The sequence below is a fragment of the Paenibacillus lacisediminis genome, assembly GCF_046567315.2.
In genome coordinates this window covers 230,687-288,357 of the sequence record NZ_JBKIAX020000006.1, presented here as the reverse complement: position 1 = coordinate 288,357, position 57,671 = coordinate 230,687, and the positions used below count along the sequence as shown (strand labels likewise).

Annotated in this window: 47 protein-coding genes; 30 read left to right on the top strand and 17 right to left on the bottom strand. The window is 54.6% G+C overall.

The features are described from left to right. Window positions 1-234: 234 nt before the first annotated feature. The 4 genes from ACLD72_RS14275 to ACLD72_RS14260 all read left to right on the top strand — a co-directional run bounded on the left by ACLD72_RS14275 (window position 235) and on the right by ACLD72_RS14260 (window position 3,787). Window positions 235-1,014: a TetR family transcriptional regulator gene (locus tag ACLD72_RS14275; protein WP_410995458.1), complete on the top strand. Its 780-nt coding sequence runs from the start codon at window positions 235-237 to the stop codon at window positions 1,012-1,014. 126 nt (window positions 1,015-1,140) lie between these two features. Then, window positions 1,141-2,094 carry an alpha/beta fold hydrolase gene (locus ACLD72_RS14270; RefSeq protein WP_458475823.1) on the top strand — a complete coding sequence of 318 codons (954 nt, stop codon included), beginning with the start codon at window positions 1,141-1,143 and terminating at the stop codon, window positions 2,092-2,094. Between the two features lie 83 nt (window positions 2,095-2,177). Further along, entirely contained in the window at window positions 2,178-3,050 is an 873-nt protein-coding gene (locus ACLD72_RS14265) for a D-alanyl-D-alanine carboxypeptidase family protein (RefSeq protein ID WP_410995461.1), read from the top strand. A 197-nt stretch (window positions 3,051-3,247) separates the two neighbouring features. Beyond that, window positions 3,248-3,787 carry an NADPH-dependent FMN reductase gene (locus ACLD72_RS14260; RefSeq protein ID WP_410995675.1) on the top strand — a complete coding sequence of 180 codons (540 nt, stop codon included), beginning with the start codon at window positions 3,248-3,250 and terminating at the stop codon, window positions 3,785-3,787. A 387-nt stretch (window positions 3,788-4,174) separates the two neighbouring features. Here the strand turns inward: ACLD72_RS14260 and ACLD72_RS14255 are convergent, their stop codons facing one another. Further along, the gene (locus ACLD72_RS14255; protein ID WP_410995462.1) at window positions 4,175-5,209 is read right to left on the bottom strand and encodes a phosphatidylglycerol lysyltransferase domain-containing protein; all 1,035 of its coding nucleotides are present in this window, start codon (window positions 5,207-5,209) and stop codon (window positions 4,175-4,177) included. A gap of 84 nt (window positions 5,210-5,293) precedes the next feature. Beyond that, a complete protein-coding gene (locus tag ACLD72_RS14250) occupies window positions 5,294-6,616 on the bottom strand; it encodes an MATE family efflux transporter (protein ID WP_410995676.1) in 1,323 nt (440 codons plus the stop codon). Window positions 6,617-6,893: 277 nt separating this feature from the next. On the opposite strand from ACLD72_RS14250, the gene ACLD72_RS14245 reads away from it, so the two are divergent. The 3 genes from ACLD72_RS14245 (at window position 6,894) to ACLD72_RS14235 (ending at window position 11,527) form a co-directional block, all read left to right on the top strand. After that, entirely contained in the window at window positions 6,894-7,910 is a 1,017-nt protein-coding gene (locus tag ACLD72_RS14245; protein ID WP_410995463.1) for an SDR family oxidoreductase, read from the top strand. A 1,133-nt stretch (window positions 7,911-9,043) separates the two neighbouring features. Beyond that, window positions 9,044-10,339, top strand: a complete 1,296-nt coding sequence (locus tag ACLD72_RS14240; RefSeq protein ID WP_410995464.1) for a GntP family permease — start codon at window positions 9,044-9,046, stop codon at window positions 10,337-10,339. Window positions 10,340-10,384: 45 nt separating this feature from the next. Further along, a complete protein-coding gene (locus ACLD72_RS14235) occupies window positions 10,385-11,527 on the top strand; it encodes a glycerate kinase (protein ID WP_410995466.1) in 1,143 nt (380 codons plus the stop codon). A gap of 149 nt (window positions 11,528-11,676) precedes the next feature. On the opposite strand, the gene ACLD72_RS14230 is transcribed toward ACLD72_RS14235, so the two are convergent. Together ACLD72_RS14230 and ACLD72_RS14225 are read right to left on the bottom strand one after the other, a co-directional pair. Further along, entirely contained in the window at window positions 11,677-12,606 is a 930-nt protein-coding gene (locus tag ACLD72_RS14230) for a CdaR family transcriptional regulator (protein ID WP_410995467.1), read from the bottom strand. A gap of 158 nt (window positions 12,607-12,764) precedes the next feature. Continuing rightward, window positions 12,765-13,523, bottom strand: coding sequence for a DeoR/GlpR family DNA-binding transcription regulator (locus ACLD72_RS14225; RefSeq protein WP_251597217.1), 759 nt, complete (start codon window positions 13,521-13,523; stop codon window positions 12,765-12,767). Between the two features lie 485 nt (window positions 13,524-14,008). On the opposite strand from ACLD72_RS14225, the gene ACLD72_RS14220 reads away from it, so the two are divergent. From ACLD72_RS14220 to ACLD72_RS14175, 10 genes are all read left to right on the top strand, one after another. After that, complete coding sequence (locus ACLD72_RS14220; RefSeq protein ID WP_458475822.1) at window positions 14,009-15,445, top strand: extracellular solute-binding protein; 1,437 nt, start codon at window positions 14,009-14,011, stop codon at window positions 15,443-15,445. Between the two features lie 65 nt (window positions 15,446-15,510). Next, window positions 15,511-16,407, top strand: a complete 897-nt coding sequence (locus ACLD72_RS14215; protein ID WP_251597221.1) for a carbohydrate ABC transporter permease — start codon at window positions 15,511-15,513, stop codon at window positions 16,405-16,407. Between the two features lie 4 nt (window positions 16,408-16,411). Then, window positions 16,412-17,236 (top strand): carbohydrate ABC transporter permease, encoded by an 825-nt coding sequence (locus ACLD72_RS14210; protein ID WP_251597223.1) that lies wholly within the window; start codon window positions 16,412-16,414, stop codon window positions 17,234-17,236. A 44-nt stretch (window positions 17,237-17,280) separates the two neighbouring features. Continuing rightward, window positions 17,281-18,018, top strand: coding sequence for an SDR family NAD(P)-dependent oxidoreductase (locus tag ACLD72_RS14205; protein ID WP_410995471.1), 738 nt, complete (start codon window positions 17,281-17,283; stop codon window positions 18,016-18,018). 53 nt (window positions 18,019-18,071) lie between these two features. Beyond that, entirely contained in the window at window positions 18,072-19,589 is a 1,518-nt protein-coding gene (locus ACLD72_RS14200; RefSeq protein ID WP_410995473.1) for an FGGY-family carbohydrate kinase, read from the top strand. Between the two features lie 18 nt (window positions 19,590-19,607). Further along, entirely contained in the window at window positions 19,608-20,258 is a 651-nt protein-coding gene (locus tag ACLD72_RS14195) for an HAD family hydrolase (protein WP_410995475.1), read from the top strand. Between the two features lie 34 nt (window positions 20,259-20,292). Then, window positions 20,293-21,111 (top strand): BtpA/SgcQ family protein, encoded by an 819-nt coding sequence (locus ACLD72_RS14190; RefSeq protein WP_251597227.1) that lies wholly within the window; start codon window positions 20,293-20,295, stop codon window positions 21,109-21,111. Window positions 21,112-21,166: 55 nt separating this feature from the next. Beyond that, window positions 21,167-22,267, top strand: a complete 1,101-nt coding sequence (locus tag ACLD72_RS14185) for a M42 family metallopeptidase (RefSeq protein WP_410995477.1) — start codon at window positions 21,167-21,169, stop codon at window positions 22,265-22,267. An 18-nt stretch (window positions 22,268-22,285) separates the two neighbouring features. Next, window positions 22,286-24,214 (top strand): allophanate hydrolase, encoded by a 1,929-nt coding sequence (gene atzF, locus ACLD72_RS14180; RefSeq protein ID WP_410995479.1) that lies wholly within the window; start codon window positions 22,286-22,288, stop codon window positions 24,212-24,214. Window positions 24,215-24,589: 375 nt separating this feature from the next. After that, window positions 24,590-25,651 (top strand): LLM class flavin-dependent oxidoreductase, encoded by a 1,062-nt coding sequence (locus ACLD72_RS14175; RefSeq protein ID WP_410995481.1) that lies wholly within the window; start codon window positions 24,590-24,592, stop codon window positions 25,649-25,651. 385 nt (window positions 25,652-26,036) lie between these two features. Here ACLD72_RS14175 and ACLD72_RS14170 read toward each other — a convergent pair whose 3' ends face one another. Next, window positions 26,037-26,672 (bottom strand): flavin reductase family protein, encoded by a 636-nt coding sequence (locus ACLD72_RS14170; protein ID WP_410995483.1) that lies wholly within the window; start codon window positions 26,670-26,672, stop codon window positions 26,037-26,039. 121 nt (window positions 26,673-26,793) lie between these two features. On the opposite strand from ACLD72_RS14170, the gene ACLD72_RS14165 reads away from it, so the two are divergent. Further along, the gene (locus ACLD72_RS14165; protein WP_410995485.1) at window positions 26,794-27,489 is read left to right on the top strand and encodes an ArsR/SmtB family transcription factor; all 696 of its coding nucleotides are present in this window, start codon (window positions 26,794-26,796) and stop codon (window positions 27,487-27,489) included. A 95-nt stretch (window positions 27,490-27,584) separates the two neighbouring features. Here the strand turns inward: ACLD72_RS14165 and ACLD72_RS14160 are convergent, their stop codons facing one another. The 4 genes from ACLD72_RS14160 to serS all read right to left on the bottom strand — a co-directional run bounded on the left by ACLD72_RS14160 (window position 27,585) and on the right by serS (window position 32,813). Beyond that, complete coding sequence (locus ACLD72_RS14160) at window positions 27,585-28,946, bottom strand: glycosyltransferase family 2 protein (protein ID WP_410995486.1); 1,362 nt, start codon at window positions 28,944-28,946, stop codon at window positions 27,585-27,587. Between the two features lie 219 nt (window positions 28,947-29,165). Then, entirely contained in the window at window positions 29,166-29,822 is a 657-nt protein-coding gene (locus tag ACLD72_RS14155; protein WP_410995487.1) for a guanylate kinase, read from the bottom strand. Window positions 29,823-30,403: 581 nt separating this feature from the next. Further along, a complete protein-coding gene (locus tag ACLD72_RS14150) occupies window positions 30,404-31,456 on the bottom strand; it encodes a stalk domain-containing protein (protein WP_410995489.1) in 1,053 nt (350 codons plus the stop codon). Between the two features lie 70 nt (window positions 31,457-31,526). Further along, a complete protein-coding gene (serS, locus tag ACLD72_RS14145) occupies window positions 31,527-32,813 on the bottom strand; it encodes a serine--tRNA ligase (protein ID WP_410995491.1) in 1,287 nt (428 codons plus the stop codon). Between the two features lie 299 nt (window positions 32,814-33,112). On the opposite strand from serS, the gene pcp reads away from it, so the two are divergent. Beyond that, window positions 33,113-33,718, top strand: a complete 606-nt coding sequence (gene pcp, locus ACLD72_RS14140; RefSeq protein ID WP_410995677.1) for a pyroglutamyl-peptidase I — start codon at window positions 33,113-33,115, stop codon at window positions 33,716-33,718. Between the two features lie 515 nt (window positions 33,719-34,233). Here pcp and ACLD72_RS14135 read toward each other — a convergent pair. Continuing rightward, window positions 34,234-35,310: a bifunctional transcriptional activator/DNA repair enzyme AdaA gene (locus tag ACLD72_RS14135; protein ID WP_410995492.1), complete on the bottom strand. Its 1,077-nt coding sequence runs from the start codon at window positions 35,308-35,310 to the stop codon at window positions 34,234-34,236. Between the two features lie 208 nt (window positions 35,311-35,518). Between ACLD72_RS14135 and ACLD72_RS14130 the strand changes: the two genes are divergently transcribed. Then, window positions 35,519-36,568, top strand: coding sequence for an agmatine/peptidylarginine deiminase (locus tag ACLD72_RS14130; RefSeq protein ID WP_410995494.1), 1,050 nt, complete (start codon window positions 35,519-35,521; stop codon window positions 36,566-36,568). 27 nt (window positions 36,569-36,595) lie between these two features. Beyond that, window positions 36,596-37,474, top strand: a complete 879-nt coding sequence (aguB, locus tag ACLD72_RS14125; protein ID WP_410995496.1) for an N-carbamoylputrescine amidase — start codon at window positions 36,596-36,598, stop codon at window positions 37,472-37,474. Window positions 37,475-37,564: 90 nt separating this feature from the next. Here aguB and ACLD72_RS14120 read toward each other — a convergent pair whose 3' ends face one another. Continuing rightward, window positions 37,565-38,611 (bottom strand): hypothetical protein, encoded by a 1,047-nt coding sequence (locus ACLD72_RS14120; RefSeq protein WP_410995498.1) that lies wholly within the window; start codon window positions 38,609-38,611, stop codon window positions 37,565-37,567. Window positions 38,612-39,300: 689 nt separating this feature from the next. Here ACLD72_RS14120 and ACLD72_RS14115 point away from each other — a divergent pair. Continuing rightward, a complete protein-coding gene (locus ACLD72_RS14115; RefSeq protein WP_410995500.1) occupies window positions 39,301-40,200 on the top strand; it encodes a DMT family transporter in 900 nt (299 codons plus the stop codon). A 102-nt stretch (window positions 40,201-40,302) separates the two neighbouring features. Here ACLD72_RS14115 and ACLD72_RS14110 read toward each other — a convergent pair whose 3' ends face one another. From ACLD72_RS14110 to ACLD72_RS14100, 3 genes are all read right to left on the bottom strand, one after another. Next, the gene (locus ACLD72_RS14110) at window positions 40,303-41,850 is read right to left on the bottom strand and encodes an aminotransferase class V-fold PLP-dependent enzyme (RefSeq protein WP_410995502.1); all 1,548 of its coding nucleotides are present in this window, start codon (window positions 41,848-41,850) and stop codon (window positions 40,303-40,305) included. 133 nt (window positions 41,851-41,983) lie between these two features. Further along, entirely contained in the window at window positions 41,984-42,463 is a 480-nt protein-coding gene (locus ACLD72_RS14105) for a DsrE/DsrF/DrsH-like family protein (protein ID WP_251596736.1), read from the bottom strand. A 97-nt stretch (window positions 42,464-42,560) separates the two neighbouring features. Then, the gene (locus ACLD72_RS14100) at window positions 42,561-43,136 is read right to left on the bottom strand and encodes a DUF421 domain-containing protein (RefSeq protein ID WP_251596734.1); all 576 of its coding nucleotides are present in this window, start codon (window positions 43,134-43,136) and stop codon (window positions 42,561-42,563) included. A 251-nt stretch (window positions 43,137-43,387) separates the two neighbouring features. Between ACLD72_RS14100 and ACLD72_RS14095 the strand changes: the two genes are divergently transcribed. The 8 genes from ACLD72_RS14095 (at window position 43,388) to pgmB (ending at window position 53,966) form a co-directional block, all read left to right on the top strand. Further along, window positions 43,388-43,513, top strand: a complete 126-nt coding sequence (locus ACLD72_RS14095) for a hypothetical protein (RefSeq protein ID WP_458475821.1) — start codon at window positions 43,388-43,390, stop codon at window positions 43,511-43,513. Window positions 43,514-43,771: 258 nt separating this feature from the next. Next, window positions 43,772-44,782, top strand: a complete 1,011-nt coding sequence (locus ACLD72_RS14090; RefSeq protein ID WP_410995505.1) for a LacI family DNA-binding transcriptional regulator — start codon at window positions 43,772-43,774, stop codon at window positions 44,780-44,782. Between the two features lie 144 nt (window positions 44,783-44,926). Continuing rightward, window positions 44,927-47,278: a glycoside hydrolase family 65 protein gene (locus tag ACLD72_RS14085; protein ID WP_410995678.1), complete on the top strand. Its 2,352-nt coding sequence runs from the start codon at window positions 44,927-44,929 to the stop codon at window positions 47,276-47,278. A gap of 294 nt (window positions 47,279-47,572) precedes the next feature. After that, window positions 47,573-48,871: an ABC transporter substrate-binding protein gene (locus tag ACLD72_RS14080; RefSeq protein ID WP_410995506.1), complete on the top strand. Its 1,299-nt coding sequence runs from the start codon at window positions 47,573-47,575 to the stop codon at window positions 48,869-48,871. 71 nt (window positions 48,872-48,942) lie between these two features. Then, window positions 48,943-49,839 carry a carbohydrate ABC transporter permease gene (locus ACLD72_RS14075; RefSeq protein WP_251596726.1) on the top strand — a complete coding sequence of 299 codons (897 nt, stop codon included), beginning with the start codon at window positions 48,943-48,945 and terminating at the stop codon, window positions 49,837-49,839. Window positions 49,840-49,854: 15 nt separating this feature from the next. After that, window positions 49,855-50,694: a carbohydrate ABC transporter permease gene (locus ACLD72_RS14070; RefSeq protein ID WP_410995507.1), complete on the top strand. Its 840-nt coding sequence runs from the start codon at window positions 49,855-49,857 to the stop codon at window positions 50,692-50,694. Window positions 50,695-50,715: 21 nt separating this feature from the next. Continuing rightward, complete coding sequence (locus ACLD72_RS14065; protein WP_410995508.1) at window positions 50,716-52,923, top strand: alpha-L-rhamnosidase-related protein; 2,208 nt, start codon at window positions 50,716-50,718, stop codon at window positions 52,921-52,923. A 368-nt stretch (window positions 52,924-53,291) separates the two neighbouring features. Next, window positions 53,292-53,966 (top strand): beta-phosphoglucomutase, encoded by a 675-nt coding sequence (gene pgmB / locus ACLD72_RS14060; RefSeq protein ID WP_410995679.1) that lies wholly within the window; start codon window positions 53,292-53,294, stop codon window positions 53,964-53,966. Window positions 53,967-54,071: 105 nt separating this feature from the next. Here the strand turns inward: pgmB and ACLD72_RS14055 are convergent, their stop codons facing one another. From ACLD72_RS14055 to ACLD72_RS14045, 3 genes are all read right to left on the bottom strand, one after another. Next, window positions 54,072-54,740: a hypothetical protein gene (locus ACLD72_RS14055; RefSeq protein ID WP_458475820.1), complete on the bottom strand. Its 669-nt coding sequence runs from the start codon at window positions 54,738-54,740 to the stop codon at window positions 54,072-54,074. Continuing rightward, window positions 54,740-55,936: a hypothetical protein gene (locus tag ACLD72_RS14050; protein WP_410995510.1), complete on the bottom strand. Its 1,197-nt coding sequence runs from the start codon at window positions 55,934-55,936 to the stop codon at window positions 54,740-54,742. Before ACLD72_RS14050 ends, ACLD72_RS14055 begins: the two co-directional genes overlap by 1 nt. 1,003 nt (window positions 55,937-56,939) lie before the next feature. Continuing rightward, window positions 56,940-57,596 (bottom strand): hypothetical protein, encoded by a 657-nt coding sequence (locus ACLD72_RS14045; protein WP_410995513.1) that lies wholly within the window; start codon window positions 57,594-57,596, stop codon window positions 56,940-56,942. Between the last annotated feature and the right edge of the window lie 75 nt (window positions 57,597-57,671).

The following is a 57,671-nucleotide window of genomic DNA, read 5'->3' as shown; positions in this document are numbered from 1 at the left end:
CTGATGTCAACGGCAAAAAGCCAGTTCCAAGCGATAGACGAATATATTGGCACCTTTTCGAAGGGAGCGCGGCATCTCTTGACGGCTTCCATAACCCCCGTTTTGTCCAGGGCTGCATTAGTTGCGACCTGGAGGAAACGGGGGTTTGACATATCCGTAAACAATAGAATATGATATTTATGTACTTATTGGTATGTGAATGTAACATGCTGAACTTTTAAGGAGAGAGGCAGTTTGAACCATCACGACAAAATCATTCAGGCCTTAATGGACATGGCCACACGGCTGCCGGCGAATAAAATCAGCTATGAGGATGTGGCCCGCGCCGCTGGCGTACATTGGACAACGGTGCGCAGACATTTGGGCAGTAAGGATGAGATGCGGGCTTTGCTGGCCGGCCGCGGGCCGGAGCTGGAAAGCAGCGCACATGCGGATACCCGAATGCGCGTGCTGGATGCGGCCATGGAGGTGTTCGCGCGGCACGGTTATGCTAAAGCTACAATGGACCAGGTGGCGGCCAAAGCCGGATACACGAAAAGCGCGATATATTGGCATTTTGCGAACAAAAGCGATCTGTATCTGGCTATTTGCGAAAGGAATCTACGGCAGCAGGAGCAATTGCTTCCCGCCCAGATCGAAGCAATCGCCCGCTCGGAGGATAAAATCCAAGCTTTGACGGACTGGTTAAAGGAACAACTCGCAGCCTGTATGGTAACCTCGGATCGGCCGATGCTGTTTTTTGAGTTTTTGACTTCCAGCCGCAACCCGGAGGTTCAGGAGCAAATCCGGGAGCTGTTCGAGGGATTTTACGCCAAAGTCGCGGATTTGCTGCGCGATTGCCAAACGCAGGGATGGCTCCGCGGCGATATCGATCCGGGCTCGCTGACAGTGTATACGCAGACCGTCCTGAACGGGATCGTGCTCTCATGGATCTTGGCCCCCAAAGGCCTTATGCTGGACCAATTTGCCCAGGATGCCGCAAGGCTGCTGTGGGACGGACTATCGCCGCAATAAGGCGAAAGATTTTGCCGGCTTCATCGGAAATTCCTTTCGATGCAAGCCGTTAATTATAACATTAACATACCGGTTAGTACGTTGTTGCGTTGGCGCTGTGGAAATCCAAAAGGAGGAGAGGAAGAAGTGGTTATTTTTATTGTTTTGCTGGGACTTGTTGTGATCATGCTGGCGGCGCTTTACGGATACAATCAGAAAAAGTTCCGGCAGGCCGAAATGAATTTCCCGCCATCCGGAAAGTTTGTGGAAGCGCACGGAATCCGTCTGCATTACCTGGAACGGGGTCAAGGCAGGCCGGTCGTGTTTTTGCATGGGGGCGTTTTGCGGGGCCATGATTTTGACCAGGTCATGGAACTCGCGGCTAGCAAGGGATATCGGGCCCTGGCCTTTGACCGCCCCGGTTACGGGCATAGTGACCGCCCGAAACACAGGCCGGTTACACCGATCGATCAAGCCAAGCTGCTGCATGAGGCCTTGACCAAACTGGGGGTGGACCGGCCGATTCTGGTGGGGCATTCCTGGAGCGGATTGCTGGTGCTCTCCTATGCCTGCTTGTACCCCGGCGATTTGGCGGGGATCGTCACGCTGGGGGGCGGCATGTACAAGGAGGGGTATCCGGCGGAAAAAGGCGATCCGATCTCCAGCATCGTAACGCTGCCGGTCGTGGGGCCGATCGTGATGAATCTCCTGCTGGCGACCTTGGGGAGAGTCATGGTCCGGCATATAATTAAAGCGACCTTTGCTCCGGAGCCGGTTCCTGCGGCATATGAACGGGAAACGCTGGCGCTGTGGCTTAGGCCGTCCCAGTTCCGGGCGAACCGGGAGGACGTTTTGGCTTTTGCCCCGGCGGCCAGCGAGATGGCTCCGAACTATCGCCGGATTCTGGCGCCTGCCGTCATCGTCGTCGGGCAGCGGGACCCTTTTCCGACCAAGGAGCACAGCTATCGGCTGCACCGGGACATGCCGGATGCGGCGCTGATCGAGCTTCCTCTTGCCGCGCACATGATTCCCCAGCATCATCCGCAAGCCGTCATCGCCGCCGTGGAGAAGCTGGCTCACGCATCAAGGCACGAAACTTAAGAAAAATTTTATTTTTACCCCCATTTCTTCTTAACAAGTTTTCTCTATCCTTAAGTAATGAAAGGTTAGGAGGATAACGAACGATGAAGAAATGGTTTTTTTGTTTGCTGATCCTGCTGGTTCTGGGCTACGCTTTCGTCAAATTCAAAGCAAGCGATCTGTCCATGATACCGTTGGATAAAATTACGCTTGCGGAAGAAAACTCCCCAACCCTGGCGGACCGGGGATTCACAATAGAAGTAGCCCAAGAGCAGGTTTATCGGGGCGATTTGCTGCTGGTTAATCAAGACCATCCGGTTCCGGATCAAGGTCCGGAGGACGAAGCGGTCAGTCTGGCTCAACATCGGGAATTGCTCCAAGGTTTTAGCGTGGTTGATAACACGGTTCGGCTATCGGAGAGATTGGCGGGAAAACTTGCCGAGATGGTCGCCGCCGCAGGCGAGGACGGGGTGAACCATTTCCTGGCCACCAGCGGGTACCGGGACGAGCAGCGGCAGGATGAGCTGTATCATCAAATGGGGGCGGAATATGCGATGCCGGCGGGATATAGTGAGCATAACCTGGGCTTGTCGCTCGATATAGGCTCGTCGGAAGCGGAGATGAATGTTGCGCCGGAAGGCAAGTGGCTAAAAGAGAATGCATGGAAATACGGGTTTGTGCTGCGTTATCCCGAGAACAAAACCGCGGTGACCGGCATTCAATACGAGCCCTGGCATTTTCGTTATGTAGGGTTGCCCCACAGCGCCATTATGCAGAAAAACGATATGGTTCTGGAAGAGTATCTGGATTATCTGCAAGAAAAGCAGGCCGTCAAGGTCGAGGTCAACGGACAGACGTACCAGATATTTTATTTCCCTGTCACCGATGACGGTACGGTCAGAGTTCCGGCAGAAGGGAGTTATGAGATCTCCGGAAACAATAGGGACGGCGTGATTGTAACCGTGCATGAGGAATAGAGTTTAAAAATATTTTTTTACAAACTTTTCGTAAGTAGCTTGACAAATGGAACCGACGGGTTTATGATTATTTCAGAATAAAGCATCTCAATATAAAGATAATATTTTAGAGATGCAAGAAATATACATGGCGGTGTAAACTCATGGGTCTGTTGGACAGATTATTTGGAAAAACAAACAATAAGGAGGAAACAAACATGTCAAAATTGAACATTGGGATTATTTTGGGAAGTACCCGCGACGGCCGCGTTAGTCCGCAAGTAGGGGAATGGGTGAAAAAAATCGCTGACGGGCGCGGCGACGCGAATTATGAAATCGTCGATATCGCCGATTACAAGCTGCCGCTTCTGGGTGAAGCCGACGCTTCCGAGCAAGCGGCGAAGTGGAATGAAAAACTGAACTCCTTGGACGGCTTCGTGTTTATCGTGCAGGAGTACAACCACAGCATTACCGGCGCGCTGAAAAACGCGCTCGACTACGCGCGCGAAGCCTGGAACGACAAAGCGGCCGGCATTGTGAGCTACGGCTCTGTCGGCGGCGCCCGCGCGGCTGAACACCTGCGCGGCATCCTGGGCGAATTGTCCGTAGCCGACGTTCGTGTGCATGTTGCGCTTTCGCTGTTCACCGATTTCGAAAACTACAGCACATTTAAACCGGCCGATCTGCACCTGACCAACTTGAACGGCATGCTTGACCAAGTGCTCGCTTGGAGCGGCGCTTTGAAGACGCTGCGTTAATTTCATAAACGAACGAAAGGGGCCGCTCCCAAAAAGTAGACTTAAGCTACTTTCTGGGGGGGCCCTTTTTTAAATTATAGAATTTATAACTCAACTTTCGCAGAGCAAAAATCAGGTTCCTGAGTCCTTGAGCTGAAGGTTTTCAAAGAATTAAGATAGGCAGCTGGCAAAATAGAAAAACACACGACGTGGCTGAACGAGTCCGGCGTCACCGACGGCAATTCGATGGGCCCCGGCCCGGGCAGCGGCGGAGGCGGCCGGGGAGGCATGAGACCAAGGCGGACCGCCTGCCGATCAGCAGCCTGCCGAAGCATCGAATACGACGGAAGCTCAATAAATAGTCAAGCCGGCGCAGATGCGCCGGCTTGATTTCATATTGAAGCCAAATTATGAAACGAAGTTGGAAAGCATCTTGTCCTTTGCCGGCTTTCGGGTCCCGGGAGCAGTATGGATCATCAGCATGAGTACGGTGAGCGTAACCGGGAGGGCCGATGGAGGATAGACTAAATACACGTCCTGCCATGCGGGGGCAAACTTGTTTTTGTAATCGTACAGCCCTTTGAAGTTATAGAACTTGTTCCCGTATTTATAAAACCACTTAGCGAAAAGAAGGTCATTTACGTTGGCCAGAGGAGCCATGCCGAGACTGCAAAAATCATAGCGCTGTTCCTGGGCCCACATAAACAGGGAGGCGAACAGCACATCCATGGCACCGTGCGGGCAAGCCTTTGTATACCGCATGAGGTCTACGGTGATCTGGCGGGTCACGGCCGGCTCGCACGAATCCGACAAGCACGGGGGCGGATCGCCGCCAAGCGAAGCGAAGGCTTCGTATTCTCCATCAGGGCCAATCAATACGGCTACGGGGAAGCGCTTGACATACGCCCGGGAAAACGAACCTACGGAGAAGCTTTTCTCCTTCCGCTGGCCAAGCCATTCCTCCGAAATCGCGTGCAGCCGGCTCAGGAACCGATCCTCGAACGGCGGCAGAAGCACCTCAAAGGAAAAGCCGGCCCGCTTCAACTTATTGATGCGGCCGCGCAGCTTTAACCACGCTTTTCCGTGCAAATGGAACTTCGCCAGGTCGACTTGGGCCTCCTCGCCGATTTTGGCATACTGGAGCCCGTACTGCTTGTAAAGAGGCAAAAAGGAAGATTTGGCCTGGTAAAAGGCCGGGATGTACCCGTGCGCACGGCAGTGATCCATAAACTGTCCGATCACCCGGGGAATCGCTTCCGGTTTGCCCAGGGGATCGCCCAACGCGATGCTGCGGTTTCCCAAACTGCGGTAGACGATGCATGCTTCGTGCTTGGAATCCCAAAACCATTGTTTATCGCCAAGGTAGTATAAGTGCGTGTGCGAGTTGTGTCCGCAGCTATGCAGCAAGCGCTGCAGGCGGCGCTCTTGCGTAACATCGATCAAAGGAACATCTACTCCTAAACTGGTGATTTCTAGGCTGATTAAAGACGTTGATTTGCGTCGAATAGTTTAATCATCGGCCACGTTTCAAATGACTTTATGAGCATACCACTTTTTCCCGCGGAACCGCCACAGAAAAATCACGCCGCGCACGCCCCATTCGCAGCACATCGCCAGCCAGACGCCGATGATGCCGAAGCCCAGCGTGATGCCGAGAACGTATCCCAGCACGACCCGGAACAGCCACATTGTCAGCATCGAGGTTACCGAAGTGAACCGCGAGTCTCCCGCCGCCCGCAGCGCGGAAGGAAGGATGAAGCTGATCGGCCACAGCGGGACCTGGGCGATGTTGCTGATGAGCAGGATCCAAAAAATATCGCCGACGATTTCGGCGGGAGGATCAAACAAACCGACGAGCGGCCGGAAGAACGGCATCAGGATAAGCCCGATTAGCGTCAGGGAAGCGAAGCCGAGCCAAAGGAACGACTTGATGAACTTGCGGGCATCGGCGATATTACCGCGCCCGATGCACTGCCCGACAACCGTGACGATCGTGAGCGACAAGGCGCCCGCTGGAATTTGGAACACCATGCCCAGCGAACCGCCGATGGCGTTGGTCGCGATCGCATAGGTGCCCAAGCTGACGATAAACACCTGGGTGAGCAGCTTCCCGCCGTTAAAAAACATCTGCTCCGCGGCGAACGGAAGCCCGATGAACATGATTTTGCGCAGCATGGACAACGGCAATTTGAACAGGTCGCGCAGGTGAAGCCGCAGTGATTCCTCCATTTTGAACAAATAATACAAGGCGCAGATCGCGCCCGTATACCGGGCGATATTCACGGAAAAGGCCATCCCGAGCACGCCCATGTGGAGCAGGTTGATGAACACCACATTCAGCAGCACGTACAGCAGATTCATGATCAGCGAGAGGGATAGCGAGGCGCGTGTTTTCCCGATTCCCCGCAGTCCCGCGCATACCGCCTGCACGAGCGCCAAACCCATGTAGGAGATGCTGCTGCCGATCATGTAGACCCGGGCGCTGTCCAGAACGTCGGCGGAGGCGGAGCCGAACAGCAGGTTCATGATGGGATTATGCAGCCCGATCAGGAGCAGGCCGATGGCCAAAGCCATCAGGGATACCGAGGCGACCGTGCTCGCCGCGGCCTGGGATACCATGCGGTCATTGCCGCTGCCTTTGTATTGGGCCACGACTACCGTTCCCCCTGTGGCTACGGCGACAAAAACATTGATCAGGAACACGTTCAGCGAGTCGACCATGTTAACGGCGCTGACCGCCGCAACGCCCGAGGAACTGATCATCGCGGTATTCACCAGATTAAGGCCGACGATAAAGGCCTGATCCACCAAAATCGGCAAAAACAAGGCGATTACTTGCCGGTAATCCATCGATTCGCCGGATAAAAGTTTGTCTAGTATGCCGCCCTCTTTTTGCAGACGTGCCAGTACCTGTTTCAAAGGAATCACATTCTTTTCGTGTAATGGAAAAAACTCTTCGGACGAAGAGTTGAACGAATCGCAAAGGTTAGCGATAGGGTTGAAGATAACATTACAGGCGATTTCTGTCAATGAAGTCGGAAGGATCACCGAAATTTGCCCGCTTTCAACCGATACTTATAAATGATACCATAAAAAAAGCAAGGCAAAGCCATAGGGAGGGATTTTTTTGAAAGCGCTGTTTATCGGAGGCACGGGAACGATCAGTTCGGCGATTACAAGGCAGCTCACGGAACAGGGCTGCGAGCTTTACCTTTTGAACCGGGGAACCCGGAACGGGAATTTGCCGGCCGGCGTAAAAGTCATTCAAGCGGATATCAACCATGAGGACGAAGTCAGGGGGCTGCTGGCGGACCAAACCTTTGACGTGGTGGCCGATTTCATCGCTTTTGAACCGTCCCAGGCGGAACGGGATTATCGTCTGTTTAACGGCAAGACGAAACAATATATATTTATCAGTTCGGCGTCCGCTTACCAAACCCCGCTATCGGATTACCGCATCACGGAGGGAACGCCGTTATCGAATCCTTATTGGGCTTACTCCAGGAACAAAATCGCCTGTGAGGAGTATTTGATGAAGCAGTACCGGGAGCAGGGCTTTCCGGTGACGATCGTCAGGCCGAGCCATACTTATGGCGAGCGGTCCATTCCGCTCGGGGTTCACGGAAGCAAAGGCTCGTGGCAGGTGGCCAAACGCATGCTGGAGAACAAGCCGGTGATCATTCACGGGGACGGCACGTCGCTGTGGACGTTAACCCACAACAGCGATTTCGCCAAAGGTTTTATCGGGCTGATGGGTAATATTCACGCCATCGGAGAGTCGGTGCACATCACCTCGGACGAAAGCGTCACCTGGAATCAAATTTATGAAATCATCGCCGGTGCCCTTGGCGTGAAGCTGCGCGCGGTGCATGTCGCTTCCGAATTTCTGGCGGCCGGCGGTCCCTATGATTTGCGGGGCGGGCTGCTCGGCGACAAGGCCAACACCGTCGTGTTCGACAACGCCAAGCTGAAAAGACTGGTACCCGGTTTCATAGCCACGACACGGGCCGATCAGGGCATCAAGCGGACGGTGGAATACATTTTGGCCCATCCCGAGCATCAGCTGGAGGACCCGGAGTTCGACGCCTGGTGCGATAAAGTGATCGGTGCATTGGAGACGGCCGCCAAGGCCGTAAGCGAATAAGACTTAAAAACATGAAAGCGCCTGATTTATTCAGGCCCCGGGACGCCAGCTTGGCGTCCTTTTTTGACCTTATTTTATAAAATTTCTGGCATGGTAGAGGGCGATGCGCAGGTAGAGAGAGGGGGGAGAGTAGGATTCTGGGGGCTAAGGCACTTGCATTGCATTAATGCTTACACAAAATCTTTGGTCCGCTTTGCAGGCGGGGACCTGCGTCACGCCGGAATTCTAACGGATGTACCAGCCGCTATTTTGTGAAAAAAGCCCCTTTCTAAATTTTAACGGTTGTGAGCGACGTTATTTGCTCTAATCTGAGCAAAAATAGCCGGATTTTAGTGAAATAAGCGCCATGGCAACCGTTAGAATTTGAAATCGGCGTTATTGGAGCAAATAGCGGCTGTGGCAACCGTTAGAATAGAAACGCTACTATTCGGTAATGCTCCCCTTCATGCTCCCCTTTAGAAAATAGTGGAAAATAATTCCGCTATTTTCTCTACTCGCGAGGAAATTAAAAAATAGAGGAAAAAAGTGTCGCTATATTCGGGCAGAGTGGTGTTATTTGCTGCAAATCCAAGCTTCTGGGAAAAATAGCGACATAAAATTCCTCTATTCCAGAACAGGAACTAGAAATTCTCGAAATAACGCCCTAAATTACCGCTATTTTTCGCCAAGCCCCTGAAGGGAGTCCGCGGAACCAGCAAAGGGTCACGAGAAGAGGCAAGTTACCTTACCGCAATGATCATGGTGCTAAGGGACACCAGAGCCGTTATTTGAGGAAAAACGGAGGGTTGCAAAACGTAAACGGACACAGATGCACTTATTTACCTCAAATTGGCGTGGATGAACGGGTTTAGAGCGAAATAGGGCCGCCTGTGTCCGTTAGGCTGGGAAATACCCGGGAAATGGGCGGATAAGGTCGCTGGTGTCCGTTAGAGCAACGTCCACGGGATGTAGACTACAGTTGGAAAGGGCCGAGGTACCCGACGCTACTGTTCATGAAAGCCTCTTTTGAAGGATAAACGTGCGGCAGATCATAGTGCATTTGCACAATACATTTCGTCCCTTTATCAATATTTTTTCCGGCGGGGGCCGATTATACTGAAAGCGTGTTCAACAAATGCATGGGAGGAAGACAGATGGAAGGACTAACGATCAGTTGGATTGGCGCTTTGGCGGGGCTCGCTATAGCCATCGCTCTGATATTAAGAAAGTTGAATCCGGTTTATGCGTTGTTTTTGGGCGCGATTGTAGGCGCTTTAATTGGCGGAGCCAACCTGGAAGAGACCGTTGGCGTGCTGGTCAGCGGGACGCAAAGCGTGATGGGGACGGTCATCCGGGTGCTCGCAGCCGGCGTGCTGGCCGGGGTGATGATGGAGTCGGGGGCGGCCGAGACGATTGCCCAGGCGATCGTCAGGAAGTTCGGCGGAAGTAAAGCGATTCTGGCGCTGGCGCTCGCGACCATGATCATTACCGCGGTTGGCGTATTTATCCCCGTTGCTGTATTGATCGTAGCGCCGATCGCCTTGTCGGTCGGGAACAAGATGGGGATCTCCAAAATTGCCCTGCTTCTGGCGTTATCCGGTGGCGGGAAAGCGGGGAACATTATTTCCCCGAACCCGAATGCGATCGCCGCTGCGCGCGGCTTCAACCTGGACTTGAGCCAAGTCATGCTGGCCGGCCTGATTCCGGCGGTTTGCGGCCTGATCGTTACGGTCATCGTCGCCACGCTGCTGAAAAATAAAGGAGCCAAAGTAACCGATGCAGAAGCAGTAGATGAGGCGGTAGACACGTCGAAATATCCCCCGCTGGGCAAAGCGATCGTAGCGCCTTTGGTCGCCGTCGTCCTGCTGATGATCAACCCGATCGGCTCGCTGTCGGGCATCGAGGCGCTCGCGAAGTTTAAAGTGGACGCTATGTACATTTTGCCGATTGCCGGAATCATCGGGATGCTGGCTATGGGCCAAGGCAAAAAGATTTTGGAGTACACCGCCTCCGGCTTGAATAAAATGACGGCAACCGTGTTGATCCTGATCGGCGCGGGCGGCATTGCCGGGCTGATCTCCGCTTCGGACCTGTCGACGCAGGTGGTGTCCCTGATTGAAGCTTCGGGGATTTCGGGTACCTTCCTGGCGCCGATTTCCGGTATCCTGATGGCCGCGGCTACGGCATCCACATCGACGGGGGTTATTTTGGCGACCGGTTCGTTCGGACAAGCCATCCTCAATATGGGCACGGCTCCGCTGGCGGCGGCGGTGATGGTCCATACCGGGGCCACCGTGATCGATTCCCTGCCGCAAGGCAACTATTTCCACGTTACGGCGGGAGCGATGAAAATGACGATCAAGCAGCGGATGGGCCTCATTCCTTACGAAGCCATTGTCGGCGGAACGATGGCCATTGCCGCGACGTTGATTTACGGATTTTTGTTCTAAAAGTGCTAAAGTTGGACTTTCCACAATTATAGACGAGGTGAAAGAATGAAAACGAAAACATTTGTGCTGGCGCCAGATTCGTTCAAAGAGAGCATGACGGCCAAGGAAGTATGCGATGCGATGGAAAAGGGGCTGCGCAAAGTTTATCCGCATGCTGACTATATCCACGTTCCGATGGCGGACGGCGGCGAAGGCACGGTGCAATCCCTGGTGGACGCCTCCGGAGGGCGGATCTATACGAAGGTGGTCACCGGTCCGCTTGGGGAACCAGTGACGGCACAGTACGGCATTCTGGGCGACGGAGAGACCGCCGCGATTGAAATGGCCTCGGCCAGCGGGATTCACCATGTGAACAAGGAGACGAAAAATCCGCTGATCACGACCACATACGGCACCGGCGAATTGATCCGCGAATGCCTCGATCAAGGCATCAAGCGGATTATCATCGGCATTGGCGGCAGCGCGACCAATGACGGCGGCGCGGGCATGGCCGAGGCGCTGGGCGCCCGGTTCCTGGATGCGGACGGCTTAGCGCTGCCCCGCGGCGGCGGAGCGCTAAAGCGGCTGGAGCGGATCGATATTTCCGCGCTTGATCCAAGGCTGCGGCAGGTGAGCTTAATCGTGGCCTGTGACGTGACGAATCCGCTGTGCGGCGAGCATGGCGCGTCCCATGTGTTTGGCCCGCAAAAAGGCGCCACACCGGAGATGGTGCGGCAGCTCGACGCCGGCTTGGCTCATTATGCGGACATTGCGAAGCGGCAGCTCGGCAAGGACGTGCGCGATATCCCCGGCGCCGGGGCGGCCGGCGGGCTGGGAGCGGGGCTGCTGATTTTTACCCAGGCTGTGCTGCGGAAGGGCATCGAGATCGTTATCGAATACACCGGCCTGAAACAGAAGGTGGCGGCGGCGGATGTGGTGTTTACCGGCGAGGGCGGCATCGACTTCCAGACGAAATTCGGCAAAACCCCTTACGGGGTAGCCAAAGCGGCCAAAGAAGCGGGTAAAAAAGTCATCGCCGTCGCCGGTTACATCGGCGAAGGGATTGAAGCGCTGTACGAGGAGGGCATCGACGCGGTGTTTGGCATCGTTCCGGGCGCGGGCGAATTGGAGAGGCTGCTGGACGAAGGGCCGCAAAACGTGGAGCGCACCTGCGAAAACATCGCCAGAGTGCTGAAGCTGAGCGAGTAGTCCAGAGTGCTAAGGCTGAGCAAGTATCCTGAGTGCTGAAGCTTAGCGAGAGCCGACGTGGGCGGGCGCATGGAGCACACCCTCGTACAACATGAAAAGCCGAGGGAGAAAGGTTGCGTTGTATGCGGCCTTTCTCTTTTCCTATACCTTTAGCTGTACAGCGATAACAAGCCATGGGTAAGCTCAAACAATTGCAGCACGTTCCGGGGATCTTTGCCGGTCAGGGTTTCGATCCGTTTCAGGCGGTACTGCAGCGTGTTGCGGTGGATATTTAGTTCGGCGGACAGCTTTACTTGGCTCAGGTTGACCAGAAACGGAACCTGCTCATAATAGATCGTCCGCACCGGCAGCTTCAAAGCCAACGATACGCCCATGGCCGACTTCGCCTGCCGGCAGCTCTCCGCGATACTGTTCTCAAACCGGCTGACGGAGATCAATACATCGGGTTGTCTTTTCAGCAGCTGGCGAATCAGCGGCTCTGTGTCCGATTCGTGCTGCACGAGGATGAGGCAAGTGTCTTCTTCCAGGAGAAAAGAAGGATAAGGCCGCAGGAACTTAGACGACTCTTCGTCCCATTGGAGATGCTTCAGATAAAGCGCCGCGGTTTTTAGCAGCAGGTCCAGCTTGTAGGCGGCGGCTTCTTTTTTCAGCTTTTGGGTGTACGGCCCTTGCGCGGCAAGCAGCATTTCCAGAAACGCCTTTTTGCGGGTGGCTTCATGCGCCAGGTTTTCCAAAGCGGTTTTCTGCTCGATCAGAAGCGCTACGGTCGTCCTTACGATATTGCAAAAAGGCCGGACCTCGTCCGGGTTGCCGCTGATGCCAATGACGCCGACGCGCCGGCCGTCGATGACGATCGGTTCGTTCGTGCCTTTTTTCTCAAACCGTTTGTCCTCCCACACCTCCACCATTTGTCCCGTGGCCAACGCTTTGACGGCGCCTTGGTGAATGGTGCCTACCCTTTCTTTTTTTCCGCTGCCGACGATGATCCCCCGGTCATTCATAATATTGATGTTATAGGGAATATCCATCATCATTTTATCTACGATTTCCTGGGCCTGCTTCTCGGAAAGCTGGAACATTTCGGGGCCCTCCTTCGCCAAAAGAATCCGCCTGCCATCATTTTACCCTTTGGCAAAAAAGTATACATCATTTGTGCATTTGCATGAAATGATAAAAGACGCAAAAAAACCGGTGCTCTCCACCGGTTTCTTGAATTTTCGCATATATTTTCATCAAATCATACGAGGGTCAGTTTGCCGGTGAAGTCCAGTTTGAAGGGAGGCGCTTCGTCGGCGTTGGTAATGATTTCATGAATATCGTTCAACTCGCAGACTTTGACTAGCGCGGATTTGCCCAGCTTGGTTTTGTCGAGCACGGCGGCGACTTCGCGGGATCTGGAAATAAACGCCCGCTTCACTTCCGTCTCTTCCAGATTATAATCCGTCGGCCCGTCTTCATTGTTTAAACCGGCAAGGTTTAAGTAAAAACGGTCGAATTTAAACTTCAAAATCGTTTCGATGGCAATTGAGCCCACGTTCGCCATTTCCGAATTGCGCACAAACCCGCCGATCAGGTAGACGTTCAGGCTGCTCCGGCACAAAATGGACGCGGCTTGCACGGAAGAGGTAAAGACGGTGACGGACAAATTGGGCCGCGTAATCAGCTCTTTAGCGATTTCTACACAGGTGGTGCCGATATCCAGGGCGATAATCTCTCCGTCTTTAATCCGGGAGACCACGTATTTGGCGATTTGTCTTTTTAAATCCAGATTGTGCCCCTCGCGTTGAATGTGTATCGTTTCCGCACTGATTTCCCGCAGCATAACCATGCCGTTGTCACGGATTACCATCCCCTGTGCCTCCAGCTCGCCTATATCCCTTCGGATCGTCGGCAGCGATACTCCCGTCAGCTTGGCCAGTTCTGCGACCGGAAGGGGAGACGTTTCATGCAGCATATTTAGAATATCGCGCTTCCGGTTATAGTTTTTTACTCCCATACTCCAACCTCATTTTCGAATGAATTTCATTTTTTTCCTGCTGCAATCAAAATCGGGTAAAAAAATGTTTCTAAAAATGATTGCAGAATCATTTTGTGAACATTTATGAATTGATTTTAACCCATCCGCCTCTAATTTACCACCCTTTGCGTTCCGCTGTACTTGATGTCTTTGCATGCCGCCAATAAGAACATTTGATCACTATATGTTAGATAATATAACATAAGAGAATTTTTATTATTAAAAACTTGTTGACATGTCGAAAATTCATTCTATAATGACAATATAACTTTCGAAAAACGATTTTTAACTTTCTAAAAATGATCGAAAGGAAACAAAATGTCGATGAGAAATATAGTATGTAATATAATATGACATTGCTGATATGGAGGTCTCGAATTTCCGGCGTTTCTTCACCACTTGTTACCTATCCAATTCATATATAGGTATGTCAACAAAAGATCATTTTTAAGGAGGGAATCATGGTGTTAAAGAAAAGCTTTTTGTCGGTTTTGGCAGCTGTCTTGGTGATCATTGCGGGATGCGGAGCCGGGACGAATACAACGGGAGCGCCGTCCGGAGAAAATGGAAACGGCGGCAGCGGAAGCGAAGCCGCGGTGTTTTCCACGAGCGAGGAACAGCTCGCGGCATGGAACGAGTTCACCCAAGGGTTAAAAGGGAAGTGGCAGGGCAAGACGCTGAACATCGTTTCGGTATCCGACCCATGGGTCGAATCCATGACCGGATTGATTAAGCAATTCGAGGATTTGACGGGAGCCTCCGTCAATGTTAGCCAATTCGGATACGATGCCGCGTACTCCCGGGAAATTCTCACCGGAAGCGAGCGGTCCTCCGCCGATGACCTGTTTGTTTATGACGTACCGTGGGTCGGGGCCTTGTCGCAGTACTTGCTTCCGCTGAACGACCGGCTGCAGCAGTCGGCGGCGGTTGTCGATTATGACGACTTCTTCGGCGTAATGCAAAAGGCCAGCACTTGGGAGGATAACTTGCTCGGCATGCCTTTTGCGCCTTACTTTGTGATGCTGGCTTATAATACGCAGCATTTTGAGACGGCCAAGATCGATGGCCCGCCGGCAACGCTCGACGAATATGTCGGCGACATCAAGGCGATCTCCGAAAATAACGATCTGCCCGGCGTGTATGGCGGTGTGCTGAACAACCAGTCCGGCACGGCCGTGGGACAAGCTTATTTCGAATATATTTACAACGCGGGCGGCAAGCCGTTCGAAAGCATGTATCCGGGCTCGGTGGATCCTTACGCAGACATGACGCCGCTGTTCTCTTCCCCGGAAAGCCTGAAGGTAGTCAAAATGTTCAAGGATCTGCTGCCTTACGAGCCGGAAGGCGCGCTGAACATGTCCTGGAACGAGCGGGCATCCACCTTTGCTTCCGGGCGCGCGGCGATGATGCAGCCTTGGGTTACCGACATTGCCCCGCTGTCCGATCCGGAAAAATCGACCGTCACGGAGAGCTATGCGACAGCGCCCGCTCCGACCTCCGAAGGCGTTAAACAGTCCGCGCCCGTTGGCGGGTACTCGATGGGCATCAACCGCTTTTCCGCACAGCAGGATTTGGCTTGGGATTTCCTCGTCTGGTTCACAAGTCCGCAGACGTCTTATCGGTTCGCCGATACGGGCGGCTTCCCGAACCGTTATTCGGTGCTGAACGATGAGACGCTGGCCGGCAAATACGTCTACTACGCCACCGAGCGGGAAATCGTGGACACGGCCGAAGCCTTCTTCCGACCGCAAATTCCGGAGAGCTTCGAAATCATCGACACGCTCGGCACCCATATCGGAGAATACCTTGCAGGAACCGTGGGGCTTGAGGAAGCGATGGCGGCGGCGGATCAGGAAATCGGAGCCATGCTGAAAAAAGAGGGGTATACCGTAAACGATTAATATTTGCCTTTTACTAGCGGGGGGGATGGCCAGAACCGTCCTCCCGTACAGGAGGGGAGTTCAACATGTCTTCACCGCGATCGGCGCAAAGCAAAGAACAACGGATGGTGTCGCGCAGCTTTTTGTATCCGTTGCTGGTGTTTCTTTTTATGGTCACAACCTTTCCCGGTCTGTACTCCTTCTGGATCAGCCTGACCGATATGCAAATCCGCACGAGCGGGTCGGGCCGATTTATCGGCCTGAACAATTATTTGGAAATTTTAAGTCCCGGTTCTTTGTTTCTGAATTCGCTGGGCAAGACGGCGCTGTTCGTCGTGATTGCACTCCCCCTGCAATTTATTCTGGGGTACGCGGTCGCCAAAATTTTCGCCCTGGCGGGCCACCTGCGGGGAACGGCATTTCTGCGCACCATTTATTTGCTGCCGGTTATGATCACGCCTTTGTCTGTAGGTTTGTTCTGGAGTTACTTGCTTAATCCGCTGCTCGGGCTGGTCAATTACATTCTGAGCGTTTTCCACCTTCCGCCGCAAACCTGGCTGGCCACCCCCGGGCAGGCGTTGGCGGCGCTCATCGGGATTTACTTGTGGCAGTGGACGCCGTTTGTCGCCATGCTTGTGCTCGCCGGACTGCTCGGCATTTCCAAGGAGATTTACGAGAGCTCCGAGGTGGACGGCGCCCATTGGTGGAACCGCGTGCTGCAGATCGATCTGCCGCTGCTCAAAAAAGTGTTGTCCGTGGCTGTCATTTTGTCGGTCGTACAAATCATCCAGACCTTTGACCTGGTGTTGGCCACCACGAACGGCGGTCCCGGAACGAGCACGATGGTAAGCGGATTTGCGGTGTACCGCGACGCGTTTAAATATTTTCAGACCGGGAAGGGCGCGGCCGAATCGATCGTCATTATGGCGCTTACCGTCATCCTGAGCCAAATATTCGCAAAATACGTGCTGAAGGAGGACTGACCGGATGAAAACCGTCAAAAACACCCTGCTTCGCATCGTCTGTCTGGGGATTGCCCTGTTCAGCGTGTTCCCGATCTTGTGGGCGATCGGCACTTCATTCAAATCGTACATCCAGACGCAGATGTATCCGCCGATCTGGGTTCCGGATCAACTAAGGTGGTCCAACTACGCCAAGCTGTTCGACGGGGCCGGTTCCATTCTGCCCTCCCTGCTTAATTCGCTGATCATTGCGGTGCTGACGACGGTATTCGTAATGCTGCTGGCGATTCCGGCGGCTTACAGCCTGGCCCGCTTTAAAACCGAACGCACGCAGAAGATTCAGTTTTGGATTATCAGTTTGCGCATGATGCCGCCGGTGGCGGCCATGATTCCGCTCTACATTTTGTTCAGCCGGCTTGGCCTGACGAACACCATCTGGGGCATGGTCATCGTGTATACGATGGTGAACGCAACCTTTGCCGTGTGGCTGCTGGCCGTCTTTTTTGAAGGCGTCCCGCGGGAGGTTGAAGAAGCGGCGATGATCGACGGTCTCTCTTATTTCGGCTCGATGATCCGCATCCTGCTGCCCCTGGCGGCAAACGGGGTGTTCGTCATTGCGGCGTTCGTGTTCATCTTCTCCTGGAATGAGCTGGCGTTTGCGCTTGTGCTCACCGGGCAGGGAAGCCAGACGCTGCCGGTCGTTCTGTCGGGATATGCCAGCGACGTATCCGTCCAGTACCAGACGATGGCCGCCACGCAGATCGTCCAAATCATCCCGGTTGCAGTGCTGACGTTCCTGATTCAGCGCAACATTTTGACCGGCCTTTCCTTTGGAGCGGTTAAGGGATAGCCTCTGGACTTGAAAATAAACCTGCAGGAAAGGATGAGAAAACAATGAGCAATGAGAAGAAGCAGACGGTGCTGATTACCGGAGGCAACCGGGGCATCGGACTGGCGATCGGACGGCGGTTCGGCCAAGAAGGGTATCGGGTGGTGATACTTGATCTTCCCGCCGAGCCCGGCGCCGCAGCGGCCGCGTTGACAACGGACACCGGGGGCGCCTACTATTGCTGCAATATCACGAGAAAAGCGCGGGTGGACGAGGTCATCGCGGACGTGCTCGGAACGTTTGGTTTCGTCGACGTGCTGGTCAACAATGCAGGCGTGCTGAAATGGACTTCGTTTATTGATACGACCGAAGAGGAGTTTGATCTTCAGTTTAACGTGAACGTCAAAGGCATCTATTTCGTTTCCCAACCGATTGTGCGCAGCATGATCGCGCGCGGCCGGGGCAATATCATCAACATGGGCTCGATGGGCGGCAAGGACGGCGCAGCGATTCAGACCGTGTACTGCGCCAGCAAAGCGGCCGTGATCCAACTGACCAAAGTGATGGCAAAAGAGCTTGGACCGCACAATATCCGCGTGAACAGCCTTTGCCCGGGCATCATCCAGACGGATATCGGCAACGACGCTCCGATGTCGGCGGACTCTTGGCTCGTAAAAACCCCCTTGGGCCGGCTGGGCGATCCAGAAGATGTGGCGGGCGTCGCTTATTTTCTCGCCTCGGATGACGCCAAATATATGACCGGACAGGCCATTAACGTAACCGGAGGCATGATGACGTTCTGATGGTTTAGGACGGCAGCGTTTCGGGCGATTTCGGGCGACAAGGAGGGATGAGAATGGACGTTTTGCTTGGGGTGGATATCGGAACCTATTCGGTTAAGGCGGTAGCCGTGAACGCGCAGGGAGACCTGCTGGATACCGCGGCTTTGCAACACGATGTATCGTTTCCCCGGCCGGGGTATGCCGAACAGGACCCCGAAAGCGTTTGGTGGGAAGGCTTAAGGACCGCCGTCAGGCAGTTAATTGCGCGCGGAACGTTTCAAGTATCGCAGGTGCGGGCATTGGGCGTAAGCACGTTGTCGCCGTGCGTCGCCGCCCTGGACCGGGACAACCGCCCGCTTCGGCCGGCGATTCTGTACGGTATGGACGTTCGCGCCGGCAAGCAGATTCAGCGGCTGAATGAGGAACTGGGCGAAGGATTCGTGCTAGACCGCTTTGGTCAACTGCTCTCTTCGCAGACGGCCGGGCCGAAAATCATGTGGATTCGCGAGGAGCAGCCGGAACTGTTCCGGCAGGCGGCCCGTTTTGTGCCGGCTTCGACCTATCTCGTTCACAAGCTGACGGGCGAGTGGCGGATCGATGCGTATATCGCGCCCAGCTATGCCCCCTTCTTTCGGATGGACACGATGGAATGGGACGATGAAATGATCCGGACTTATTTGGCGGACGACACCGCTTTAAAAGACGGCATCGCGTGGCCGGAGTTGGGATGGCCGGGGGACCTGGCCGGCGTTCTGACCGCGGAAGCGGCGGCGGCAACCGGGCTTGCGGCCGGCATTCCGGTCGTGATCGGTTCGGCGGACGCGCTCGCCGAGGCGATCTCCGCCGCCGCGCTGACGCCGGGCGATCTGTTTATGATGTATGGCAGCTCGATGTTTTTTATCGCCACGACGCATAAGCCCGTTACCCGGTCCGAAACGTTCTGGCCTTCCCCGGGGCTGGCGGAGGGGGCTTGGGCCGTGGCCGGCGGCATGTCGGCGGCGGGTTCGCTAGTGCGGTGGGTGATGGACTTGGCGTATCCGCCGGGCACACCGTTCGAGACGTTTTTCGCAGCGGCGAAGACGAGTGTTTCCGGCAGCAACGGGTTGGTGATGCTGCCTTATTTCAGCGGCGAGCGCACGCCGCTGGGCGATCCCGACGCCCGGGGAGTCATCGCCGGATTGAGTCTGAAGCATAACGCGGCCGATCTGTCGCGGGCGGCGTTGGAGGCGGTCGCCTACGGCATCCGCCATAACATCGAAGCGTTCGAGGCGCTGCTCGGACCGGTTTCCCTGATCGGGGCCGGCGGCGGCGTGACCGATCCGTTCTGGGCGCAGATCGTGACCGACGTCAGCCAGCGCCCGCAGCGGATTATGCAGAACACGAACGCGGCGATCGGAGATGCGCTGCTCGCGGGGACGGGGGCGGGATTGTTCGGCCATTCGTTTATGAAGGAGCTGGCCCTGCGGATCAGCCGTCCAGTGGAGCTGCAGCCGAACCCCGAACTGGGCGAAGTTTATGACGCCCGCTACAAAGTATACAGGGAGCTGTATATCAATACCCGGGAGCAGATCGTTGAACTGGGAAAAAGATAGAAAACAGGAGGTACGGGGATGGCAAGAGAAACGCCCCTGCTGATCTTTGATATCGACGGCACGCTCGTTGATTCGAGCCGCATCACGATTCGGACCGTACGCGAAGCGGTAAGCCGCTTTGCTCATTTGCGGCTGCCTTCGGACCGCGAAATTCTCGGTACCTTCGGCCTGTCCGAGGCCGATATGTGGCAGCGGCTGATGCCGGAGGGTACGCCGCAAGAGCGGCTCGGCGGCTCTGCGCTCTATGACGAGTTGATCGTGCAGCGGCTGCATGAAGCGAAGGTGCTGCTGCCGCATGCCGCGGAGGTGCTGGAGGAGCTGCGTTCCCGCGGTTACCGGATGACGACCGCCAGCAATTGCGACGCCCCGTATTTAAACGCGGTGCTGGATTCGCAGGACATCCGCCGCTTCTTCCATAATCCGCTTTGTCTAGGATTGGTTGGAGGCACGGTGAAGGCGAATATTTTACAGGTCCATCTGTCGGGAAAACCCGCCCCGCAAGCGTATATGATCGGGGACCGCGCATCCGACATAGAGGCGGCCGCGGCTCACGGAATTCCCGCCGTAGGCTGCGATTTCGGCTTTGGCGGCGCGGAAGAGCTGCGCGGAGCAAGCCGGATCATTCACGCGCTTCCCGAGCTGCTGGAGCTTTTTCCGGACCTCGGTTAGCGAAACATGTATTTTACAATGGAGGGATTTGCTGATGAATTGGTTACAAGAGCTGACGGGTACGGATAAGGCGGTCATTGCCATGTGCCATTTGCAGGCCATGCCGGGCGACCCGTACTACGACAAGGCCAAAGGTATGGATTACGTTGTGGAAATGGCCAGGCGGGAGCTGCACGCCCTGCAGGATGGCGGAGTGGACGCGGTGATGTTCTCCAACGAGTTTAGTCTTCCGTATTTGACGGACGTAAGAACCGAGACCGTTGCGGCCATGGCCCGCATTATCGGGGAACTGAAAAGCGAAATCAAAATTCCCTATGGCGTCAACGTGCTGTGGGATGCCAAAAAGTCGATCGATCTGGCGGCGGCGACGGGAGCGCAGTTCGTGCGGGAGATTTTTACGGGGGTGTATGGCAGTGATTTTGGCTTGTGGAACACCAATGTCGGCGAAACCGTCAGACACCGGCAGGCCGTCGGCGCGGACAATGTGAAGCTGCTGTTCAACATCGTGCCGGAATCGGCCAAGTATATGGCCGCGCGCGATATTCGCGAAATTGCTGTATCCACCGTGTTTGTCGGCAAACCGGATGCCTTGTGCGTCTCCGGGCTGACCGCCGGGGCTCCGACGGACTCGCAGTCGCTGCGGATCGTGAAGGAAGCGGTGCCCGGCACGGTGGTGCTGGCGAATACCGGCGTCAACGCCGCTAATTTCCGGGAACAGTTGTCCATCGCGGACGGCGCGGTGATGGGAACGGCTTTTAAAGCAGACGGAAAGTTCGAAAACCAGGCGGATGTGTCGAGAGTGCGTTCGCTGATGGACCGGATCAAGGAGTTTCGTTCGGGGTTAAAGGGCTGACGCGGCAGCGGATGTACTAATAGTGGACCTCTAATTACGGGAGAGTGATTTTGACATGGAAGAAACATTAAAGCTTCTTGAGAAACTGACGTCGATCGGAGCGCCGAGCGGTAATGAGGTGCCGTTGGCCAAATATTTGAGCAACTATATGCGGAGTTTTGCGGAGGAAGTCGTGGTCGATCACCTGGGCAACGTCATGGGCCGGATTACCCCGCTCAGACCGGATGCGCCAAGGATCATGATTTCCGCGCATATGGATGAGGTCTCGTTCATGGTGCACAAAATTCAGCCGGACGGTTTTCTGAAAATTACCCGCAACGGAGGCATTCCAGAGAAAAATCTACTCGGGCAGCTCGTCGAATTGCTGGGGGACGAAGGACCGGTCAAAGGCCTGATCGGCACGCGTTCCCATCATTTGACGGGCATGGATCAGCGGTATCAGGTGGTGCCGATCGAGGACCTGTTTGTGGACGCGGGCTTCCGCAGCAAGGAGGAGGCGGAAGCGGCGGGGATTCGCGTCGGGACGCCGGTAGTATACAAGCGTACCTTTTTCCGCAGCGGCTCGCGGGTGTTCTCCAATGCGCTCGATGACCGGATCGGCATCACGGCCATGCTGGAGGCGGGAAAACGGCTGGCCAAAGAGCGGGTGGACGCGGAGGTTTGGCTGGTCGGCAGCGTACAGGAGGAATGGAGCTTGCGCGGGATTTTGCCGGCCACCCGGTATCTGAAGCCGGACATGGCGCTGTGCATCGACATTTATCCGGCGACGGATACGCCGGATTTGAACGCCAAGGCCGACCTTGGCCTCGGCAAAGGCCCGGTCATCAGCGAATACAACTTCCACGGCCGCGGCACACTGATGGGGCTGATTCCCGACCAGGCGTTGCGCGATACGGCAATCGAGGCCGCGCGGCAAGGGGGGATTCCGATTCAGCGCGGCGCGCTGATCGGCGTGCTGACGGATGCGTCGTACGTGCAGTATGAAGGGACGGGCATCGCCACGCTGGATATGGCGATCGCGGCCCGCTACTCGCATTCCGCTGTTGAGAGCAGCGATATTGAAGATTTGCGGCAACTGATCGATCTGATCGTCCGTACGACTCTGTTATGGCCGGCGATGCCGCAGAAGACGCGCAAGGACCTGATTCTCAGCTAACGAAAGGAGGGAGAACTCATGGGCTTTATTTCGGCCCCTTTTCCGAGAGAATTGACGATCCCTTGGCTGCGGGAAGGGTATTTGAGCGGAGCGATTACGCCTGCGGACGTGGTGGGCGAGATACTTCGCCGCGTCGGGGAAGACCGCAGGATGAACATTTGGATCGCGCCGCCGTCTCCGGAGTCGGTGGCCCCGTATCTGGAGCGTCTGCGGGACGCCGATCCGGCAGTCATGCCGCTGTGGGGCATCCCTTTTGCGATCAAGGACAACATCGACTGGACCGGGGCGGAGACGACGGCCGGCTGTCCGGCGTACGCGTACCGGCCGGACGAGAATGCGGCTGTCGTGGAACGCTTGATTGCCGCTGGCGCCCTCCCGCTGGGCAAAACAAATCTGGACCAGTTCGCCACCGGACTGGTCGGCACGCGCAGCCCTTACGGCGAGACGCATAATGCGCTGCGGCCGGAACTGATCAGCGGCGGCTCGAGCTCCGGTTCGGCGGTGGCGGTGGCCCGCGGGCATGCCGTTTTCGCCCTGGGCACGGACACCGCAGGCTCCGGCCGCGTGCCCGCCGCGCTGAACAACCTCGTCGGCTATAAGCCAAGCCTCGGGGCTTGGCCGGTGCGCGGGGTTGTTCCGGCCTGCGCGAGCCTGGACTGCGTGAGCGTGTTCGCGCACACGCTGGAGGATGCGCTCGCGGTCGACGACGCCGTGCGCGGCCCGGACGCCCGCGACCCGTGGTCGCGCCCGCTCCCGCGGGCGGCGGCCCGGCTTCCGCGCAGGCTGTGCCTGCCGGATCAGGCGCCGGCCTTCTACGGCCCGTTCGCGGAGGCGTACCGCGCCGCATGGGAACAGGCGCTGCGGCGGCTGGAGGCGCTCGGCGTGCCGGTCGAATACGTCGACGCCGGCTTGTTCGCGGAAGCGGCCTCTCTCTTGTACGGCGGCCCGTGGGTCGCGGAGCGTTGGGCGGCCCTCGGCGGCTTCGTCGAAGCGCATGCGGAAGCGGTCTTTCCGGTGACCGGACAGGTGCTGCGCTCCGGGGCGGACCCGCGGCATACGGCCGCCGCGCTGTTTACGGCGAAGCACCGCCTGCAGTTGCTTAAGCTTGAGGCGCGCCGATTGCTGGCGGATGCGGTGCTGGCGCTGCCGACTTGCGGCGGGACGTGGACGCGGGAACAGCTTCGAGCGAATCCGGTCGGCGCCAACAGCGATATGGGCCGCTACACGAACCACTGTAATTTGCTGGATCTGTGCGCAGCGGCGATTCCTACGGGTTTCGCAGGGAATGGGCTGCCGTTCGGAATAACGCTGTTTGGAACGGCGGAGCAGGAAGCCTTGGTTTGCGGCTTGGCCAGGCTTTTCTTGAGCGAAAATCCAGGGGGAGCGGCAATGCCTTTGAAGGAAGCGGCGGCATCGCCCGGAACTGGGGAAGCGGTTATATCTGCGAACGGACAAGGGGGTTCAGATGGCGGGCAGGAAATATCCGCAAACCATCCAGTGGCGCTCCGCGCACCCGCATCAACGGCCACTGAAGCTGCTGCACCAAAGAACGGGGTGGAGGCTACCACGCGCGTGGCGGTCTGCGGCCTGCATATGCGCGGCTTCCCGCTGGAGCGGCAGATGCAGGAGCATGGAGCAGTGTTCCTGGAAGAAACAGTGACCGCTCCGGTCTACCGCATGATCAAGCTGCCAACGGACCCGGCCAAGCCGGGACTGATCCGCGTAAGCCGGGGCGGAGCTTCCCTGCGGCTGGAGGTGTGGGAGATGCCCCTTCGTGAGTTCGGCGCATTTGCCGCCCAAATTCCGGCGCCGCTTGGAATCGGCAAGGTGGAACTGGAGGACGGAACAGCAGTTCCGGGTTTTATCTGCGAAGCGTATGCATCCGACGCCGCGGGAACGGAAGATATCACATCATCCGGCGGTTGGAGGCAGTTGCGTCAGCATTGAAAGCTGCTGAAAAGCCGGGTAATGAAGCGGGTTTGCTCCTAGCTAACGGACCCCAGAGACTCTAACTGGCCCCAAAACAGCGGCTCCTAAACTTTAAACGGACACAAGAGCCGTAATTCCCTGCAAATCCGCAGATATTACCTTGTTTGCAGCTAAATAGGGTCACCTGTGTCCGTTAAAAGGGGAAATAACCAGGAAATGAGCGATTAGCGTCATTTGGGTCCGTTACGTTCGAAGAAGATGAAAATAGCGAATTTCGAATACGGGTATACGAAAGCGCACAGTTTATAACTGGGCGCTTTTCTTTTTGCTTTAATGAGAAAAGTATAGTAAAATACAAAAATATAGTTAATATAATGAAGCGGGGGACCGATCATGGAAATTGGAATCAGCACGTTTGTGGAAACGACGCCGGACGTTGTCACCGGGCAAGTCATCAGCCATGCCCAGCGGCTGCGCGAGGTCGTGGAGGAAATTGTTCTGGCCGACCGGGTGGGGCTTGATGTTTTTGGTGTCGGCGAGCATCACCGGAAGGATTATGCAGCGTCTTCGCCAGCCCTTGTACTGGCGGCGGCCGCGCCGCAGACGAAACGGATTCGCCTCACCAGCGCGGTGACCGTATTGTCGTCGGACGATCCGGTCCGGGTGTTTCAGGATTTCGCCACGCTTGACGGCATCTCGAACGGACGCGCGGAGATTATGGCGGGGCGCGGTTCTTTTATCGAGTCCTTTCCGCTGTTCGGATATGATTTGAACGATTACGACGAACTGTTTGATGAAAAGCTGGACCTGCTGCTCAAGCTGCGGGAGTCGGAAAAAGTAACCTGGCAGGGCAAACACCGCCCGGCGATTCAAAACCTGGGCGTCTACCCTCGCCCGGTGCAAAATCCGCTGCCCGTGTGGATCGGCAGCGGCGGCAATACCGAGTCCGTCGTCCGGGCCGGGGTGCTTGGACTGCCGCTGGTGCTGGCGATTATCGGCGGAAGACCCGTCCAGTTTGCGCCGCTGGTGAAGCTGTATAAGCGTGCGGCGGCCGAGGCCGGACACGACGCTTCCAAGCTGACGGTGGCTTCGCATTCGCACGGGTTTGTCGGAGACAAACTGGACGAAGCGGTCGAGAAGTTTTTCCCGCCGACCCAGGCCGGCATGAACATCGTCGGCCGGGAGCGGGGATGGGGATATTACAGCCGTGCCAGCTACGATACGGCCCGCAGCTTGGAAGGCGCGCTGTACGTCGGCGATCCGGAGACGGTCGCGGCCAAAATCATCTATTTGCGCAAAAACGTCGGTATCACCCGTTTCATGCTGCACTGTCCGCTTGGCACCATGCCTCATGAGGACGTCATGAGATCGATCGAACTGCTCGGCACCGAGGTGGCGCCTCGCGTCCGCGAAGAAATCGCCCGCTGGGAAGCGGGGGGCGGGGATGTGGAGTAAGTTAAAACCAAAAAGCGCGAGTATTAGGGGAATGTGTCCTTGTCCACTATGCTCGCGTTTTTTTACCTTATATATTTATAAAAGAGGGCGATTCGAAGGTAGAGAGGGGGAGAGGAATCTGGGGGCTAAGGGACACCAGAGCCGTTATTTGCATAAAAACGGAGGTTTGCAAAATGTAACGGACACAGTGGACCTTATTTACCTCAAATGGCCCTGGACGAACTGGTCTAGAGCGAAATAGGGTCATGTGTGTCCGTTAGGCTGGGAAATAGCCGGGAAATGGGCGGATAAGGTCGCTGGTGTCCGTTAGAGCAGCGTCCAAAGTCTTGGAATGGCCTCCAATCGCTCCAAAGTAGTAGTCAGAGCCAATGCATTTATTTCCTGGTCAACTCTCCGCCCGAAACGTCTTCCCCAGCTGCTCCCCCAAGCCGAAGTAGTGGCGGAAATTGTAGATGAGCGGACTCCATTTGCGCGGGTCGATGCGGTTCTCGTCCAGGATGATGTTCCGGTGGGCGTGAACCTGGACTGCCCGGGTTTCAACGATGGCGAAATCCGGGGTATGTTCCGGTACGCGCAAGGACAGGACTTCGGCTTCGATCTGCAGGGGACATTCCCGGATACGCGCGGGTTTTATTTGATGCGACGCCGCCGGCGTTAAGCCGCTAACCGCAAACTTGTCCTTTTCGAAGGTAAAGCCCATCTCCCGTTTAGCTTCCGGCACTGGGGTCTTGCCGGTTGTCGGGGCCAGGCGCTCCACGTTCTCCCACAGGGCCGGGCCGGGAAGATTGATGACGCACTCTCGGTGCCTGTCCAAATTTTCCGCCGCTTTCCCGCCCAGGCCAATGCCCAGCACGATGATATCCCCCAGCGCCCACGAGGACGAGATCGGGCTGATATTGGCGGTACCGTCCTCGTTTAGTGTACTCAGCAAAATTACCGGGGTTCCGTAATATAAAATTTTGGGGTGGATTACCCTGGTTTCCGGCGCCCCTGCTTCCGTGTTATTCGTGGTATGTTTCATCTTGGCTCCTCCTTCAATCACTTCCTCCGAACTTCTCCCCCATTGTATAGTAAGAACATTTCCACTATGATCGAAATATGGAATGCACAAAAAAACGTCTGCGATAAGGAGGGAGTTACCCATGGCAACCGTCAACACCAATGTGGCCCTAATCGCCTCGATGGTCAGCGACGCCTCCCGTTCGGCCATGCTGACCGTCTTGATGGACGGAAGATTCCACGCGGCCGGTGAATTGGCTCATATGGCGGGCATCCAGCCGCAAACGGCGAGTTTTCACTTGGCCAAAATGGCCGACGCGGGGTTGATTACCGTCGAAAAGCAGGGCAGGCACCGGTACTACGGCATCCGGAATCCGGAGGTTGCACAGGTGATGGAATCGCTAATGTCCATTGCGCCGCCCGTGAAGATCAAGTCGCTTAGGCAATCGGCGGAAAATCAAGCGCTGCGCCGCGCGCGCACCTGTTACGATCATCTGGCCGGAAGCCTGGGGGTGAGCTTGACCCAAAGCTTGGTCCGGGAGGGGATTTTGCAGGAAGGCGCAAGCGGGTTTGAAGTGACGAAAAAAGGGGAAGCTTTTTTTGAAAATTTTCAAATCGACCTGAATCAGGTAAAAAGCAAACGCCGCTCCTTTTCCCACAAATGTCTGGATTGGAGCGAACGCCGCCATCATTTGGCCGGAGCACTGGGCCAAGCGCTGCTGGAAAGGCTGCTGGAGCTGAATTGGGTGCAGCGTCTGCCAAATACGCGAGCGATCAAAATTACGCCGCAAGGCAAGGCGGGCTTGAAAGAAGCTTTCGCCTTGGCGATGGAGGATTAACAGCTTCCGTCTGGTAAAATGCAGGTCAATGGGGCATCTCCGGCGTACGTCTTCTGCGCCTTAAGAGACTGCCCCATTCTGTTTTGCAACTGGATTCAGCCCCTGCTTCTCCGCCGCTGCGTTTTCCGTCCTGGTGATGTAAACTTCCCCGGAACAGTTCTGTACGCCCCCGGTCTGCGTGTTCTGGTTCTGCGTACTTTAGATCGGTTGTCCCCCAATCTGCGTGCTCTTAACCTGCTTGAGCCGGAAGCTCTGCGCCGGGCGGGTTTGCGGGGAGCAGGCGGCAATAATTGGCGGCAGGTTTGGTATAAAAGGTCTTTGATAGAGCGGAATTTGTTTGGAAAATCCGGCTGGGCATATAACTGGTTGGCGGTTATGGCCGCCTGCTTCAGCGAGGTTTTGAGGTGCCCGTATTCCGGTGAATCGGGCTGATGGTAGAAAAGCTGCGCGCCTCGCGTCAAAGCCCGCCGCAGCAGTCCGGCTGTATGGCGGAATGATTTATGCCGGCTTTTGCGCAAAACCTTCAAAATGCGGAGCGTATTTTTATAGTCCTCAACCCCTTCCGATGGCGACAGCACGGCAAACATGCTTATCTCAGGGTCGGAAAACCCGTGCTCCTTGTACATGAGCCGAAGGTTCTCCTTCTCCGGATCCTCATAACGGTGTCCAGCCGGATGTTCCTGGTGAAACCCGATAATTTCTTCGATGGTCATAAATTTACAGCCCTGCCGATGAAGGCGGTAACCCAGCTCCCAGTCTTCAAGCCCGTGTTTCCGAAAGCTTTCGTTGAACCCGCCCGCGGCCTGCAACGATCTTTTCGGCAGGGACAGGTTGCGGGTGATGGACATGAGCCAAGGAGCCACATCCGTAGTGGAGAATTCCTTGAAATGCTGTTTGGTCATTTCCCAGGGGGCGGCCACTTGGGCAAGTTTTCCGGTTTGGCGCAAAACATCTTCCCGGGTTACGATTTCGACCGGTTCAAGGGCATACCCGTAATCGTCGCTCCAAAATCCCGATGCCTGCAGAACTTGTACCGCGGCATGTTTCTCCTCTTCGGAGAAATTAGGATAATAATGGGGGTAGGCTATTCTGAAAAGATGGGGCACGCCGGAGACGACCGCATTTTTGTGCTGCTGATGATACGAAGCATGGACGCTGACAAAATTGGGGGTTACGAGAAAATCCGGATCGCAGAAAATAATATATTCTCCCATTGCCTCGGCAATGCCCCGATTCCGGGCGGCCGATCTCCCGGTATTCTCCGTTAAGGATACGGTTTGCAGCCGATAAGGAGGCTGGTATTGCCCCAGCCTGGCGAGCGTATCGTCGGTGGAGCCGTCATTGACGACAATCACCTCGAATTGATCCATCGGATACGTCTGCGTTTCAAATCCGGTGAGTGTAAGCATGAGCTGTAAAGCTCGATTATACGCAGGAATGATGACGCTGAATTTCATCAGGGAAGGGTCACCTCTCGCTAATAGTCATTTCATACCTAGTATACGTCCCCCTTTCACCCCCGATATGGACAAAAAACCACGACCGGCACGAGTTTGCGGCAACGGCCCAGCCTAACTTTTAGGCAAAGGCCGGATTAAACGATTCCTTGATGCCCCGGCAGCAAAAAAGCCGCCCCCGGCCTGGACAGCCTTTGGAACAGCTTGATTGATTGCGGCCTATATTCGCTCTTGCAGAAACAATTTGATTTTCTCCAGCGTTGCGTTCGTTTCGATATTTTGCAGCAAAAAGTCGCTTTCCCGCTTGTGAACCACCTGTTCGGAGTAATTCCGCAAATATTCTTCGAGCACCTCGGGGGGAGCGTCTTCCCGCTCCAGGCGAAGCCGAATGTCTTCCTTGGTGACGTACAGAAAAATCCGGATGGCGTTTTCACCGTACAACTTCCGGAATGTCCGGACGCCTTCGTGGTTAACGACGACGACCGCAGTCTGCCGCTGCTGCAGCGCCCGATCTAACTCATGCTGTGAGATGCCGTAGCTGCCCCGTTCGAGGCGGACGGACTCACAGAGCTCGTCTTTTTCCTGCAGTGCCCGAAACTCCGCGTCGGAGATGAAATGATAGTGCTCCCCGTCCTGTTCGCCCGGGCGAGGCGCGCGCGTCGTGCAAGGAAGCACGTAAGGAATGCCCAACTCGGAGCTTAACCGCTTGGCAATATCTTTGCGCCCCGATCCGCTCGTTCCCGTGATGACAATGACCTGTTGCTTCGTCTCCCCGCCGGACCCGCTGGCCTCAACGGCCTCGCCAGATTTGCCCGTTGCCTCAGGCGTGCTGACCGGTTCGGGGGAAGTTTTTGATGATTTCAGCCATTTCCACATCGCTCTCCATGCGTGGCAAAACCAGCAGATTGCTCCTGAAAAATCTACCAGGCTTACGTCCTGCGACGCACGGATTCACCTCCTTGCCGTAAAATCTTCTTTATACCTTATATTTCGGCAGAAATTGGCAAACTCGTTACGTTCGCGAAGAAATTACAGCGCCGGCATACGATTCGCGTGTTATGATGGCTTGAAAAAGCTAAAGTAGGCATTTTAAACCCTGGGATGCCGACGGATTTATTATAGAATTGCTCAGTTCCGCTGAGGAAGCAGGGGAAGTCCAACGAAATGCAAAAGTGCAGGCGGTTATTGTCGAAACTCCTCGAAACAGGTGGTTCAGATGTAAAAGCCGAAAGTGCAGTTCATTTCCGGTCATAAGCTACTTTTTTATCGGTTAGCCCAAAAAGAGATGCACTTTTTGCATTCAATCGCTCTAAAATGGTGATTTGCGGAAAATAGAATGCACTTTTGCAGTTGATCCCATCGGGTCGCCCTTCCTCCTATGAAAAACAGATAAACTCGGCTGCAGGCCTTGACCCAATCTGGCTTGGAGTTGGATTCACCTACCCGGTGCGGCCTCTCTAAAACACCCGGCGCGCGGTTACGAACCGTTTTTTCCATTGGCCGTCAAATTCCCCGATATGTACGCCCCGCTCATTGGAATAGGTGTGGAGGATTTTGTTGTTCCCGGCGTAAATTCCGACATGGCCGATGTCCAGCCCACGTGAGCTGAAAAAGAGCAAATCGCCCTTGCGCAGTTCGTTCACGCTGACCTCTTTGCCTTCTTTGGCTTGATCATAAGAGATGCGCGGCAGCTCGATCGACAGCACGCTCGCAAATACGTGTTTGACAAAAGAAGAGCAGTCGAACGTTTTCGTTTGATCCGGTGAAGCTCCGAATTCGTAAGGCGTTCCCTCGAAGGTTTTGCCGTAAGCGATCAGCTTGTCCGCTTGTTTTTCCGCTAACGCGTCGCTGGTGTAATCGGTGTATTTCGGCTTGGCGGACACATATCCGCTAAGTATGTCCGGAGTGCGTGCCTCCAGCCAGAAGGCGCTGACCTCACGGACTACGTGAATCTTGCTGCCGGCGGGCAGAAGTTTAACGCTGTTGCTTTCCGCGTCCGGCTTGCTGCGAAGGTAAACGCCCTGCTCAATCGTTGTTTCGTAATTGGAAGCCGAAGCGATTCGCACCGTCCGTCCGGTTCCGTCCCACTCCACCTCGCTGCCCAGTGCTTCGCTCACGAAGCGGAGCGGAACTAGAGTGTGGCCATCCGCGATTTGTCCGGGAACCGTGAGGTTCATCGTTTGGCCGTTCAGCTGCGCTTCCCGCTCGCCGATCCGGTAAACAAGGGTCATGCCGTCTTTGGCCGCCGTCACTGTTTTGTTCTCCCCGTTCCATGCCGCCTTTGCTCCTAAAGGCTCAAAGACATCGCGGATGGGAACGAGTACGGTTCCGTTGGCCAAGACCGGCGGGACTTCAGATACAAGTGGCTTTCCGTCCAGTTCTATGGCAATGCGGCTGTCCGTACCGGCTTGCACCTGCTGGGCCGTGCCGGCGGCTGCCGCCTCCGCCGAGGCGGACAACACCAGGGAGGCCGCCAGCATACAAGTTATCGTGCGTTTTCGTTTCGTCATAAAATCACCTAATTCTGGATAGTTTTATATATTTAAACGGAGACGGCGCGGATTTGTTTTATAGTAAATATTACCTATTTGTTGGAGCGAGCTGTTCCAAGCCGTTCAAGTACCTGCGCAACGCCTGCGGAATGCGGATGCTGCCGTCCTCCTCCTGGTGGTTCTCCAGCAGCGGGATCAGGATGCGGGGTGACGCCACCGCCGTGTTGTTCAACGTGTAGCAGTATTGCAGTTTGCCGCTATGATCCCTGAACCGGATGTTCGAGCGGCGAGCCTGGAAATCGAGGAGTTGCGACGACGAATGAGTTTCCCCGTACGACGCCCGGCTCGGCATCCACGTTTCGATATCGTATTGTTTGTACGTTTTTTGCGACATGTCGCCGCTGCAGACGGCCATTACCCGGTAAGGGAGTTCCAGCAGCCGCAGGAGTTCTTCGGCATTTTCCGTAATTTCCTGAAATAGCTGCTCCGACACTGCCGGATCATTTTGGCAGAGGATGACCTGTTCCACCTTCGAAAACTGGCGAACCCGGTACAAGCCGTGCACGTCTTTGCCGGCCGAGCCCACCTCGTTCCGGAAGCAAAGCGATGCCGCGGCCAGCTTGAGCGGCCGGGCGACATCGACGATTTCGTCCTCGAAATACGAGACAAGCGGCACTTCCGACGTGCCGACAAGCCAGCGGTCTTCATCGGTGATCCGGTAGGTCTGATCCTGGCCAAGCGGGAAAAACCCGGTGTTATACATCGCCGCAGGCCGAACCATTAACGGGACCTCCAGCAGCGTAAAGCCTTTGCCAACAAGCAGATCGACGGCCAACTGCTGCACCGCCCGGTGGAGCAAAACGCCCATGCCGGTGAGGTAATAATTGCGGCTTCCCGCCGTTTTGACGCCGCGGGGAATGTCGATGAGACGGTGCAGCTCGCCAAGCGCCACGTGGTCCCGCGGTTCAAAGCCAAACGCCGGCGGCTCGCAGGCCCGCTTGATCTCCACATTGTCCTGATCCGACAGGCCTATGGGCGTGTCCGGCGAAACCGGGTTAGGCACGAGCAGCATAAGCTCCCGATATTCCTGTTCCGCTTCCTGAAGTTCATGCTCCAGACCGGCGAGCCGGCGATTCAGCTTTTTGACCTCCCCTTTGCACGTTTCGGCTTCCACCTCCGCGCGTTCCCGAATAAACTCTTGAATGCGCCGGGTCAACCGGTTCCGTTCCTGCCGCAAACGCTCGACCTCCAGCAGCAGCGCCCGGCGCTGATCGTCCCGGCGGAGCAACTCGGGGATCGAAAGATCAATCCCCTTTTGCTCCGCGATAAGTTGAACTTGTTCCTGATGCTCCCGAATCCACTTGATGTCTAACATGGCTATCCGCTCCTTTGTTATAGAAATACAAAAAGCGCTCGTCGTCCGATTGGGACGAGGAGCGCTTGTATTCTCGCGGTGCCACCCAAATTGACCAAACGGCTCTAAGCCGTTTAATCCACTTGTTTCCGCAGTAACGGGCGGATCCGGTTAACTTAGGGGGATTTTGCGCAGTTTTGCCGTCTTCCCCTTGACGAAAACGCCTCCGAGTTGGATGCTCTTCATAGGCATGATTCCGATATATTTTTCACAGTATAGCGTAGATGGTGTTTTTTATTCAAGGGGGAGGAGGGAATTTGATGAAAAAAATTTTGTTAACCGGTTTCGAGCCTTTTGGTGGCGAGCGAATCAATCCGGCTGTGGAGGCGATGAACCGGCTGAAGGGCCGGACTCTCGGCCAGCACGTGATCGTAGGGCTTGAGCTGCCGACGGTGTTCGGCAAATCAACGAACACGTTGATCGCGGCGATGGAGGAGATGGGGCCCGACATCGTTATTGGTTTGGGGCAGGCCGGGGGCCGTGCCGAAATCGCGTTTGAGCGGATCGCCATCAACATGGATGATGCCGCGATTCCCGACAACGACGGGAACCAGCCAGTCGATTGGCCGATCGTGGCGGAGGGGCCGGCTGCTTATTGGTCCACGCTGCCCGTCAAGGCTATGGCGGACCAGCTCCGGGCCCATGGTATTCCAGCTTCGGTGTCCAATACGGCCGGAACCTTCGTGTGCAACCATTTGTTTTATGGGTTGATGCACCATATTGCTGTCAGCGGCCGGCCGATCCGGGGTGGCTTCATCCATGTTCCTTATCTGCCGGAACAGGCGGTGCGGCATCCCGGGACCCCAAGCATGGCGCTGGATCAAATCGTTTTGGGCCTGGAGCTGGCGATCGGCGTCTTGACGTAGTCGGCGTCTAAACCCAGGCCCTTCAAAATATAGCGGAACTTTATGTGCTTATTATCCGGAGCCTAGCATGTTCATTCTCATTAGCGGCATTTTTTGTCCTTATTTTCTTATGAATGGGCCAGCACCCGGGCATTTCCTGGTGATTCGAGAAAATAGCGACATAAAATGCCTGTATTTCTCTCAAATGGACGAATATCACCGGAATAACGCCATTTTATGCCCTTATGTTTTCTCCGAGATGGGCAGCACTTCTACAACTAGCTTCGCTTAACTCTCGCTCAACTTGCCCAACTTGCTCAACTTGCCCAACTTGCTCAACTCGCCCAAGTTACACCACTACTCCCCCCGCTCCTTCTCCACTTGCCCAATTTACACCAATAACTCACATGTTCAAACTACTCAACTTACCAATTTACACCACTAACTCCACTTGCCCAACTTACTCAACTCGCCAACTCCCAAACTCTTCCTCCATTTGCGCCACTAACTCCATTTACTCAATCCGCTCAACCGGCTCAACTCGTATAACTCGCCGCTGCCTCCACACTGCCGCCGTGTTTCTCATGGTTCAGCAGCCAGCTTTTGCGCGACAGGCCGCCGCCGTAGCCGCCGAGCTCGCCATTCGAATTGATGACGCGGTGGCAGGGGATGACGATGGCGAGCTGATTGGCTCCGTTGGCCTGGGCGACGGCGCGGTAACCCGCCGGATTCCCCACGGCAACGGCCAGCTCGGCGTACGAGCGGGTTTCCCCGGGCGGGATTTGCTGCAGCTGTGCCCACACCCGCCGCTGAAAAGGCGACCCCAGCAAAAACAACGGGGTCTTGAATTCGCGCAATCGGCCGTCAAAATAAAGCGCCAGCTCCTTCTCAATCGAGCGGATCGGCGCGGTGACGCCGGGGATAACCGCCGCCTTGGTCCGCTGGCGAAGCCGCTCCACCTCGCGCTCCAGTCCGCGGCGGTCAATGAACTCCAGCAGATGCAAGGCCGCTTCGTCGGCGATGGCGATCATCGGCCCCAGCGGCGTATCGAGCCAAGCCGCCCGCAAAATCCGGCCCTCTTCCAACCGGGTCGGCGGCGCGCCCATAATCCGGGAAAACGCGTCGCGAAACCCGCTGCTCGATTCGTAGCCCGTGGACAGCTGAGCATCGATTACGGGTTGGCCGGAGCGGATATGCTTCATCGCCAGGCCCATGCGGCGGGCCCGGGCATATTCGACAAAGGTCATGCCGAAGCGCTTTTTGAATTGGCGGCGCGCTGTCGACGCATCGACGGAAAGCTGCCGGAAATCTTCGTCCCTCCAGCGCTTCTCGGGATGCTGCTCCACCGCTTCCACCAGCTGCCGGACGAGATCGGACGCCTGGCCCGGGGGTGACAGCGGGCGGCAGCGCTGGCATGGCCGAAAAGAAGCGAGCAGCGCTTCTTTGGCGGTTTCGAAAAATTCGCAGTTTTCCAGCTTCGGTTTCCGGGCCGGGCAAGTGGGGCGGCAAAAGACGCCGGTCGTTTTCACGCCGACGTAGAACAAACCTTCGTACTCCGTGTTTTTCTCCAACAAAGCTTTATAAAATTCCTCTTTACGGTCCGTGGGGATCATGCGCGGCCTCCTTGAAATTGGTTAGATAAATTATACCGCTCGCCGGCCCGCCCCGCCGCCGAAAATCGGGCAGCGATTTTTTTCGCTCCGGCCTGTCCCGCAGGCGGTCAACACTTCCATTGTGGGCGGGTATGTTTTGTTATATGATATCATGGTGAACCAGGAATTCATGATCTAATGATTTTAAATATAGGGTGTGAGGGAAACGATGTATCCTAGAGACTTGAACTATAAAATGCCGGCCGAATGGGCGCCGCATGAGCGCACGTTTATTTCCTGGCCGGTGCAGGCGTCGATGTGTTATCCGCAGCAGTATGACGCGGTCTGCCGGGGTTATGGCGAATTCATCACGGCGATCGCCGAATTCGAACCGGTGACGGTCGTCGTCAACCCGGTTGATCTGGAGAAAGTGCAGGAAATCTTCAGCGGCGGCAACCACCGCCATCCGATCGAATGCCTGCCGATCGCGCACAATGACGCGTGGCTTCGCGACAATGGCCCGACTTTTGTCGTGAACGGCGAAGGCGAGCTGGCTGGGGTTAACTGGCGGTTTAACGCCTGGGGCGGCAAATATGCGCCATGGGATTTGGACGACGCGGTCGCGCCGCAAATTCTCGAAGCGCTGGGCGTGAAACGGTTTGACGCGCCGCTTGTGCTGGAGGGCGGCTCCATCCATACGGACGGTGAAGGTACGCTGCTGACGACGGAAGAGTGCCTGCTGAACACGAACCGGAACCCGGAGATGAGCCGGGAAGAGATCGTAACGGCCGTGAAAAACTTTGTGAACGCCGCGCACATCATTTGGCTGAAGCGGGGCTTAAGCGGCGACGAGACGGATGGCCATGTCGACAACGTGGCTTGCTTTGCCGCGCCGGGCAAGGTGATTTTGCAGGTGTGCACCGACCCGGAAGATGACAATTATGAGATTACGCAGGAAAACCTGGCAATCCTGAACGCCGCGGTGGACGCGCAGGGGCGCAAGCTGGAGATTGTCCAAATTCCGCAACCGCCGCGCACCATGTATGAAGACAGCCGCTTAACGCTAAGCTATTTGAATTTTTATTTCGTCAACGGCGGCATCATTTTGCCGGTGTTTGGCGGCGCCGCGGCGGAAACCGACCGGCAGGCGGAGCAAATTTTAAGCGAGGCGTTTCCGGACCGCAAAATCCGCACGGTGGACGGTATGGCGATCATCCGCGAGGGCGGCAATGTGCACTGCACGACCCAGCAAATGCCGGCGGGACGGGTACGCGTTTAAATCAACAAGCATAAAGGGGGACTCCAGATGAGAAAGGTGAAGGTAGCGGCCACGCAGATGAGCTGCTCCCCAAATAGAGAAGACAACATCGCCAAGGCGGATAAGCTGGTCCGCGAGGCCGCCCGGCAGGGAGCGCAGATTATTTTGCTGCAGGAGCTGTTTGAGACGCCTTATTTTTGCCAAAAAGAAAAATCGGACTACTACGTCTATGCAACAGAGCTGGAAGAGAACGCGGCGATCCAGCATTTTCGCCAGGTGGCCAAGGAGCTGAAAGTGGTGCTTCCGATCAGCTTCTACGAAAAAAAGAACAACGCCCGCTACAACTCGCTGGCCGTGATCGACGCCGACGGCGAACTGCTCGGACGTTACCGGAAAAGCCATATCCCGGACGGGCCGGGGTATGAGGAGAAGTTTTATTTTAACCCGGGCGATACTGGCTTTAAAGTGTGGAAAACGCGTTATGCCAAAATCGGCATCGGTGTCTGCTGGGATCAATGGTATCCGGAAGCCGCGCGCTGCATGGCGCTGATGGGCGCCGAGCTGTTGTTCTACCCGACCGCGATCGGCTCGGAGCCGCAGGACGGCTCGATCGATTCCAGGGATCACTGGCAGATGTGCATGCTCGGGCATGCCGCCGCGAACCTGGTGCCGGTCATCGCTTCCAATCGGGTCGGCGAGGAAACGGACGAGGATTCCAGCATCACGTTTTACGGCTCGTCCTTTATCGCCGGACCTCAGGGCAACAAAATCGCCGAGGCAAACCGCACCGAGGAGACCGTGCTGGTGGCGGAGTTCGACCTTGATCAGTTGGAGACACAGCGTATCGAGTGGGGAATTTTCCGCGACCGCCGGCCGGATTTGTACAAAATCATCACTTCCTACGACGGCGAGCTGCGTATCGACTAAGCACGTAATTTCATAGAAAATCGGGCCCCCAATTGCACTCGAACGCCGTGATTGGGGGCTTTTGACGGCAGCATGTGGCGCAAGACGGGATCATCCTTGCCCGGTCTTAATCTCGGGGTTGGCGTCCATGATCGCTTCCGCCGCCTGCATAAGCCGCGGGAGATAGCGCAGCCCCTCCCCGGCGCGGGCGAAAAGGTCGGCGGAACCATTAATGCCCAGATCGGCAAGCATTTCGTTGAAGCTGGGAAGCGAATTTTTGTGCAGGGCTGGAGCGTCGGCGGCCAAAATTTTAAGGCAGCGGGCAAAGGTAGCGACGATCCAAAATACCGCCTCTTGCTGGCGGCCGCCCCGGATCAGCTCACGGCTGCCGTCGATCGCGACCGGGCGCGCCGCGGCGGTGATGTCGCTGCTGAAGAAGAACGGCGTACGGGCGTGCTCCGCGGCTGCGTCAAAAGTCCGGGCCAGCGCGTCCAGATGGGACTCCGCCTGCTGCGGCCCGAGCTGAGTACAGCCGAGCAGCCGCAGCAGCTCCGGGTATCTGGCGCTGAGCCCGTAGTCGGCCAGTACCTGCCGGGCGGCGAGGTAACGCAGCCGTACGGTGGGATTGCGCAGCGCGGCCGTAAGCAGGACATGGGTCATGATCCCGGTCGGAAACAGCCACGCCGTCACCTGATCGTGCCATGGCGCGGAAGGATCGATGCTGCGAAGTCCGCGCTCGACCCGCTCCCGGGCGTTTTCGCAGCGGCGGCGCACCCACGGATTTGCGGCAAAACGGGGGGCCACCTCCGTCTGCAGCTTGCGTAATCGTCCCGTTGGATCAGCGATGATCGTATCCGTCCGAAAGCTTCCGGCCAGATGATAGTCCGTCAGGACGTTTTCGACAGAGGCCAGTTGGCTCCAAGGCAGATACGTTACCTCCAACAGCGCGTTCTCGAAGTGGAATTTTCCCGGTTTAAGCGGAGGTTCGGTTTGGGCAGTCACAACCATAAGATCGATGTCTGAACTCGGGGACATTGGCGCGTCATTCGGCAGATCAACCGTCGAACCGCTAAAATAGGCTCCCAGGAAATCAGCCTCCCGGGCGGCGTGCTCCGTCACCCACTGGGCGGCCGCCGTTCGTGCGGACCCGACTTTCATGAGCATCCTCCTCCATTTCATGGAACATCGACATTTCGATCACAGTCGAAGCGAAGCCGTGCTACAATCGGTATCGCTGCAGCAAGAAAGCTCAGGCTGCCCGAGCCCCCTCCCTCAGAATAGCGGAGCTTTATGGTCTTAATTTCCGGGGCGAGGCATGATTCATCCCCATTAGCGGAATTTTATGCCCTTATTTTCCAATGAACGGTGTAAAAGGCGGACATCTCCCTACGGTTCGGGAAAATAACGCCATAAATTCCCTCTATTTCTCGCGAAGTGGGTGATCTCGCCGAATTAACGCCTTTTTTGGTCCTTATGTTTCCGCCTGAGGAGCATTAACATTGCATTAACTCTTACACATGACATTGGTTGCCCTAATACTTTCCGGATTTCTCGCTAAAGCTCAGGTTTTCGAACCGATACTATCGCCCGCTGGAAATCTAACGGTTGAAACAGCTGTTATTTTACGAAAATAGACCTCTTCTAAATTCTAACGGTTGTCATCGCCGTTATTTGCCTGAATCTAAGCGAAATTAGCCGGGTTTAAGTGAAATAAGCGCCATGGCAACCGTTACAATTTTAAATCAGCGTTTTTGGCACGAATAGTGGTTGTGGCAACCGTTAGAGTATGTAGTTCAACTAATAGACACAAACTTTAGCGCAAACGCTAAAAGAAAGAAGGGATTGGAGTGGCGCGTCCACTTTATTTTGCATTGATTCTATTAAGTCTGATTTGGGGCGGTTCTTTTTTCTTCATCAAAATTCTGCTGCCGGATTACGGCCCATGGGCGATCGCCTTCCTGCGGTCGGCCTTCGGGCTGGCGACGATCTCCGCGGTGATGCTGATCCTGCGCAAGCCGTTTGGCTTCCGCAGCATTCCCTGGCTGCCGATGGCCGTCATGGCGCTGGTGAACACCGCGATTCCCTGGGCGTTCATCGGCTTCAGCGAAACGCGGCTGACGAGCGGCATGGCTTCGGTGTTGAATGCCACGACGCCGCTGTGGACGCTGGCCGTCGGGGTTTTGTTTTTTCGCGCCGCCGCGGGCCGGAGGCAATGGTTGGGGATGGGCATCGCCTTTATCGGAATTATCGTCCTGCTCGGCGTAAGCCCCACTTCGATCGTCTCGGTCGATGGGCTCGGCTTCGCCTGCATGCTGGCGGCTACCCTATGTTACGCGATCGGCTCGCATTTGTCCAAGAAGCTCTCGGAAGGGCTGTCAATGTATCAGGTGACGTTCGGCACGCTGCTCTGCGCCATGCTCGGCAGCGGCGTCATGGCCGCGGCAACCGAAGGCGTCTCCCTGGCGCCGCTGGCTTCACCCGCCACCCTAGGCGCGGTCATTGGCTTGGGCGTATTCGGCTCCGGCTTTGCTTATATACTTTTCTATTTCATGGTGCAAAAAGGCAGCCCGCAATTCGCCACAACGGTCACCTATCTGGTGCCGGCCAGCGCGATTATTTGGGGATTCACGCTGCTCCATGAGCCGATTAGCTGGCGTCTGGTGGCCGGGCTGGTGTTTATCCTTGGCGGCGTCTACCTCGCCAACAAAAAAGGGGCGCCAGCAGCCCGCTTGTCAAAGGCGGCTTGACCGTAAGGCGGATAGGTAGGGTATCCGGAGTCCATCCGTCTCACTCCTTTACGCAGAATCATTGGCATCGCCATACGTTATGCACTTTTCGGCGGAATATGCCTATTCCCAAGGAATTTCGAACCATTCCTCCCCAAATGCCGGCCGCCGCTCGCGAATATGCCGCCATTCGTTTGTTCCCGAGTCATAGATGTAGTCTTGTTTCCACTCCTTGATATTCTCCGTAACCGCCCGGACCGCGGTCCCGATGAATACGGCTTCCCGGTCGGTCATCATCGGATGAAGGGACACGCGGACCCAGCCGGGCTTCCGCGATAAATCGCCGGCCGCGATCAGGCGGGCGATCTGCCGGGACGAAGCGCAGTCGATGCCCAGCAAATAATGGCCGTACGTTCCCGCGCAGGAGCAGCCGCCCCGGACCTGGATGCCGAAGCGGTCGTTCAGCAGCTTCACCATCAGGTTGTAGTGAACGGATTCCGTGACAAAGGACACGATCCCAAGCCGGTTCCGGCCGGTTCCGCCGAGAACGTGCAGGCCCGGAACGGATTCGAGCTGCCGCAGCAGCACCTCCGTCAGCTCCCGCTCGCGGCGCAGCATGCGTTCGCTCCCCATCCGCTCCTTCAGCTTCAGGCATAACGCCGCGCGCACCGCCTGCATCACTCCCGGCGTGCCGCCGTCTTCCCGCGTTTCGGGGTTGGGCCAATACTGGTACTCTCCCCAAGGATTGGTCCAAGAGACCGTACCGCCCCCGGGATGATCGGGGACCGGATCGGCGCTCAGCTTCGCGTCCATGATCAGCACACCGTTCGTTCCCGGACCGCCAAGCAATTTGTGGGGGGAAAACAGAACAGCATCGAGCTTATCCTCCGGGGCTTCCGGCGGGTGCATATCGATGCGTACATAAGGAGCGCTGGCGGAGAAATCAACCACGCTGATTCCGCCGTGCTCATGCATAATCCGCGACAGTTGGTGATAGGGCGTTTCAAAGCCCGTCACATTGGAGCAAGCGGTAAAAGCCCCCACCTTGAGTTTACGCTCACGGTACTGGCGAAGCAGCCGCTCCAGATGCTCGGGGTTGACGCGACCGTCGGCTCCGGGGGGAATGCAGACCACTTCGCCGATCGTTTCCGCCCAGGAAATATGGTTGGAGTGGTGCTCCATATGCGTCACGAAAATGACCGGGCGCTCCCGCTCGGCCATCATGGATCGGGCCGCCGCCTGCCAGCGCTGCGGTATTTTCAGTCCCAGCAGCCGCTGCAGCTTGTTCACCGCGCCGGTCATTCCGGTTCCGGCAAACAGGAGCATATCGTCCGGGCCGGCGTTGACATGGCGTTTGATGATGCTCTTTGCTTCTTCGTAAGCGGTGGTCATCGCCGTGCCGGTCAGATTGGAATGCGTATGCGGATTTCCCGCGAACGGGCCGAGCTCCTCGGCCAGTTTGGCTTCGATCGGCCGGTACAGACGGCCGCTGGCCGCCCAATCGGCGTAAAGCAGCCGTTGCCTTCCGTACGGGGAAATAAAGCTGTGGCGATAACCGATCGTATTTTCCCGATAACAATGGAACTCATTTTCCTCCGCAATATCGCGCCGCCCGCTCCTCAACCCGGTTTCGTATTCGTAAGCGGCGTTTCCGATTTTGGCCTGCAGCATGCCGTGTCTCCCCTTTAGCCTTCTTTTAACATCGGTTTAGGTTACGTACATTCGCCCAAAGGGGTTAAGCGGAGGATACAATTGTCAGGAAATTGTAATAATTTGGATAAGTCTCCCGGCTTGCTTCAAGTCTCTAAATAAACAGCTGGACATCGGATTCCAGCGCATCGCGCAGATAAGTCTGAGCATCGATGATCTCCAGTTCGGGAATGAACTCCTCCGGTTTGAGGCCCATAATCTCCACCGAGAGCTTGCAGCCGTAGAATTTGATGTTCTTTTTCCGTGCGCCCTTCAAAAAATGAATCAGCTTCGGCGCCTCGTTGTCTTCGATCATCTCCGTCAGCATCCGCTTGCCAAGCCCGCTAAAATTCATTCTGGATAAAGGCAGTTCTTCCGGACCTTTGGGCGTCATCCAGGTCATCAGTTTTTCGTACAGCGTCTTGTCCTCCAGGGTCATTTTATCGGGATCGCGCACGAGAAACAGCCCCCAGAAGGCAAAAAACATCGTCACCTCCACCTCGATATCCCGCGCGGCATTGGCCAGGATGAGTCCGGCCATCGCTTTGTCGTATTCCCCGCTGAACATCAGCAGGTTCATTCTTTTTTGTTCCATCGTTTCCAGCCTCCATCGCTGCAAGATAACTCTAGTATGTAGTTGGCGGCGGCCGGTTATGCCGAATTCATGAATTGGCCATACGGAGGAAACTCTTTTATTGCAATTTAGGATTAACGGGTGTGGGATGATGGTTCTGGCGCACTTCTTGAAAAAGGATGGACTGGTCCAGGGACATGCCGGGTTTGAGCCCAAGCATACGCTCCAGATCGCCGACGGTGACGGGGCGGGCATACTCCATCAGCTCGTATCCGATCTGTCCGTTTGGCTCCAGAGTGGCCGTTTTCACATCAGCGATGTTGGAGACGCCTATCTGTCTTAACCTTACCTCCAACTGATCGACGGTTATGCGCAGCTTGCGCATGTTGTTCGGCACCACTTGTCCGTTTTCGATCACGATGATGGAACGGCCGCTGAGCAAGCCCTCGAACCAGTCCCATTTCAACTGCAAGTATTCGACAACAATCAGCCAGAAGATAAATACCGCCGCCGAAGCCAGCGCTTTCCACAGCGGATCAAAGGCGACCGGTTGGACGACCATAGTCCCGATCGAAATGATGATTACGGTGGTTGCAGCGGTCGATTGCGCGATCGATTTTCTGCCGGCAATCCGCAGCAGTACGATCCCGGCCAGGACGAGAACCGACGATTCCCATACCCAAGACCAATTCATTAATAGTTCCTCCTTATCCAATCCAAGAATTCATGGTTAAGTTGGATTTTTTTGCTTGAATTTATGCAGTAGACACCCCCATTCTCTCCGTCTATCATTGGAAAAATCCAACAGATTGTTGGAGATCGAACGCTTTTTTGAGCTTTCATTGGATTTTTCCAATGAACCACTCGGTTTTAAGTCCCGCACGAGCGAAAATTTGGCGAGCGGCCGCTTTTACATTTTTACTGCAACAAAACGAGCCTCACTATGTGATCCAGGACGAGCCGGGCACATACGAGGTGTACGGGATAGCCGAATTTACGGCAAAAAAAGACGGGGCTGCAAAGGACTACTCGATCGAAACCGAACATAAACAAATCGAGGTAAGCGGTTAACCATTTGGTTGCTATTTTGCCGGCAATCGATACAATAGAACTTGAACCTTATAGTGCGGGTTCAAAAAGTCGGCTTTTCAGCACCGAGAAGGTTGGATGAAGCCAGGGACTGAGTAGCGGAGCGTACGTTTTGGGTACGTGAGCAACGGAAGGCCCGGCTGAATTCAAGATTCGACGTCGAATCCGCTTCATGATCTGCATCGTGATCAAAAGACGACTTTTTGAACTACCTCTTAAAAGAAATGTTGTGGTGAAACGATGGTATCAATCAAAGATGTAGCCAAGCGGGCCAACGTGTCGATTTCGGCGGTATCCAAGACGTTAAACGGCTATTCCGACGTCAGTGAGTCGACAAGGCAAAAGGTAATGAAAGCCGCGCAGGAATTGAACTATTTCCCGAATATGCTGGCCAAAAATCTGAAGCACAAAGTGACGAAAACAATCGCGCTGATCATCTCCAACTTTGAGCAGGCCAACGGCAAAGACGGCGTAATGTTCCAGATTATGAGCGGGGTCTACACTGCCGCCCAGCATTACCAGTATGAAGTCGTCATCTATACGCGGAGCTTGTCCGAGCAGCAGGACAAATCCTACTGGCAGTTTTGCCAGGAAAATAAAATCGCCGGGGTGGTTATTTCCGGCCTGCGCACAAGCGACCCTTATTTCGAGGAATTGGTGAATAGCGAGCTGCCGAGCGTCATCGTGGATGCGGATATTGTCGGTCCCCATTCGGGCTCCGTGTCCACGGACAACCTCAGCGCCGCCAAGGAGGCGGTGAAATACCTGATCAGCCAAGGCCACCGGGAGATCGGGCTGATCAACGGGCACCCATTTGCCGCAGTTAGCGTGGAGCGCCTGGAAGGGTATCGCCAAGCCCTGGAGGAAGCGGGGGTGCCGTATCGTCCCGAGCGCGTGATCGACGCGAATTTTAACGAGGAAGAAGCCTATCAGGCCACTGAAGCTTATCTTCGGGACAACCCTGGGATCACCGCCGTTTTCGCGGTCAGCGATTTGATGGCGATCGGATTTATGACCCGCTGCCGGGAACTGGGCATAGCGATTCCGAAACAGATATCGGTTATGGGATTTGACGATATCGTATTGTCCAGCTATACGACACCCAGGTTGTCGACCGTCAAACAGGACTTTACCAAAATCGGTTATTCCGCTTTTGAACAGGTGGTTAACATGCTGGAAAAGCAAACGGCAGGGTATCATAAAATTCTTCCGTTCGAAATTGTTGACAGAGAGACGATAAAGGTGCAATAATGGAGTCGAAAACGTTTTCGAATAAGTAATGCCTTTTTTATTTTGCTGAGATCGAAATCGTTTTCGAATTTTTTCCATCATTTCGAAAACGATTTCGATTGCGCTTTCAGAAAAAAGAAAGAGATATGGAGTGAGATGACTGCAATGCTTAACTACAACCCGGCAAGTACGGAAGAGTTACGAAACTGGACTTTCTCCGAAGCTGAATTTGATCCGTTGGCGCTCGGAAAATGCGAAGCCGTAATGTCGCTTGGAAACGGCTACATGGGGCTTCGTTCGGCGACGGAAGAACCTTACATCGGGGAAAAAAGAAATTTGTTCGTCAACGGTACGTTTAACAAGTTTGATGAGTTTGAAGTGAGCGAATTGCCGAATGCGGCCGACCTGACCAAGCTTGACATCCGGATCGACGGCACGCGCTTGTCGCTGCAGCTCGGAACGGTGACCGAGTATGAACGCAGACTCAATCTGCGGGATGCGGAGCTGGTTCGCAGCTTCGTATGGGAGCACCGGGGCAAAAAAATCGCCTTCACGTTCCGGCGGTTTGTTTCTTTGGCCCATCTGCATCAGATCGGCATGCAGGTGGAGATCCGCTTGCTTCAGGGAGGCGCGCGCCTCTCGATCAACTCGGGCATCGACGGCCAGGTCGGCAACAGCGGCAGCCAGCATTTTCATGAGGGTGAGAAGCGGATTTACGACAAAACGTATCTGGAGCTCATTCAAACGACGACAGAGTCGAAAGTTGATTTCGTGCTCGGAGCGGCCCATCGTCTGAAGCTCAACGGCAGCCAGGCCGATATCGTCCCCAAAATGGATATCGACCGCCGCAAAGTGGCCGTCACTTACTCGCTGGATCTGGCGGAAGGGGACGCGGTCGTGTTTGAAAAGCTGGCTTCCGTTTACACCAGCCGCGATCGCGAGTTTTCCGGGGGTACGACGCTGGATACGCTGCGCCAAACGGCGTTGAACGAACTGAAGGATATGCACCGCGCCGGGTACGACGATTTGTTCCGCCGGCATCAGGAAGCCTGGGCCGATGTCTGGAACCGGTACGACCTGTCGATTCAATCGGCCCATGACTTCGACCAACTGGCCGTCCGCTTCGCGGTTTACCATCTGGTCGCCATGACGCCTGCGCATGACCATCGCATGGGAATCGGCGCCAAAGGTTTAAGCGGGGAAGGCTACAAAGGCCATTCCTTTTGGGATACGGAAATTTTTATTTTGCCATTCTATATTTATTCGAATCCGGAGGTTGCCCGCTCTCTGCTGGAATACCGTTACCTGGGGCTGGAAGGGGCGCGGGCCAAAGCGCGCGACAACGGCTTTGCGGGAGCGATGTATCCCTGGGAAGCGGCTTGGCCGAGCGACGGCGAAGTGACTCCCGTATGGGGAGCGGTGGACGTGGTCACCGGCGAGCAGACCAAAATCTGGTCCGGGTTTATCGAGCAGCATATTACCTCCGATATTGCCTACGCCGTTTGGCATTATTACCAGGCGACCGGAGACCGGGAGTATATGCGCCGCTGCGGGTACGAGATCATCTTCGATACGGCCAAATTCTGGGCCAGCCGGCTGGAATGGAACGAGGACCTGGGCCGCTACGAAATCAACGAGGTTGTCGGGCCTGACGAATACAAAGAGCATGTCGACAACAACGCGTTCACGAACTATATGGCCCACTTTAATCTGGAGCTGGCCATGGAATATTACAACGTGCTATTGGAAGAAGACAAGGAGCTGTTTGCCGAGTTGAACGCGAAGCTTGGCTTGGAGCAGGCCGTGTCCGATTGGGCGGCTAAAGCGCAGCGTATTTATTTGCCTAAACCAAACGAAGCGGGGATCATCCCGCAGGATGATACGTATTTGCAGAAAAAGATCATCGACCTTACCCCATACAAACAACAAGAGAAGGTCGGCGGCATTTTCGACGATTATAATCTCGATCAAGTGGGAGAAATGCAGGTATCCAAACAGGCGGACATCATGATGCTGTTTTTCCTGCTGGAGAACCGGTTTTCCCCGGAAGTGAAAAAAGCCAACTACGATTACTACGAAGAAAAAACGCTACACGATTCCTCGTTGTCCTTGTCGACGCACTGCATCCTGGCCAACGATCTCGGGGATCGCAGCCTGGCTTACCGGCTGTTCCAGCGGGCCACCGAAATCGATCTCGGATCTTATATGCATTCGTCCGACGCGGGCATTCACTCCGCCTCGCTGGGCGGAATTTGGGAGTCCGTGGTCATGGGCTTTGCCGGCGTGCGGATGCTCGGCGGAGAGCTTCATGTGAACCCGAAATTGCCGGAGGCGTGGGAGCAGCTTTCCTTCCCGCTGTATTGGCGGGGTGAACGCCTGCGGTTTACGCTGGACCGCCAGCGCCTCCATATTCAAGCGGAGGACGCCAACGCGGAAGTTTCGCTGATCATACACGGACAACGCGTACAGTTCAACGGTGAGCTGCATTACGATTACGAGTCGATCAAGCAATCCTAATCAAGCTCCTAACGGACCACAGCGCCGTTATTTTGGCAAAATCAACAGTTTTCGAGCTGTAACGGACACCACAGACCTTATTTGGCGTTAATGTGCATGTATCCGGCTTTTTTCGAGCAAATAGCGGCTCTCCTGTCCGCTAGAAATGAAAATTGTGCTTTTTCAGGCAAATAAGAGCATTCAGGTCCGTTAGCTCCATGCAGTCGGATCAGCCAGCCGGATCAGCCGGATCAACCTTAACGTAGCTTGTGATCGTTATATCGAAATTGAATTTCTTAAGGGAGGTCATTAGAAATGAGCAAAAAATGGTCGGTAGCAGTTATTTTGGTTATGGTTGCAGCGATGGTGCTTTCCGGGTGCGGAGGCGGCAAAGGCGCTTCCGGCGGCGGAAACGCGGAAGGCGGGAAAGAGAAAGTAACCCTGACCTTCTCCGTCTGGGGGGACGTGAACGCCGGTGCCAACGAGCAGAAGCTGGCGGATGAATTCAACGCGGCGCATCCGGATATCCAGGTCAAATTTGAACCGATTCCGAGCGACGGTTACGGCACGAAGCTGACCACTTCGCTGGCCGCCGGGCAGGCCCCTGATGTGTTCCTGATCGGCGAAGGCGATTATTTCAAATATGTCGATAAAGGCGTCATCGAACCGCTCGACGATTATTTGAAGAACGACAGCTCCTTCTCCCTGGACATCTTCCAGAAGGATCTGATCGACAACATGAAGATCAACGGCAAGCAGTATTATTTGCCGAAAGATTTCAATCCGCTGGCCTTGTGGTACAACAAGCGGATGTTCGATGAAGCGAAGCTCCCGTATCCGACGGACGACTGGACCTGGGATGACCTGATCGCCGCCGCGCAGAAACTGACCCAAAAAGACGGCGGGAAATATACGCAATTCGGCTTCAACGCCACGAAATGGGAATATCCGATTTACACCTATCTGTGGGATCACGGAACGGACATCGCCAACGAGGACGGCACCCAAGCGGAAGGTTACATGAATGGCGACAAAACCGTAGCCGCCCTTGAAAAATATGTGGCCTTGTCCAAAGGGGCGGACCGCGTCTCCCCGACGCCGCAGGATACGGAAACGATGGGCGGAGACTCCTCCATGTTCATGACCGACAAGCTGGCGATGATGGTGACCGGACGCTGGATCAAAGGGGATCTGGACAAATCGGACGTACAGTACGGATCGGCCTTGATTCCCAAAGGGGAAGACGGAACCAGAACAAGTATCATCGCCAGCGCCGGCTGGGCCGTCAACGCCGCAGGCAAGCACAAACAGGAAGCCTACGAGCTGGCAAAATGGCTGTCCGGCACCGATGCCCAGAAGCTGCGCGCGGAGAACAGCAAGGTGCTGCCCGCCACCGTCACTGAACTGGATCAGGTGAAAGAGACGGAGGTGGCCGACAAACCGGTGATCGAAATGATGAACTACGCGAAAAAGCCGGTCACGATGCGTTCCGCCAACGGCCCGGTATTCGTCGAGGAGTTCACCAAGGCGCTGGAGAAAATCCTGCTGGGCAAACAGGATGTCAAAGGGGCGCTCGATGAAGCCGCCAAAAATGTGGACGGCAAAATCAAGTAAGCGACCGGCGGGTGAAGCGGGGGGCGTGCAGCGCTCTTCGCTTTACCCCGTCTCATCAAGGAGGTTTTTCCATGCGTAATTCAAAATCGGAGCGCGCCGGGTATTTGTTTATTCTTCCCTGGTTGCTTGGACTGCTGCTGTTCACCATCGGTCCGATGCTGTTCTCCTTGCTGCTGGCTTTCAGCAAATGGGACATCATCACCGGGGTCAAATCGATCGAGTGGGTCGGGTTGGACAATTTCCGGGCGATTTTTCAGGACGATCTGTTTTACCAGTCTTTAAAAGTGACCTTTGTGTTTGCGCTTGTTTCCGTGCCGCTTTACCAAATTCTCTCCCTGCTCGCGGCGATGCTGCTGAACATGAGAAGCCGGGGCATGAAGCTGTTCAGGCTGATTTACTTTATGCCTTCGGTCATTCCGGCGGTCGCCGTTTCGATGATGTGGGTGATGATCTTTAACCCGGAATACGGGATTCTGAACCGGGCTTTGGCCTTGTTCGGCATCCAGGGCCCGGCTTGGCTGCAGGACCCTTCCTACGCGCTGGGTGCGTTGATTGTCATGGGCATTTGGGGGATCGGCAACACGATCATCATCTATTTGTCCGGGCTGCAAGGGGTCCCGGAAGAGCTGTATGAAGCGGCCGAACTGGACGGGGCGGGCCGTTTGCGCCGTTTTTCCAGCATTACGCTGCCGATGATCTCGCCGACGATCTTTTTTAATTTGATCATGGGGATTATCGGCGGATTCCAGTATTTCACCCAGGCCTTTGTCATGACAAACGGCGGGCCGCTCAACTCGACGCTGTTCTACAACTTGTATTTGTACAACAAAGCGTTTCAGGATTATGAAATGGGTTACGCTTCCGCGCTGTCTTGGATTTTGTTCGTTATCATTCTCGTCTTCACGCTCCTCGTCATCCGCAGCTCTTCCATGTGGGTGTACTATCAGGGCGACGACGAAAAGGATTAAAGGAGGCGCAAGCGAATGGAACGCAATCTCAAAAAAATAAGCATATCCGGGATCATAAGCCAGTTGATACTGATTGCCGGGGCGGCGGTGGTAATTGTTCCGCTGCTGTGGACCTTTTTTACGTCTTTGAAAACACCGGCCGAGGTGTTCAAGGACAACTTCTTCCCGACGACCTGGCTGTGGAGCAATTATGCCGACGCCGTGCGGGCCATCCCATTTTTCACCTTTTTGCTCAACACGCTGATTATTTTGCTTCCGGTGCTGATCGGAACCGTGTTTTCGGCGGCTTTATGCGCCTACGGCTTCGCCAGATTCCGCTTTAAAGGGAAAAAAACGCTGTTTCTCGTTTTGCTGGCGACGATGATGCTGCCTTCCCAGGTGACGCTGATCCCGATGTTTATCATGTTCAAGGAAGCGGGCTGGGTCGATACGTTTTTGCCGCTGATCGTGCCGTCCTTTTTCGGGGGCGGGGCGTTTAATATCTTTCTGATCCGCCAATTTATGCGGGCTATCCCCCGCGATCTCGACGAATCGGCGTTTGTGGACGGGGCAAACCGGATGCAGATCTTCTTGCGCATCATTTTGCCGTTGTCCATGGCGCCGCTGATTGCCGTAGCCATTTTTACCTTCATGGGCGTTTGGAACGATTTCCAAGGTCCTTTGATTTATTTGAATTCCACGGAAAAATACACCCTGGCGCTGGGCCTCTCGATGTTCAAGGGGCTCTACAATGTCGAATGGAACATGCTGATGGCGGCTACGATCCTGATTATGCTGCCGGCGCTGATCGTCTTTTTTGTCGCGCAAAAATACTTCATCGAAGGCATCTCCATCTCTTCGGCGATTAAAGGCTGATTTATATCAAGGAGGAAGTTCATGAGCCGATTAACGAGCAGACACCCACTTAATCTTTATTATCACGGCGGCGAATACGTCAAAATTTGCGGCTCGCAGGACGGGTATTTTCCCGATTTCGGCCATCATCTCGCGGGTGAGATGGGGGGCGTGTGGCTGCATCCGATCAAGCTGCTGGACGGTTTTTGGCTGAAGGTCACGGACCTGGACCGGGGCATTTCCGTCTGGGCAAGAGCCGACGCTTTTGTGAGTGAGCCTTGGGGCGGCCGTTTTGAATACGATCACTGGCTGGGCCATATTCCGGTTTCCATCGAGCGTTCCCAATTCGCGCCGGAGCGGGAAAAAGGCTTTGCCGCCAATTACCGTGTTCACGCTAATGCTGGACAACCCGTACGTTTGCGGTTGGAGCTGCTCGTGCGGACGGACCTTCGTCCGGTTTGGTTTTCGGAGCAGGCCGGGGTCGTGGACGGGGACCGGGATTTGCCGGTGGAGATTGCTGGCCGCCAGGTGCTGGTCAAGGATCAGGATCATCCGTGGTTCGTGCGGGTAGGGACCGACTTGCCCGGCGATGCCGTGAAAGCCGATCCGGAGTTGTACGGGCCTGAATTTACGGCGGGGGCCGGCTGCGGAATCTCATTTGCCGCGGAGGTGGAGCTTCCGGCGGGGGAAACGTTCGATTTCCGGCTGTTTGCGGCTGGTTCGTATACCTCGCGGGAGGAGTGCGACCGTACCTACGAGCTGATTTCGCAGCGGCATGAAGCGATGCTTGCGGAGAAGCAGGCGTTGTACCGGGAGATCGCGGAGCGGGCCAGCCTGGAAATCGAGGGCGAACCGGGATTAAACGAAGCTTTTGCCTGGGCCAAGTGGAACAATCAGTGGCTGGTGCAGACGGTCGACGGGTTGGGCCGCGGCTTGACTGCCGGGGGGCCGACGTATCCCTGGTGGTTTGGATGCGACAGCACCTATGCGCTGCAGGGCATGCTGGCCATCGGCGATCCCGGGCTGGCGAAGGATACGCTGGATTTGCTGCTGCAAAAGTCCGAGGAAACAAACGGCAACGGGCGGGTCGTGCATGAGATTACAACGCTGGGGGCGGTGGCCAATCCGGGCAATACCCAGGAGACCGCGCACTACATCGCGTTTGTTTGGGAGCTGTTTCAATGGACCGGCGATGAAGCGCTGCTGCGCCGCCATTATGACTATTGCGTGAAAGGGATCGATTGGCTGTTGGGAGAAATGGACCCCGACGGTGACTTGTTCCCTTCCGGCTATGGGATTATCGAAATCGCCGGGCTGAATATGGAGCTGATCGACAGCGCCGTTTATACCGCCCAAGCGCTGCGGGCGATGGCCGCCATGAGCGGATTCCTTGGCGAGCACGAGCGGTCGGCGAAATACGGTGAGCTGGCCGAGCGGGCGGTTGAGGCTGTCAATCGGGTCTTCTGGTGCGAAGCGGAAGGCTTGTATGCCGACGCCGTAGCGCCCCGTGAAATGGTAGCGGCCAAGCGGGAGACTATGGTATCCTTGGCAGAGAAGCACGGGGTTGACGGGTACGGTGAGTACATGAAGCAGATCCTTGAGGATACCGCCGATCAAGAGGGGGACGTTGCCTGGCTGCTCAACAAAAACTGGGTCATCGTCACGCCGATGGAGGCGGGCATCGCCGATCCGGACAAAGCCGCCAGAGCACTGGAAACGATGCGGTCGGACGTTTTTGTCGGCGAGTATGGCACCTATCTGTCCGGCATCCTCCAGCAGGGGACGATGACGATTTCGACCGGCGTTCACGCCGTGGCCGAAGCGGAAAACGGGCACCCGGACGAAGCGCTGGACCTGCTGCGCCGGATGCTGCGCACGTTTTCCGTGGCGCTTCCCGGCTCTTTTTCCGAGATGTCCCCGGACTACGGCTGTGTGGTGCAGGCCTGGACCCTTTACGCGCTGGCGGTGCCGGTGGTTCGCGGCTTTTTCGGCGTCCGGCCCCAGGCGCACCGGCGTGTGCTGCGCTTGAACCCGCAGCTGCCGGCCGCGTGGCAAGACCGCGAATGCAAGCTCAGCGGGCTGAACATCGCCGGCGCCCGGTTTGACATCGTTGTTAAGCCCGGAACGAGCGGGCAGGGCCGTGTGGTCACCGTGCGCAATGATGAAAGATGGCGTGTGGTGCTGGAACTGAACGGGAAGCGCCTGGAAAGCGACGAGCCCTGGATCGAGTGGGAAGTTGGCGGGAAGTAGAAGGAAGTTGTGGGAAGTAGAAGGAAGTAGAGGGAAGTAGAAGGAAGTAGAAGGAGGTAGAAGGAAGTAGAAGGAAGTAGAAGGAATTTGTGGGAAGTTGCAGGGAAGTTGCGGAGATACGCCCGCCTGGCCCAATGTTCTGATTGGATATATCCAATAGAATTGGAAATCTGCTGGCAAATGCAGCAGCCTGATTGGATATTTTCCAATAGATGAGATTCGGCAGACACGAAATGGGCAATTTGAGCGAAATCTATTGGATATTTTCCAATGAGAGCTCAAAATGGCGGTCTATATCTGCTAATCTATTGGATTTTATCCAACGTGGGGTACAATCGAAAAAAGCAGATAGGAGTGTTTTGGATAATATGGAGCTGAAGGCAGTCATTTTTGACTTGGACGGGGTGATCACCGACACCGCCGAATATCATTTCATCGCCTGGAAGCGGCTTGCCGAAGAACTGGGCATCGCCATCGACCGGGCGTTTAACGAGCAGCTTAAAGGCATCAGCCGGATGGAATCGCTGGACCGGATTCTTGTTCACGGCGGGAAGGCGGATGCTTATACGCCAGAGGAAAAAGAGGACATGGCACGGCGGAAAAACGAGCATTACGTTTCGCTGCTGGAGCGCTTGAAACCGGAGGATACGTATCCGAGCATACGTGAGCTGCTGCTGGAAATGCAGCGCGAGGGGATTCCGGCGGTCATCGCGTCGGCCAGCAAAAACGCGCCGCAGATTCTCCGCGCTTTGGAGCTCACGGAATTATTCAGTTACGTGGTACCGCCGGATTCGGTCAAGCGGGGGAAACCCGCCCCGGATCTATTCCTGCGCGGAGCCGAGGAAATCGGCGTCGGGCCGGAGGCGTGCATCGGTGTCGAGGACGCCCAGGCCGGGATCGAAGCGATCAAGGCAGCGGGCATGACCGCAGTGGGCATCGGCGAGGAAGCCGCGCTCACCGCGTCGGGGGCGGATGTTGTCCTGCCGGATACCGCACAGCTGAATGTGGCCTTTTTACGGAAAACGTTGGACTTAAAAAGTTAAACAGTTCGAACCAAGCGTAGGGCGGACCGAAGTATCATCACTTCGGCCCGCCCCTTCCTTTACAAACACCGTATTAAACTCTACAGCGAAGCAACAGATTATATTTTACGAGGTTCTCGGTCTTAGCTGTGTCCATTTAGTAGGATTGCTTACAGGGGCATTTCCACGCTGCACTCTTGGACTAACCTCTATCCAAGGTTCGTCATATCCTAAGTTAGCATGGTACTTTACATTTGCTTTACTTGATATATCAAAATCGGTTGGAGTTCCTGAACTTTTTCCGTTATCAGAATGTCCCCAAACATAAAGATCATTCCATTCATAGGCGTATTCTATAACACCATCACAACGTATATCTGTAATCTCGGAAACATTGACATATCCGGATGAACCAGAATCATCGTACATAAGCTGTGCTTGAGCAGTGTACGTGATATCCGGATCAGCACTCATTGCCGCAACAGTAGATATAATCTGGCCTCTTTTAGATGCTGTTATATTAGGATTAGTATACCAGCCATAAAAATACTGTGAATCTTTAAAGCTATCAAAGGTACTATGCACAACCCCGTCACCCCAATAACCCTTAATTTCATAGACACCACTGCCGGAATATATCCCTCCGTGCTCACTCCCAAAGGTTAGCCAACCGCCCTCTCTATATCCAGCATCTCCTTCATTAGCAGCATGGGTTGTAGTAGCACCAATTAAAATTAATAGCGGAAAAAGGATTACTACAACTAATTTTTTGTTAAGAATCGGTAAATTGTACATCATTTTTCCCCTCCCCATTTCCCACTATTAAATTCATCAACAAGATCTTCAGGTACAATATTGTTCAAAGCATGCTCTGCTGCTTGGATAACTTCCGAATTTTTAGAGTTATCATGGATTTGTTTTATTTCTGAGTATACTTCACCATAATTGATAATTTCTGCTGCTTTTAAAGCCGTTATTATTTGGGTATCATTTTGACTCTTTAACATGGAGGAGATAATACCCAAGTTTTGCAGCAAAGAATATTTACCAACTTCCTCTGCATTGCCCTTAAATTTCCCTTGATGTTCTACAAGTAAATTTACGGCATCTTCACTACCATCAATACCAAGTGCGTATATTGTGCTTTCAAAAACTTGTTCATCCTCAGTCTCATTAAGAATTTTACTGACTACTTCTATATAATTGTGTAGCTCTCCAACCTTGGCAGCACTTGTAACAAAATTACGTAATAACGGATCATTCATATTTTCACTTTGACTTAAAGAAGTTAACACTACTTCAAAATTAGGATCGTTCAATCTACGCATAGCTGTAATTGAAGCAGCTCTTACTCCATCAGGTTCACTTAAATCATCATAAATCGCTTTCAAATTAATAGAATTTGAAGCAGCACTCAATTTAGCGTCTTGTTGTGGCTGTAATTGTAATAAAGCGTATCTCCGAAGATTTTCATCTTCACTTTTATCTTCTATAACAGTTTTAATTTTATCAAAACTACCTTCATCTATTCCATTGCCATTAGCCAGAATATCTATGGTCAATGCTCTTAATTTGGGATCGTACTCTCTTTCTGCCACTACATCTGAAATTTCAGCAGGAACAGTTCCGCCCCACGCTTTATATAAGTAGGGTAAAATAGACTGCGCATATCTTTCAAAATTGTTCTCGTCATAAATAGTAAGTTCACCAAGGGTTTCAAATAACTCATTCGCATTTAATGAATTGAGATATTCATTTTGTTTGTCTAACACTGCTTCTGAATTTTCAATCGTCAATGAATTGAGGGATTGACCATTACTTAGTGATTTTAATTTTTCAATGTGATCTAAATCTTGAATATCTGAAATAGTAGGTTTAACAAAACTTGTTGCTTCTTTTGAGGGGTCATTTAAAGCTAGCGCAGCAGGAACGATGGTTGATATAAAAAGGATAGAAGTAACAGTTGTTACAACTGTCTTGTTTAACTTCATGACTCAACCTTCTTTCACTTTTATTTGATATTACTCACACAGTCCAAGATATAAGTGTATAATATCTGTGTAGTCAGTTAGATATTAGGACAAATGTAAATTGGAGGTATAAATAATGAAGCCCATTCGTTTTTTAATGAAATCATTTCGATTTTGGTTAGTTTTAATTTCATTTTTCGTTATTGTTGTGAATATTTCGGGAAATGATGACTACAACATACTATTGGCCATATTTAGTCCGTTGGTCTGGTTATACGAATCCTCTCTTTTTGTACGAAAAGCAGATATTCCAATAACGGTAGTTTATCTCACCACATTAGCTTTCTGGTATCTTGTTGGTTTCATTTTAGATCGACTATTACAAAAACTTAGAAAAAACAAATCCTAAATAGATTTATTCAAAATTTATTCATATATCATCTTCTTTCGGAAAATATGGTAATATAAGTATTTACACATCTAGTATACAACTAAATTTTTCCAATGAAAAGCAAAAATTAGTTATAATTCGATTTTTTTATTCCATTTCCAGAGAAACTTGAAGAAGGGCGTTCCCCATTTAGGAACGCCCTTCCGTTGATGAATATTCGCTTCCATTCCAGCCGGTTACATAGCATACGTTCGTATTCAAACATACATTTTCTATTAGCTCTCTACTGATTTCGTAGCACGAAGTAGTTGACTGACTCTCGACGGCGAAACGCCGACCCTTTCCGCCCACTGGGATTGATTTTCTGACGGATAGGTAGCCATCACTTCATTAAGCTTTCGGATTAATTCACTCGTCTTCTGCCGGGGCCGCCGTACAGTTCCTGCGTCTGGATCGTTTCGATTTTCTAACGCCACCGCAATTCCCAGGTTGGCCGTTTGTTGACTCCCAGCTTCTTTCATAGCACGAAGTAGTTGGCCAACTCTCGACGGTGAAACGCCGATCCGTTTCGCCCACTTAGATTGATTTTCTGACGGATAGGTAGCCATCACTTCATTAAGCTTTCGGATTAATTCACTCGTCTTCTGCCGGGGCCGCCGTACAGCTCCCGCGACTGAATCGCTTTGATTTTCCAACGCCACCGCTATTTCCAGATTGGAGTTGGTCGATTTCATCAAGCCGCTCCGCGAAAGGCTCAAACTGGATCGCTGCCTGGTTGTTTTGTTCCTGGTCGGGGCCAAGTCTAGTTAGGAACAACTTGTACTGGCAATAAGCTAACCGCTCTGAATGCTGACTTTTTTCGCTTAGAGCTACGCTTTCGTAAAGAATTGCTGCTGCCATCCGCTTTCCTTGCGCAATTAAATCTTCTGCTACCTCAAACAGGGGAGATGAATATAAAGGGTTATCCAGCAATAGATTTACGATTTGCTTAATGCAATCCAGCTTGTCCAACTCTGCGCACCGGTAAAAAAAAGGTTTGATTCTGCGCCAATTCGGCGCCACTTCATTCAAGTACTCCTGGATGTACTGCTCATAAAAATGCCCATCGGGGAGATTCATCACCGTAGTAATCCGGTCCAGTTGATGCACGGAAAGCACTCTCTGACTGTTTAAAATAGCACTCATCGTGCCCGTATTCAATCCGGTCTGCTTGGATAGTTGACTAATATTTAACCCATTCTGTTTTGAAAATTGCTCCAGCGCTCCGAGAATCGTGGTTGTATCATTCAAACTAACCACCTCTGATAAATTTTGGGAATATATTATAAATATAACCATCTTTTGAGCGATGGTCAATATAACAGT

Bases quoted from the DNA above. Each gene is read 5' to 3' on its own strand.
- ACLD72_RS14265 (WP_410995461.1), top strand. From the start codon at position 2,178: ATGAAGAAATGGTTTTTTTGTTTGCTGATCCTGCTGGTTCTGGGCTAC.
- ACLD72_RS14260 (WP_410995675.1), top strand. From the start codon at position 3,248: ATGTCAAAATTGAACATTGGGATTATTTTGGGAAGTACCCGCGACGGC.
- ACLD72_RS14250 (WP_410995676.1), bottom strand. From the start codon at position 6,616: ATGGATTACCGGCAAGTAATCGCCTTGTTTTTGCCGATTTTGGTGGAT.
- ACLD72_RS14240 (WP_410995464.1), top strand. From the start codon at position 9,044: ATGGAAGGACTAACGATCAGTTGGATTGGCGCTTTGGCGGGGCTCGCT.
- ACLD72_RS14235 (WP_410995466.1), top strand. From the start codon at position 10,385: ATGAAAACGAAAACATTTGTGCTGGCGCCAGATTCGTTCAAAGAGAGC.
- ACLD72_RS14230 (WP_410995467.1), bottom strand. From the start codon at position 12,606: ATGTTCCAGCTTTCCGAGAAGCAGGCCCAGGAAATCGTAGATAAAATG.
- ACLD72_RS14225 (WP_251597217.1), bottom strand. From the start codon at position 13,523: ATGGGAGTAAAAAACTATAACCGGAAGCGCGATATTCTAAATATGCTG.
- ACLD72_RS14215 (WP_251597221.1), top strand. From the start codon at position 15,511: ATGTCTTCACCGCGATCGGCGCAAAGCAAAGAACAACGGATGGTGTCG.
- ACLD72_RS14210 (WP_251597223.1), top strand. From the start codon at position 16,412: ATGAAAACCGTCAAAAACACCCTGCTTCGCATCGTCTGTCTGGGGATT.
- ACLD72_RS14205 (WP_410995471.1), top strand. From the start codon at position 17,281: ATGAGCAATGAGAAGAAGCAGACGGTGCTGATTACCGGAGGCAACCGG.
- ACLD72_RS14200 (WP_410995473.1), top strand. From the start codon at position 18,072: ATGGACGTTTTGCTTGGGGTGGATATCGGAACCTATTCGGTTAAGGCG.
- ACLD72_RS14195 (WP_410995475.1), top strand. From the start codon at position 19,608: ATGGCAAGAGAAACGCCCCTGCTGATCTTTGATATCGACGGCACGCTC.
- ACLD72_RS14190 (WP_251597227.1), top strand. From the start codon at position 20,293: ATGAATTGGTTACAAGAGCTGACGGGTACGGATAAGGCGGTCATTGCC.
- ACLD72_RS14185 (WP_410995477.1), top strand. From the start codon at position 21,167: ATGGAAGAAACATTAAAGCTTCTTGAGAAACTGACGTCGATCGGAGCG.
- atzF (WP_410995479.1), top strand. From the start codon at position 22,286: ATGGGCTTTATTTCGGCCCCTTTTCCGAGAGAATTGACGATCCCTTGG.
- ACLD72_RS14175 (WP_410995481.1), top strand. From the start codon at position 24,590: ATGGAAATTGGAATCAGCACGTTTGTGGAAACGACGCCGGACGTTGTC.
- ACLD72_RS14170 (WP_410995483.1), bottom strand. From the start codon at position 26,672: ATGAAACATACCACGAATAACACGGAAGCAGGGGCGCCGGAAACCAGG.
- ACLD72_RS14165 (WP_410995485.1), top strand. From the start codon at position 26,794: ATGGCAACCGTCAACACCAATGTGGCCCTAATCGCCTCGATGGTCAGC.
- ACLD72_RS14160 (WP_410995486.1), bottom strand. From the start codon at position 28,946: ATGAAATTCAGCGTCATCATTCCTGCGTATAATCGAGCTTTACAGCTC.
- ACLD72_RS14155 (WP_410995487.1), bottom strand. From the start codon at position 29,822: ATGTGGAAATGGCTGAAATCATCAAAAACTTCCCCCGAACCGGTCAGC.
- ACLD72_RS14150 (WP_410995489.1), bottom strand. From the start codon at position 31,456: ATGACGAAACGAAAACGCACGATAACTTGTATGCTGGCGGCCTCCCTG.
- serS (WP_410995491.1), bottom strand. From the start codon at position 32,813: ATGTTAGACATCAAGTGGATTCGGGAGCATCAGGAACAAGTTCAACTT.
- pcp (WP_410995677.1), top strand. From the start codon at position 33,113: ATGAAAAAAATTTTGTTAACCGGTTTCGAGCCTTTTGGTGGCGAGCGA.
- ACLD72_RS14135 (WP_410995492.1), bottom strand. From the start codon at position 35,310: ATGATCCCCACGGACCGTAAAGAGGAATTTTATAAAGCTTTGTTGGAG.
- ACLD72_RS14130 (WP_410995494.1), top strand. From the start codon at position 35,519: ATGTATCCTAGAGACTTGAACTATAAAATGCCGGCCGAATGGGCGCCG.
- aguB (WP_410995496.1), top strand. From the start codon at position 36,596: ATGAGAAAGGTGAAGGTAGCGGCCACGCAGATGAGCTGCTCCCCAAAT.
- ACLD72_RS14120 (WP_410995498.1), bottom strand. From the start codon at position 38,611: ATGAAAGTCGGGTCCGCACGAACGGCGGCCGCCCAGTGGGTGACGGAG.
- ACLD72_RS14110 (WP_410995502.1), bottom strand. From the start codon at position 41,850: ATGCTGCAGGCCAAAATCGGAAACGCCGCTTACGAATACGAAACCGGG.
- ACLD72_RS14105 (WP_251596736.1), bottom strand. From the start codon at position 42,463: ATGGAACAAAAAAGAATGAACCTGCTGATGTTCAGCGGGGAATACGAC.
- ACLD72_RS14100 (WP_251596734.1), bottom strand. From the start codon at position 43,136: ATGAATTGGTCTTGGGTATGGGAATCGTCGGTTCTCGTCCTGGCCGGG.
- ACLD72_RS14090 (WP_410995505.1), top strand. From the start codon at position 43,772: ATGGTATCAATCAAAGATGTAGCCAAGCGGGCCAACGTGTCGATTTCG.
- ACLD72_RS14085 (WP_410995678.1), top strand. From the start codon at position 44,927: ATGCTTAACTACAACCCGGCAAGTACGGAAGAGTTACGAAACTGGACT.
- ACLD72_RS14080 (WP_410995506.1), top strand. From the start codon at position 47,573: ATGAGCAAAAAATGGTCGGTAGCAGTTATTTTGGTTATGGTTGCAGCG.
- ACLD72_RS14075 (WP_251596726.1), top strand. From the start codon at position 48,943: ATGCGTAATTCAAAATCGGAGCGCGCCGGGTATTTGTTTATTCTTCCC.
- ACLD72_RS14070 (WP_410995507.1), top strand. From the start codon at position 49,855: ATGGAACGCAATCTCAAAAAAATAAGCATATCCGGGATCATAAGCCAG.
- ACLD72_RS14065 (WP_410995508.1), top strand. From the start codon at position 50,716: ATGAGCCGATTAACGAGCAGACACCCACTTAATCTTTATTATCACGGC.
- pgmB (WP_410995679.1), top strand. From the start codon at position 53,292: ATGGAGCTGAAGGCAGTCATTTTTGACTTGGACGGGGTGATCACCGAC.
- ACLD72_RS14055 (WP_458475820.1), bottom strand. From the start codon at position 54,740: ATGTACAATTTACCGATTCTTAACAAAAAATTAGTTGTAGTAATCCTT.
- ACLD72_RS14050 (WP_410995510.1), bottom strand. From the start codon at position 55,936: ATGAAGTTAAACAAGACAGTTGTAACAACTGTTACTTCTATCCTTTTT.